Raw genomic sequence first — 57,445 nt, 5'->3', positions numbered from 1 at the left:
TGATGAACCGCTCCCCGTTGTCGACATAGCCACCCGGAAGCGCCCAGTGCCCCGCGAACGGCGTCCAACCCCTGCGGATGAGCAGCACGTGTCGCACTCCGCCGGACTCGGCGAACAGGACGATGTCGGTGGTCAGGCTGGCGTTGGTGATCTCAGACAAAGCAGTGCCCTTTCGGCCGTAGTTCGGGTTCAGTCGAAGGTGATGTCGCCGGTGATGACTCCGGCTTGGATGCCGACCACGCCACCGCGGTTGACGTTCACGACGGTGCCGCCGGGTTCGGTGATCGCCAGGTCGTCACGGTGCTCGCCCCGGGCGAGGTCATCGGCGGTGTAGGTCCGGCCTCCGATGTGGACGGTGAAGTTCTTAGGCATGGCTCCTCCTGGTGTTGCGGTGGTCAGAGAACGGCGGTGAGCAGGGCGGCCACAGCCAGCCACAGCCAGTGCCAGGACTGATCGAGCGCGTAAGCGCCGGTGCCCAAACTCGGGTTGTCGTCGCGACCGGTACGGGGTACGCCGAAGCGGTAGAACTCCCCGTTCCCGCACCACTCGGCGAGCGTCGCGAGCGTGAACCGGCGATCGGCCCAGTAGTGGGTGACCGCGCTGACCACCTGGCCGACGACGAACCCGGCCGGGCTGATCGGCAAGCCGAGCACCGCCCACAGCAGCGCGACCGTTCCGGCCGTGGCGGCGGTGTAGGACAGCACGTGCGCCGCACAGGAGAACCGCCCCAGCCAGTCCGGACGGCCCTTGTTCGCCGCCTGGTGCGAGGTCTGCAACCAGTGATCAGCGACGTGATGCGCCACCAGCAGCGCGGGCAGAACCGCAGCGAAGATCAGAGCGGGTTCGAGGTGCACGGCCATCACGCGGCCTCCCCGTCCAGCTCCCCCGCCGGAACCTCGGCAGCAGCGGAAACCAGGCGCAACACCGAGTTCCCGACGCGCCGTTGGTAGCGACGCAGCCGGACCCGCTCACCTGAACCCAACTCCGACCAGACGAACGGCGCCACCAGCGGCTCCGGCGAACCCAACTCCTCGGCGACGACCGCCTCCCAGTGGTCCCGCACGTGCAGGCGGTCCCACTCAGGCAAAGCGGCCTCGCAAAAGGCCAGGTCAATTCCGGAAAAGTCGTAGTCGTGAGGGGACATCCCTCAGCCTCCTTCCAAGCGATGTCGATAAAAGTAGCGCTACTAGTAGCGCTACACAAGATCGACGATGCCGCTGAACCGAAGGTTCGCGTGCACAGGTGGGCTCTTGATCGGTTGAAGCGCTATGATTTGCGCTGGTAGTAGCGGGTTCGGGGGAGGCTTACGTGGGCAAGCACTGGGACGCCGTAGCGACCGCCATCAACACCCGATTGGCCGAGTTGGACTTGACCCAGCGAGAGCTAGCGGAGCGGTCCGGTGTCAGCACGGCGACCCTGCGACAGCTCCAGAACAACTACGAGCCGCGCCGCCGGAGCCCGCGAACCTTGGCGGCGATCTCCGAAGGGCTCCGCTGGCCCGCTGATCACTTGGCCCAGGTGCTCGAAGGAGAAGTCTCGCGCGAAGACACCGGGACTCTCCGGTCCGACGTCGCTCGCCTCTCCCATGAGCTGACCGATGCCCGCACCGAGATCGACGATCTCCGGGCGGAAGTTCGGCAGCTCGGCACCAAGTTGAGCGACATCGAAGCGCGCGACGCTCGCTGAGCGCGCCCACAAGGAAAACGGAGTGCGCAACATTAGCTGACCTCACCGAAGAAGGTCATCAAGGACTTGCCTGCGCTCCCAATTCCCCCCGCCACTGACGTCACGAAGTGGGCCGCCGCCACCGGGCTCTGGATGACCGTCGCGAGCGCCGCGAACAGGAACAGGACGCCGATCAGCTTCGAGAGCGGGCCGCCGCCGGCCTTCGGTGCTCCGGGGATTGCGTTCTTCGCCATTGCTGCCTCCTAGGTCCGTCCGCACCGCGTATCGGTGCTGGTCTTTCCTTGCTGGCACCAATTTGACCGGGAACGCGCGGACGTTCCCACGGGTATTTGCTGGTCATTTGCAGACGTCCTGGGCGGGATATACCGTCCCAGCTGATCCCCCGAGGCGTCCCAAAACGCCCGGAGAACGTCCCGAAACGTCCCTTGGAGGTGTGGTGGCGAACGAGCGCCTGCGCGCAGCCACTCGCGCCGTCAACCTCACGATTGAGGAAGTCGCGAAGGCTGTCGACGTCGATCCGAAGACTGCCGAACGCTGGATCACGAAGGAACGGGTTCCACATCGGAAGACCCGTCGCGAGGTCGCGGAACTGCTCAACGTCGCCGAGGTCCAGCTCTGGCCCTCGCTAGCGGATGACCTGCACACATCGCCCAGCGACAACACCGAGTTGGTGCACCTCTACCCATCCCGCTCGGCGGTGCCGTTCGCGCTGTGGACAGAGCTGATCGCTGGCGTGCGGGAACGCATGGAGGTGCTGGTCTTCTCCGGTCAGTTCCTCGTCGAGCAGCACGACATCCTTCCGCTGGTGAAGCAGAAAGCGGAGTCGGGCGCACATGTCCGCTTCGCCGTGGGAGATGAAACGTCCCCAGCCGTCATTCAGCGGGCCGTCGAGGAAGGCACGACCGGCGGCCTGGAAGGTCGTATTCAGCTGATGCGGCGGTACCTGAGCAAGGTCTCCAGCTTGCCGAACGTTGAAGTCCGCACGCACGGAACGATCCTGTACAACTCGCTCTACCGCTTCGATGACCAGCTGCTCGTCAACGGGCACGCTTTCGGGGCGCTCGCCGGGGAGTGCCCCGTGATGCACCTGCGGAAGGTTCCCGACGGGCCGATGTGGGAGCACTACATGCAGTCCTTCGAGCGGGTCTGGAAAGAAGCCGAATCCGACACGCTGTGAGGAGAAGCCAGTGGCTCGCGTCGACTACTTCAACGACCCGGACGCGCCGAAGGCGAATTCGGTGGTCCCGTCCGTCACCGCGGTGATCCGCAACGCCGCTGGCGAGGTGCTGTTGATCCACAAGGTCGACAACGACCTGTGGGCGCTGCCCGGCGGCGGCCATGACGCGGGGGAGTCCATCACGGACACCGTGGTGCGGGAAGTTCAGGAAGAGACCGGCCTGGACGTCGAGGTCATGCGGCTGGTCGGCACCTACACCGATCCGCGCCACGTCATGGCCTACACCGATGGCGAAGTGCGGCAACAGTTCTCGCTGTGCTTCGAAGCTCGCTGGACCGGCGGTCGGCCGCGGGAAGACGGCAGCGAAACCAAGGCGGTCCGCTGGGTCGCCCCAGCGGACCTCGATCAGCTGACCATTCACGCGTCGATGCGCCTGCGGATCGATCATGCCCTGGACGAGACCCGAACGCAGCCCTACTTGGGCTGATCCTCGGCCAGCCGCCGTTCCGTGCGCGCCACGGCTTCAGCGAGCACCGGGCGTGCCTTGATCCAGGTGCGGTGCACGGGGTCATCTGGGGCGTACCGGCTCAGAATCTCGTCGATCCGCCCGGAGTAGGTCAGCCGTTGGCCGGCGGGGCCGGTCGTGAGATCAGCGGTTACCAGGGCGTCGAGCAAGGCGGAGTCCTCGAACGGGAACTCTGCGAGTTCGTGGTCAAGTCCGCGTTCGGCTGCTTCGAACCGGGCGCCGGAGTGGTGCGCCACGAGGTTCACGATGCGCTCCGGCCACTGCTGTTCCCGCAGGTATCGGGCACCGTCCAGCGGGTGGAAGCGGGTATGCCCGACCTCCTCGGCATATCCGATGTCGTGCAGCCAGGCCGCCGCGATCAGCGTGTCGCGGTCCTCGGGAGGCAGCGCTTCCTGTAACTCCGTCGCGCGGGAGGCGACGGCTTGAACGTGCAGCCAGCGCCGGCCGAGCGGCGCGACGAAACGTTCGGCCGTCTCGGCAGCTTGCGGTACCAACTCCATGCGTGCTCACGTTACCTTTCGATTCGTGCCCTGACGTGCACGTGACTGCGGTAGACCCCTGCCCAAGACGCGCTCGGCATAGGGCTTCTCATGGCGCCCTGAGATCACCGGAGAGCTAGTTTCCCGGTCGGCGGGGGATGACGGGAGGGGCACAAGCAGCCTCACGCTCGCGGCGCTCGGCCATGCACCACTCCTGAAAGTCCTCATAAGTCGGGAACCGCCCCACCTGAATCCGCCGCAACGGCTCAGCTTCCCGAAGCTCCCCGGTCAGTCGCCGGACGTACTCCGTCCCGCCGTAGACCTGAACCTCCCGGCCGTGCGGCCACACGTACATCCACCCGCCGACCCCAACCACCCACGTACTGCGATCCACCAGCCACCCCCAAAACGGACATTGAGGCCAAGTAGGCCAACTGTAAGGCCAATGAGGCCATGCAGGCCAGAGAGGCAGCAGAGGACACGCCGCAGCCATACGTTCAGCACGTGACCAAGCGGCTGCTGTCCTCCGGCGAGCTGGCGAAGGAGCTAGGAATCTCCCGCCGCTCCATCAGCCGCTACGCCGACGAAGGTTTGATCTCGGTCGCGCTCGTGACTCCTGGGGGTCGCTACAAGTTTGATCTCGACGTTGTCCGCGCAGAACTTCGCAAGGCTGCGCAAGGGCGAGGCCACGCTTAGGAAGTCGCGGCACGCTTAGTGGTGCCACCCTGTCGCTTTCGGTAGCGTTCGGAATACACTGCGTGCATGGATATCGGCGTGGTCGTTGATCTTGCGGCAGGCACTGTTGCCCCTTTGTCCAGCGTGGTCGCGCTGCTGGTTGCCGCAAGCGCGACATTCGCAGCGAGATGGACGCCGAAAAATCCCGCCGAATCACGAGACGACGTCGGTTTGGTCGAAATCGATGTTGATGATCCGCGCCAGGCTGAGGAGTTTGTAAAGGGCTACTTGCAGCGCCATCCTGTGAATCGGGGTTCGGCGAAATGACTCAAGGCGTAAGTGGTTCGCAAATCGAGCAGAATGCGACAACCGCCCCTAAAGGGAAATACAATTCTTTTCCTGCTGCGGGAGTCGGGGGGTTTGGTAGCGGATCGGCGGTAGTTTCGTTGGCCCATTATATTGGCCTGCAAACCATGCTTGGGCAGGTTCTTGTTCTCCTGACGCCAGTCGTTACTGTGCTCGGAAGCTCGGCATTTTTTCAGCTAAAGCTTCGGCTTGAGTGGTACAATGAACGATCTCAAGTAAAGCGGGCGCGAAAAACTTTGGAGGATCAGCTAAACTATCCGCACACTTCGGCATCCCACAAGCGCGAAATACAAAAGCTTCTCGAAAAGTTGGATCACTCTGAGGCTGAGAATGAATTTGCGCGAATCAAAGCGACAGGAAATGCTGGAGTTCGACGACTGTTGGATTGAGTCCGAGCGTTGGCCGGCGCTGATCGGCGTCGGAACAGTGATCAATTCTCGACCCCTCTTGGTATCATAGCCATGAGAACTCTTTCGTAGTTATCTTCTATTTCGTTATCCACTAGTTGTGCCTCCCAGTTGGGAATTGAGCTCCACACTTCCCCTGTTGTTCTTGCGAACGCATATGAATCATGGAAATGCGCAAGCGAATGAAAGCGACAGCTGCCAAACCATGCCTCCCTGGGGATCTCCGAAGGATGCGCCGCTTTCGCGTCTAGAAACTGAGCTTGATCAAACGATGCATCCTTGTAAAAATCAACATGGGCAAATTTTGCACCCTCGCCGAAGTAGGCATTTCGAAATGATGCGTCGCCATGAAATGATGCCGATCGAAATATAGCCATCTCATTGAAAGTGGCGTCCCCGAAGTTTGCTCCATCAAAGAATTCGACGCTGGAAAAGTTGACGCCGTCGAATACCGTGCCAGTGGACCAAAGTTCACCTTCAAAGCTGGCCCCCTTAAATGTTACCCCTCCGAAAAATCGTGACTCATCAAATGACGCCTCTCCTTTGAAGCGAGATCCAACAAAGTACGTGCCGCCGACGAAACGGGTTTCCCTGAACTGTGCAGATCGAACACAACATTGATCCATCGACCACTGAAACAATGTAGCCTCAGACAAGTCGAGGTCAATGTCTTCCCAGAATTGGTTTCCTGAGTCTTTATCTTGCCGACTTGGCCGGATGTGCGAGCCAATCAGGCGCTGCACTGTCTGCCGCACCTGGATTTCTTGAATAGCTTCCTCGTCCTGGATTGCCAGTTCCGGCTTCGGCTGACGGCTCACGAAAGCAGCTAACCCTGGACTTTCCGTTTCAAAATACTGACCATCGAGTTCGAATATGCTCACCCGGGGGCGGATTTCCCTCTTGCGTTTCTCTTCAAGGTTTTCTATCGGACTGGTATCTCTTTCGAAGTTACTTGGAGAGAATGGCATTCGTAAATATGAACACATTAAGTCAACGATTGTCTGTCGGTGAATTGGATTCGCTTGTCCCAGTCTCTCTAGTGCATATAGACCCGCCATCCGAACCGGGGCCTTGTCTGATCCAAGTTGTTCAGCGGCGGCAGCGTAGAGCTCGGTGACCCGGCGCTCTGTGGCGTCATGTTCGGTGGCGACTGCGGTCCGGGCTTTCTGGGCGAGGTCAAGCTCCGTCGTGCGTTGTCGACGTGCGGCTAAAAACAGGGCAACGGCTCCACCTGTGCCGACAACGATGCTTCCGGCTAGCTTGATGATCTCTAGCTGGATCTTGTCTTGCGCACTGCCGCCGCCGTAGAGGCTGAGAAGTAGCCAGACCGCGAGTGTCCCGACTACTAGCAAGACGGCAGCGCCAGCCCAGATCGACCAAGCAGGCATCACGGGCACGTGCTCGGGTTCGTCGTCCGTCACACGGCCGCGCTTCCGTAGGAAACTGAACATAAGTGGGAGCGTGCCAGACGATCACTAACCGCGGGCCATATTTTCACCGATCTAGTTCTGAGCTTTCGCTTGGCCTGCCGCTCAGCAGGGCTGCCCGGCATCGCGGGTTAGCCCGATGGTGCCGGTTGCGCTTACGGTTGCATTCGTTGGAGTTCGTCCGCGCTCGCGTCTGTGGGAGAAGTATCGCTCGTCAGTCACAACGACCACCGTGAACGTTATCGAACAGGACAGAGCTCGAAAGCGAGAGCCCGGAGGCTTGGCTGGGTAGTGTTAGTGCGGACGCATGATGGAGCGTCTGGTCAGTCGTTGGCCACATTGATCGATGCCACGAAGTTTTCGCACTTCAGAGCTCTGTGGGCGGTACTCTGTAAATAAGCCGCGGAAGCTTCGGAGATTCGAATCCTCGGCCCTGGTACACCCGGCGACGTGGGGAACGATTGTGCAGAGGCGGAGGACGACAGGCTAGGCCCACAGTCAGTCTCAGTTCTAGTCTCATCTGCTCGAATACGGGACCGTTCAGGCATGATCCCTGGCCAGCCTTTACGGACGTGCTGAACGGCCCCGCGCCAACCCGAGCCCGCGAAAGCGAGCGCCCTGAAAGGGGTGATGTCACATTATCTTCTTGCGAAAAAATGGATCCCGGCAGGTAGTCCCGCCGGGATCCATGGTGCTTAGTCGCCAGTTGGGATCGCGCACTGAATCGTGAGAGCTGCGCAGGTTTTTCTGCTGATCAAACTGGGCGACTGAAAATAAGCTTTCCTGTCCCGTACTGCACTGGCGCTACGAGATAGCAAGCCATGAACATTGCGGACGTTCCGCTCGTGAGGCCCACGACGAGAGCAACGATCGGACATATCACCGATACTACGGTGAGCCATGCCTTTTCGGGCCTGGTGGGAGTGCTCGTCCGTTCCAGTACAAGCATGTGCGTAACCAGGGCCAGGATCGAGCTCAAGGTGAATATGCCCAAGATTAGTGAATTCATGGGATTCTCAGTCGTGATCCGTCGGGCATTTCCAGTAATATCCCTGTGTGCTCGCGCTATCTGTGCCGGGGTCCTCGTTGTGTACCTTCACGCATCCCAAGGACTCCATTTTCTGGTCGCTGGTCATGTTGGCGAATCGGCGGATCTCACTTTGCAGGTATGCTCGATCCTCGGGGCTAAGATTCTTTTCTGCTTCTTTGGCCTCTTGGAGTGCACACCCGGCGGAAACGGCCACGCCGACCCAGCCCGCCGCGCGAGCTGCCACCGCTCGTGCCATAGAAGCGGCGCTCAGGCCGAAGCCCGTCAGGGAACTGCAAATCATAGGGTCGTAACTGGCTGGCTGCACGTCAGGAATGACGCTTTCTGGTGTTGCAGCTTTTTCCGTATCGCTCAACCTAGCCCCCTGGGCTGCAATGCTGTTTTGGTTCATTAATTCCAGTATCCGATTCAACGCGATACCGTGCCGTATCGTGCCAGTTGTCATCGTCCAGTTGGCAGCGATGGTTAAGTGTCACCCGAACGGAGTACGAGGGGCGCGTTCTGAGTGCTTAGCTGGGCGTTCACGTCCTCACGGATGTGGGCTGCGGGCCAAGCTCGTGTGGTAGTGGGCCGTTACAGCCTCGGCCTCGTGTACGTGCTGTTCAAGGACTTGCGCCCATGCCAGCCTACTGACACCGCCGTCGTCGATCTGCAAGACAGTAGGTCGGCGGCCCGCTGTATCGGGAACGCAGACCTCACCGTCCGGTTGCAGCGAGCCCCAAGAAGCAGGTTTAACGTGCGCTGTGCCAAATCTGTGCCCAGATTCGAGCTAGAGCCAGCATCTTTGCAGTTCAGCGCCCCGCGTCGCGTGGTCTGTAAATCAGCCGCGCAAGCTTCGGAGGTTCGAATCCTCCACCTGGCACACCAGCCACAACGGCCCGGTGACCTGCGAAGACAGGGTCACCGGGCCGTTTTGTGTTGTCCGGTCATGTCCGGCTGACTACGGCCGTTGACGGGTGTCTGTGCCATATACGTGCCACAGTTTGTGAGCGGGTCTTAGGTCGCGCTGCCGATCTCTGCCATCCGGCCATCGGCTTGAGCAGCCGCGTCTCGTCGAAGCCCTACCGGAGACCACGGTCGTCCAAGCGGTCAGCGGCACTGTGCAGTTGGAAACACCGCAGTGTGCGACGACGATGCCCTTGCCAAGTTCGTTCGACGAACATGACCGCCCGACATAAGTCGGGAGGCCAGGGCAGGCGGTACCGAAGGAGGCTCGGCGATTTCGGAGGTTGTCGTCTCCTGGCGTGGACTCGGCTGCCGTAGACCGCGGCGCGTATGTGGTGCGGCACAATTGGCGAGGTGGTGAGTCACAACGAGGTGTGGGCCAGCGTCGCCGGAAATGTTTTCCAGGCTGGTGCAGTGCATGGTGATGTCGTCATGCTCCCCCGCGAACATCGCCAGGGCGTCGATGCGTTGCAAGCAGAGCTCATTCGGCATCTCGCAGGCGAGGTGCGAACGCAGAGTGCCCAAGAGCTGCGCCAGTGGGGAATCCGTGACAGGGATGCGTTGTCCGTGCGCTGGCACACTGCTACGGAGGACTTGCTCGATCATTGGGAGAACATTCACGGTAGTTCCGAGGTGCTGTCGCTGGCGGGGCATTTCACCGCGATCCGAACTACGTACAAGGCTATTCAGTCGAAGCGGCTGGTGATCTTGGGTGGTGCAGGTACAGGCAAGACGGTTCTTGCGCACCGCCTTATTCTAGACCTGATCGGGGACGCCGATCCGGTGCCGGTGTTGTTCAGTCTCAGTGAATGGAATCCTGCCACCGGGTTGTCGCGTTGGATCGGGCAGCAGCTCGCACGTGATTTCTCGTTTTTGGGCGCCAGTGAAATCATTACCGGAAAGCGACAAGCGGATCTTCTCGTCGAGCGCGGTCTAATTCTGCCTGTTCTAGACGGGTTCGACGAGCTTCCCGAGCAGCACCGTCGTGCCGCGATTGGCGAGATCAGCAGGTTCGATGTGCCACTGATCCTCACGAGTCGGCCGGACGAGTACGCACGGGCTACCCGTGGAGTTAAGGCCATTGGCGGCGCTGCGGCCATCGAACTTGAGAACCTCTCCCTTGAAGATGCTCACCATTACTTGCGCCGCAGGGTCAGTAGAACCCGCAGCGTGGAATGGGACGCGGTGTTCGACCACCTGCGCACACAACCTGACGACACGGCGAGCCGGAACCTTGCCCGCGTGTTGACTACGCCTTTAATGGTCACTCTTGCTGAGACCGTCCACGGCAATTCACGAGATCATCGCCCTCCCGCTCTGTTAGATTCTCTGCAGTTTCCCAGCAGTGAATCTATCGAAGACCATCTTTTAGGCGCTTACCTCGACGCCGTTTACGAACGCCGTACGCGCGGGGGTGATGCAGAAGGCCTGAGTCCGGGGTCGTACCGAGCCCGTCGCTGGCTCGGATACCTTGCCAACCACCTCGAAGACCGCAACGCTCACGACCTCGACTGGTGGCGCCTACCTGTCACTCTCCGCCGGTCCACCCGAATCCTTGTCACCTCTGCCGGGTTGGCCCTCGTGCTCGGAATGATCGGGCACGGCGTGTACTGGAGTGGGTACGCAATGCTCGCGATGTTCGGAAGTGACGTGTTCAGCAAGGGCATGTTCGGAGAGGTGGCTGGTTTTGCGCTTAGTGCTTCCGGATATGCATTCGGGCTCACGTTCTGGATCACTGGTGGGCTCGCGACTGGAATGGCGGTCGGGCTTGTAAATGAGTCAAAATTTGTTCGTGGTCGTCTAGGTCGGGAGCCGGAAAGACTGCGCCTGTTTGCGCGTAGGCAAGGTCGTGCTCAACGTTCCTGGCTGACAAGGGTTAAGAATTTTTTCTCCGAATCCGCTGGCGGATTCGTGGTAGCCATTGCTATTGGAATTATGGTCGAGTCGGGGGGCGGGTTAGCGGCCACTCCTTTGCATAGGATTTCGGTTGGGGTGTTTGGTGGGATTGCGGATGGGATTGCAAGTAGTTCGATATACGCGTTTTTGGTCGGGCTCGGTTGCGGAGTCATCCTCGGTCTAGTGTATGGACTGGTGAATGTTGTCGTGACCGCTCTTGGAGACCCCTTCGGCCCTGATGCCACCACTCCTTGGGTTCTTTTGGCTCGTGACCGTGTGGTCACGCTCGTCCGAACAGTAACCGTTGTTCTTGTTGTAGGGCTTGTGGTTGGATTCATGTACGGATCAATCGTGGTCGATTTTGAGGAAGGCTTCGAAGTTGGCATCGGGATAGCCATCCTAAGTGGACTGGCCAGGATCGCCCTCTCGGCGTGGGGTATCTGGTTGCTGTTCGTGCGCTTGTGGTTGCCCTTGACAGGGCGATTGCCGTGGCGTCCGAAGCTTTTCCTCGAAGACGCATATCGGCGTGGGGTGCTGCGCAGAAATGGTGCGTCTTATCAATTCCGTCATGCGCGGATTCGGGACCATCTGCGGGGTGGTCGGGGTGTTGAGTAAATCTGTCAGTGGTTAAATTTATGCCGACCTGGCGCGTTGGGCTTGGCTCCACGAATTTAGCCCGCACTTGCAGCGCACAATGATCGTCCGATAGGAATTCTTCAGGACTTGTGGTGATACTGCCTTGTCAAGAATATGTTTGGTGGAGAAGCAAGTTTCCACGCCTTCTAGGTTGTCATCGTGAACGGTCCGTATTTCGAGGTGCTCGTGGAACACATATTGTCACGGTTGTTGGTAGCTGCGGCAGTCGTCATGGCACTGGCGCTGGTCGCCTTGCTGTCGGCGACCACTTCGTCGCCCTTGCTTCCGGAGCTTGTCTTGTGGGGGCTTGCAATCCTTGCCGTGCTCTTGTTGGGCGCAAGTCTGATCGAGCTAGGAAGGCGGAAGCGACGTGGACGGGCGTGATGTGCGCGGTCACGCCCGCTGCTGGAACTACCGCGGACGCCCCGATTGGCGCTCAGTTCGGTCTCGTTGAGAGAGGAGCGCGGCTGTTCGACGCGGTTCGCTGGGCGGCGCTGTGAATCAGCGGCGCACGTTTCGGAGGTTCGAATCCTACGTCAGCCACAAGGGGCCGGTGAACTGCAAGAACATGTTCATCGGGCGTTGTGCGTTGTGCTCAGGTCGGCTCGGGTTGACGGGGTTCCGTGCTGAAGCCGCAGACCAGTCCCCGAGCGGGTCTCGGCCCGGTGTCGGGCCGAGACCGGCGGGGCGCGCGGTTGCTCGCGCGTCGGTGCGGGATCAGAGGACGCCGGACTCGGCGATCTTGATGTCGGCCTGGGGGGTGCCGCTCTGCGAACCCAGCTTCTCGATCTTCGTCACGAGGTCCAGGCCGTCGACGACCTCGCCGAAGACGACGTGCTTGCCGTCCAGCCAGGTGGTGGCGATGGTGGTGATGAAGAACTGGGAGCCGTTGGTGTTCTTGCCCGCGTTGGCCATGGACAGCTGGCCGGGCTTGGTGTGCTTGATGCTGAAGTTCTCGTCGTCGAACTTGCCGCCCCAGATGCTCTTGCCGCCGGTGCCGTTGCCCGCCGTGAAGTCACCGCCCTGCAGCATGAACTGGGGGATGACGCGGTGGAAGCCGGAGCCCTGGTAGCCGAAGCCGTGCTGGCCGGTCGCCAGTTCGCGGAAGTTCTGCGCCGTCTTGGGGACGGTGTCGTCGAACAGCTGGAAGGTGATTCGGCCGGCCTGCTCGCCGTTGATCGTGATGTCGAAGTAGACGTTGTTTCCCATGCCGCCGATCTTTTCACACGGGCAATTCCGTCCGGCACCAAGTGCGGTTGCTTCGAGCTGCTCTCACTGGTAGGCGTCGCGAGGCGGCGCCGGTCGTGCAGCAGGTCGCGACCCGCTCGCGCGCCGCCGCGACCTCGGTCTCCGCGGACGGTCGACCCTCGAACACGGTGCCGTGCCGCGGTGGCAGGTGGCGGCGAGCTCCCTTGCTCGTGCCTTGGCTGGATCCGAGTGCCGAATGCGGAGGAAATGGTGTTCCGACTAGTGCGGTGGCCCTATTTCGCGGCGTTTTCGTGGCGCTCGAAAATGCGGGGTTTCCGTGAATCGCGGGGCCGGGCTCAGGGGAGGATGCCGAATGCGGCCCAGGTGTTGGCGACGGGTTCGGAGGCGTCGGGGTCGACGTCGGGGCGCCACGCGGTGACGCGGACCGGGCCGGGTTCGAGGACCTCGTAGCCCGTGAGCAGCGCGGGCGCCGCGGAAAGCGGCCGGGGGATCACCGGCGTGGAGGTGCGCTGGTAGATGGCCAGACCGCGGTCGACGGTGGCGGGGGCGAGGTTCTCGATCGTGGTGTGCGACAGCGCGAGCACGCTCCCGGAGACGCAGGCGTCGCGGTAGGTCGCGAGGATCGCCGCCGGGTCCTGCTCGTCGCGCACGAAGTGCAGCACGCTGATCGCGAGCACGGCGACGGGCCGGGTGAAGTCCAGCAGCTCGGTCACGCCCGGCGCGGTGAGCACCGTCCGAGGGGCGGTCAGATCGGCTTGGGTGACCGAGACCCGGGGCTCGTCGCGCAGCAGGCGGCGGGCGTGGGCGACGGCGATCGGTTCGCGGTCCACGTAGGCGATCCGCGCGGTCGGGTCGATCTGGTGCGCGATCTCGTGCACGTTGCCCACGGTGGGGACGCCGGAGCCGAGGTCGAGGAACTGGTTCACGCCGAGGTCCAGGCACAGCCGCACCGCGCGGCCGAGGAACGCCCGGTTCGCACGTGCCGTGGTGGCCACGCTGGGCAGCGTCGCGATCTGCTCCTCCGCGGCTGCGCGGTCCACCGCGAAGTTCGCCGAACCGCCCAGGTAGTAGTCGTACATCCGGGCCGCGTTGGGGCCGTTCGTGTCCGGGTCGCCGGTGAGGCCTGCCAGATCCATGTGCGACTGCCGTTCCGGGCTCACCGGAACCTCCTCTTCTCAGATGTCGAGCACTCGAAGTATGCGGGGTGCGGGGCTGCGAACGACAGTGCGAATTCCGCCCTGATCGGCCGCTGCCGCGGTCCGGGCGCTCTCGGTAGCGTCCGTGCCGGGAGGGACCATGTACCCCGAGATCGAACCCCACGCGAGCGGACGGCTCGACGTCGGTGACGGCCACTCCGTGCACTGGGAGTGCTGCGGGAATCCGGATGGGAAACCGGTCGTGGTGCTGCACGGCGGACCCGGGTCGGGGTGCACGCCGGGGTGGCGGCGCTACTTCGATCCGGACGCCTACCGGATCGTGCTGTTCGACCAGCGCGGCTGCGGGCGCAGCACGCCGCTCGCCGGCGAACCGGGCGCCGACCTGGCCACGAACACCACGCACCACCTGCTCGCGGACGTCGAACTGCTGCGGGACCACCTCGGTGTCGAGCGCTGGATGGTGTTCGGCGGCTCGTGGGGCTCGACGCTCGGCTTGGCGTACGCGCAGCGGAACCCGGAGCGCGTCACAGAACTGGTGCTGTTCAGCGTCTGCACGACGACCCACCGCGAGGTCGAATGGATCACGCAGGACATGGCGCGCGTGTTCCCCGAGCAGTGGGACCGGTTCCGCGCCGGAGTTCCCGAGGCGGAGCGGGACGGGCGGCTCGTCGACGCCTACGACCGGTTGCTGCACGCCCCGGACCCGGCGGTGCGGGCGCGGGCCGCGCGGGACTGGTGCCGGTGGGAGGAGGCGCACGTCGAGGTGGGGCACGCGCGTCCGGATTCCCGCTACGACGACCCGGACTTCCGGATGACGTTCGCGCGGCTGGTCACGCACTACTGGCGGCACGGCGCGTGGTTCGAGGACGGCGAACTGCTGCGGGGCGCGCAGCGGCTCGCCGGAATCCCGGGGGTGCTGGTGCACGGGAGGCGGGACGTCAGCAGTCCTCCGGACATCGCCTGGCGGCTGGCGCGGGCCTGGCCGGACGCGGATCTGCGGCTCATCGACGACGCCGGGCACGGCGGTGGCGCGGTGGCGGCGGAGCTGGTCGCGGTCACCGACCGCTTCGCCGCGGGGTGATCAACCCCGGTAGATCAGGACGTCCGCCTGGGCGAGTCCGTCCCGCACCGCGGTCCGCTCGGCTTCCGGGAGCCCGTCGACGAACTCGGGTCCGGCGGCTTTCACCAGCACCATCAGCTTCTTCGCGATCCCGCGGGCCTGGGTGAGCCGGACCTGCGAGCCCTCCAGCGCCGCCCGCGAGTCGGTGATCAGCCGCCGGTAGCGGTGGTTGAGCTCGGCCCGCGCGTCCACGACGTCCAACGCGACCGCCAAGCGGGACAGCTCGTTCGTGGGCACCTGCTCTTCCGACACGTGCGGCAGCTTACGAGGCCGTTCGGAACGGGTCGCGCCTCCGGTGCCCGCGTGACGTCACTCGAAGGGCGTCGGAGCAGCACCTTCCCGAACGACTATGAGGGCGTGAGGCGACCGCAGGCGCAACCGGATCCCGCGGCAGCGCTAGCTCGGTCGGTACGACGAGGAGACGTGCGGCTGTGGGCGCGAGAGGTGCTGGGCAGACTCGGCCCGCACCACCAGGCGGCACTGACCTTGCGCGAGCGCCGGAACCTCCACGGGAATCGCGGCACGGCGACATCGACTACCTCACCATCGCCACACCGGACTCGGCGCGCGCGAAGGCGTTCTACGGCGCCGTGCTCGGGTGGCGGTTCGCGGCGGGCGGCGTCGCGGACGGCTGGCAGATCGAGGGCGTGCGGCCCATGGCCGGATTGCACGGCGGGCAGCCCCACGACGTGCACTTGTGCTTCCGAGTCGACGATCTCGACGCGGCTCTCGACCGGGTGCGGGAACACGGTGGTGAGGCGGGTGAAGCGCAGGACATGCCGTACGGGCGCCTCGCCACGTGCGCGGACGACCAGGGCCACCGCTTCTACTTGCTGGGGTGAGGTGGATTCGATGGCGGTCGGACGCACCGGAGGTAGCGAACGGGTGGATTTCGTCGGCCGATCGCAGCGCTCGCTCCGGTTAACCGTGAGAGTGATCACCGCTGGCGCTCCAGCCGCTCCAGCGCCGGACCCGCACGACGATGAGCGTCAGGTGCGGTGGGCGCTGCCGGTACTGCTCGTACTTGGCGGCGAGCGCCTCGACCGACTCCGGGTGCGACGCGGCCGGGGCGAGCTCGGCGATGCCGTCCGCGCGCGCCCACCACAACTGCTCCCAATCCTCGGAGTACTCGTCGGCCAGCAACGTGACCTGCGGGTTCTGCTCGATGTTGCGGAGCCGGCGCAAGGACGTGGTCGATTTCGGCTTGTGGTCGACGGCGGTCACCACCACGTCCCCGTCGACCGCGAACGTCACCGGCACGAGGTGCGGCCGAGCACCCGGGTCGGCCGTCGCCAACCGGGCCACTCGCGCCGCGCTGAACCAGTAGCGTGCCTGCTCATGGCTGATGCGCATCGGGTCGGCCACTCCGTATTTTCGAGGTGTGCGAGCAGTTTCCGAACCAGGATCCGACATCGTCGTCGGTCCCACCTACGCGGAGCACCGGCATTGGCTCCGCTACCAGGAGTACTTCCCGAGCGGACTCAGCTTCGACGGCGACCCGGGTCGCGGTCCGGACGGGGAGCCCGCCGCGTTGACCGGCGACGGCCTCCCGGTGGAGAGCTGGTGGTCCTGGCGCGGCAGACGGGTGCACCTGGATCGGATCCCGCGCCCGCAAGCCCCGGCGAAGCTCATCGCGCTGCACGGCATCGGCGGCTACGGCCGGATGCTGATGCCGTACGGCAGGCTGCCCGCGCTCGCCGATCTGGAGTTCCTCGCGCCCGACCTGCCCGGTTTCGGGCTCACCGCCAGCGGTCTGCGGCAGGTGACCTACGACGGCTGGCTGCGTTGTGTGACCGACCTCGTCGCGGCGGAGCGGCGAACGGATCAGCGCCCCATCGTCCTGATGGGGGTGGGGTCCGCTGGGCGGCTGGCCTACGACGTCGCCGCACGCGCAGGCACCGACGGCTCGATCGCGGGAGTGGTCGCGACCGGGCTCGCGGATCCGCGCCGGGAAGACGTGCGCCGGATGCTGGCGACCACCCCGGAGCTGGGCCGGTGGGTCGGGCTGCTCGGGCTGCTGCCGGGCTCGTTGCCGATGCCGCTGCCACCGGCGTGGGCGCCGGTTCGGTGGTTGGTGAACATCGCCGCGATGTCGAACCACGCCCAGTTCGCGCACGCGATCTGGGCGGACCCGCTGGGCGGCGGGAATTGGATGTCTCTGGGATTCCTGCGCAGTTTCCTGCTCTCCGCCCCGGCGGCGGAACCGGAGGACTACGCGGGGCCACCGGTGCTGCTGGCCCACCCGGCGGAAGATCGCTGGACGCCGCCGCGGTTGTCCCGCGAGTTCTTCGACCGGCTCGGCGCGGCCGGTCGGTTCGCCTCGTTGCACGGGGCCGGACACCTGCCGACGGAGGAGTCGGGGCTGGCCGATCTGGATCGTGCCTTGCGTGATTACGTAGACGAACTAGGTTTGCTGTGAACCGTTGCTCCGATTGACGGAACTGTGATCACTGATCGTGTTCCATGGATACTCTCCGCATGGTCACTGATCGGTTGCTGCGGCCTTTTTCACATCGCGCGGCGCGAGTTCCCGGCGACAACTCGCCATTCGAACCGCCAGGATGGTCGGAGTCGAAGGCGCTGGTCAGTTCGATGTCCGTGCAGGTGGCCAGGTCGCCCATCGCACATCGCGCGCCAGGAAAAAAGATCTTGACGGCGTTCGGCGGGCAACTCGGCCCTGGCCAATCGTGCCCGTCGTGAGTCACGATCGGCTCGGCAATCCGGTGCGACATTCGTGTCGCCGGACAGGAGGAGGGTGGATGATCGAGAGTCACCACACCCTCGATCCGGAGGCGACGCTGGACACCCCGCGTCCGCCGGTGCGGGCCGAGGTGGATCCGGCGCGCAGGCGGGTGTTCACCGCTTTCTCCCTCGGCACCTTGCTGGTGGGGCTGCTGGTCTCCGGCCTGACCTCGTCCTGGCTGGACTTCCGCTACGACGCGAGCCTGCTCTACATCGGCCCGCTGCTGGCCATCGGTTTCCTCGTCGCCGAGCAGCTCACCATCGACGTCGACGTGAAGCGCGTCGGCTGGACCATCTCGTTCACCGAGATCCCGCTGATCCTGGGACTGCTCACCGCGCCGTTCGAAGTGGTGCTCGCGGCGAACCTGCTGGCCGGGCTCGGCGCCCAGGTCGGCCGCCGCGCCGCGACCCACGTCGTCTACAACGCGGGCGTGATGTGCCTGGAGATCGCGGTCCCGTTCGCGGTCGCCACCGCGGTGCAGCGGGCACTGCCGGAACTGGCCCCCGAGTGGTTCGGGCCGGTACTGGGCACCCTCACCTCCCCTCTGATCAGCTGCGCCTTCGCGCTGGCCGCGCTGCACGTGCTCGGCGGCGCGATGCGGGTCAGCGCCGCCGGACGCCTGTCGGTGCGCACACTGGCGGTGGGCCTGCTCAACACCTCCGTCGGGCTGATCGGCTACGAGGTCGCCAAGAGCACCCGCTGGGGCTGGCTGCTGGTGGCCCTGGTCGCCGTCGCCGTCGTCGGCCTCTACCGCGCCTATTCCGGCCTGCTGCGGGAACAGCGCGACCTGGAAGCGCTCAGCGACGTGAGCCTCAGCGTCGCCCGGTCCGGCCAGGCCGCCGTGCGCAACCCCTCCGAACCGGAGGAGAACACCACCTCCGTCAGCGAGTGGGAACCCGTCGCCGAACGCATCCGCGAACAGCTCAACGCCACCCGCGTCGTGCTGCGGCTGCGCCTCGACCCGCGCGGCGAGGTGAGCACGCTCGTCGCGGGCGAACCGCTCCCGGAGGCCGCCCGGATCGCCGGGCCGCACGCCCTGCGCGACGACCCGCTGCTGCAACTGCCCGGCAGCCACGTCCGCTCCTTCCGCACCCTCGAAGCGCCCGACGAGGTGCGCCGCGCGCTGCGGATGCGCGGCGCCTACGAGTCGCTGGTGGTGCCGCTGCGCGGAGCGAGCCAGCTGCTCGGCGCCGTCGAAGCGCACGACCGGGTCAGCCGCTGGCGCGGTTTCGGCCGCGCCGACGTGCGGTTGCTGCACACCCTCGCCAGCCACCTCGCGACCGCGATGGACAACCGGCGGCTGCTGGCGCGGTTGCGCCACGACGCCTACCACGACCTGCTCACCGGCCTGCTCAACCGCGCGGGCTTCCGCGAGATGGCCGCGGAGGAACTGCGCGCCGGGCGGACCGCCGTGGTGCTGCGGGTGGACCTGGACCTGCTCACCACGGTCAGCGAGGCGCTCGGTTACACCTGGGGCGACCGCATCGTGGTGGCCGCCGGGCAGCGCATGCTCGGCGAGCTCGGCCCCGAGGTGCCGCTGGCACGGCTGGAGGCCAACTCGTTCGCGGTGCTGCTCAGCGATCACACCGAGGAGCAGGCGCACGCGGTCGGCGAGCGGCTCTGCGAAGTGATCGGCGAGTCCTATCCGCTGGACCGGCTGGTCGTGGAGGCAGGCGGCGTCGCGGGCTACTCCTCGTCGGCGCCGAGCGACGCGGAGAACGAGAACGACATCGACACGCTGCTGCAGCACGCCGACGTGGCGGTGCGCGCCGCGCGCAACGCGAAGGACGTGGTGCGCGGCTACGCCCCGGCGATGGGCCAGGTGTTCCTGCGGCGCTTCCAGCTGGTCACCCAGTTCCGCCAGGCGCTGGACACCGGTCAGGTCGAGGTGCACTACCAGCCGAAGGTCGCGCTGCCGGGCAGGCAGGTCGTCGGCGCGGAGGCGCTGGTGCGCTGGTGGCACCCGGAGTACGGGCGCCTGGACCCGGACGAGTTCGTCCCGGTCGTGGAGGCCACCGGCCTGGTCGACGCGCTCACGTCCTTCGTGATGGAACGCGCGCTGATCAAGGTGCGGGAGTGGATGGACCGGGACCTGCGGATGTCGGTCGCGGTGAACCTCTCGGTGCGCAACCTCAACGACGAGTCCTTCCCGGACCGGGTGTCGGAGGCGCTGCTGCGCCACGACGTCCCGCCGGAGCTGCTGACCTTCGAACTCACCGAGTCCTCGGTGATGGAGGAGCCGGAGCGGTCCATGCCGGTGCTGCGGCGGCTGCACGCGCTGGGCGTGGTGCTGGCCGTGGACGACTTCGGCACCGGCTACTCCTCGCTGGCGTACCTGCGGACGCTGCCGGTGGACGAGGTGAAGATCGACAAGAGTTTCGTGCTCGGCATGGGCACCGACCTCAGCGACATGGCCGTGGTGCGCACCATCGTGGAGCTCGGGCATTCGCTGGACCTGGTCGTGGTCGCCGAGGGCGTCGAGGACGACGCGGCCCGGGACCAGCTCGTCGGAATGCGGTGCGACATCGCGCAGGGCTACCTGATCTCCCGGCCGCTGCCGGAGGACCGCTTCGAGGCGTGGCTGCAGGCCCGGACCGTGAAGGCCCGCGGCCCCAAGTCCGAGACGGTGCTCACACTCGTGCACTGATCGGCCGCGGCGGGCGGATCTCGGCGCCGGGAGCCTCCGGTTCGGCTCTGAACTGGAGTTTCCCCGAACGGGTACCCCCGCTGCGGAGCCGGTTCGGCGGGTGTGTAAAGTTCTAATCGCTCCGCAAGGACATGCCCCAATAGCTCAGTCGGCAGAGCGTCTCCATGGTAAGGAGAAGGTCTACGGTTCGATTCCGTATTGGGGCTCGGAAAGCAGCTGCGGTGCTCGGTTATCTGGGTGCTGCAGCTGTTTTGCATGAGGTAACCTCGGTGACTGACGCTGACAGGTTTCCCTCGGCGGTGTAGCTCAGTCGGTAGAGCAAGCGGCTCATAATCGCTGTGTCGTCGGTTCAAGTCCGGCCACCGCTACCACATCGGTTCGCCCACGTCCGTCGAGCGAGCCTCCTAGGACGCAGTACGAGAGAGGAAGGGCACCTCTGTGGCAGCCACCGACGTTCGCCCCAAGATCACCTTGGCCTGCGAAGAGTGCAAGAACCGCAACTACATCACCAACAAGAACCGGCGCAACGACCCGGACCGCTTGGCGATGAAGAAGTTCTGCCCCAACTGCGGTACGCACCGCACCCACAAGGAGACCCGCTGATCGCAGCGCTCCAGTTGGACTCGAGAAACCCGCCCGGCACCGCCGCGGCGGGTTTTTCATGCGCAGAGGGGTTTCGCGCGTCTGTCGACGGCTGGGATCGGCACGATCGGTAACCTGCGTCCGTGCCGCTAGACCAGTCATTCATCGGGCGTGAATACCCGCCCACGGAGCCCTACGAGGTCGGCCGCGAGAAGATCCGCGAATTCGCCGACGCGATCAAGGACGACTCCCCGGTGCACCGGGACGCCGGTGCCGCCGAGGCCGCCGGACATCCGGACGTGATCGCCCCGCCGACGTTCGCCGTGATCCTCTCGATGCGCGCGCACGACGCCGTGGTGTCCGACGCGGCGCTCGGCCTCGACTACAGCAAGGTCGTGCACGGCAACCAGCGCTTCACCCACCACCGCCCGATCCGGGCCGGGGACGTGCTGCGCACCGTGGTGGTCGTGGACGACATCAAGGCCCGCGCGGGCAACGACTTCCTCACGGTGCGGGCCGAGATCACCACCGTCGGCGGAGAGCCGGTGTGCACCGCGATCTCGACGCTGGTGGCGCGCGGCACGGCAGAGCAGGGGGAGCAGGTATGACGGTGCGGTTGTCCGACGTGGCGAAGGGCGACGAGCTCCCCGCGCTGAACGTCCCGGTGACCCGCGAGGACCTGGTGCGCTACGCGGGAGCATCCGGGGACTTCAACCGGATCCACTGGAACGAGCGGTTCGCCACCGAGGTGGGCTTGCCGGACGTGATCGCGCACGGGATGTTCACGATGGCGCTGGCCGGGCGGCTGGTGTCGGAGTGGACGGGAGATCCGGGGGCGATCGTGGACTACGGCGTGCGGTTCACCCGCCCTGTAGTCGTCCCGGACGACGGCGTCGGCGCGCTGCTCGAACTGACGGGGAAGGTCGCCGCGGTCAACGAGGACGGCACCGTCAAGGTCGCCATCACGGCCCGCAGCGCCGAACAGGGCGTCCTGGGCGGCGCCAGCGCCCTCGTGCGCCTCCCGGAGTGATCACCCCGCAGCGAGCCGGATCGGCGCGCACGGCCCCGCACAGCCCTCGTGCGGGGCCGTTCTTCGTGCGCGGGCGCCTGTCTTTGGTCTTGGTTTGAGCAGTGGGCCGGGTGGCGGAACCTCAGCGGCTTCGCCGCTGACAGGACAACGACCACGAACGCTGCTCACCTGGAAATTCAAGAACAAAGACAGGCCTCTGAACGCGCGACCGCCCCTCCGGTGGTTCGAACCGGAGGGGCGGGCGGGCTCAGGTCAGCGCGCTTCGCCGAGGAGGTCGGCGACGCGGCGGACGCCTTCGACGAGGTCGTCGTCGCCGAGCGCGTAGGAGAGCCGGAAGTACCCGGGGGTGCCGAACGCCTCACCCGGCACCACGGCGACCTCGGCCTGCTCCAGCACCAGCTCGGCGAGCTCCACGCTGGTGCTCGGCCGGACCCCGCGGATCTCCTTGCCGAGCAGGCCCTTGACCGAGGGGTACGCGTAGAACGCGCCCTGCGGCTCCGGGCAGGTCACGCCGGGGATCGCGGAGAGCAGCCCGACGATGGTGCGGCGGCGCCGGTCGAACGCGGTACGCATCTCGGCGACCGCGTCCAGCGACCCGCTCACGGCTTCCAGCGCGGCGCGCTGCGACACGTTCGCCACGTTCGACGACAGGTGCGACTGCAGGTTCGTGGCGGCCTTGATCACATCGCTGGGCGCGATCATCCAGCCGACGCGCCAGCCCGTCATCGCGTAGGTCTTGGCGACGCCGTTGAGCACCACGCACGTGTCGGCGAGCTCCGGCACCGCCGCGGTGATCGAGACGTGCTCGGCGGCGCCGTAGACGAGGTGCTCGTAGATCTCGTCGGTGATGACCCAGATGCCGTGGCGCAGCGCCCACTCGCCGATCGCCTTGACCTGGTCCGGCGGGTACACCGCGCCGGTCGGGTTGGACGGGGAGTTGAACAGCAGCACCTTCGTGCGCGGGGTGCGCGCGGCTTCGAGCTGGTCGACGGTCGCCAGGAACCCGGACTCGTCGTCGGTGGGGACGATCACCGGAACGCCCTCGGCGAGCGTGATCGCCTCCGGGTAGGTCGTCCAGTACGGCGCGGGCAGCAGGACCTCGTCGCCGGGGTCGAGCAGCGCGGCGAACGCCTGGTAGACGGCCTGCTTGCCGCCGTTGGTGACCAGCACCCGGCTCGGGTCGACCTGCACGCCGGAGTCGCGCAGGGTCTTCGCCGCGATCGCCTCCCGCAGTTCCGGCAGACCCGCGGCGGGGCTGTAGCGGTGGTTGCGGGGGTCGGAGCACGCGGCGATGGCGGCGTCGACGATCGGCTGCGGCGTGGGGAAGTCGGGTTCGCCGGCGCCGAAGCCGATGACCGGCCGCCCGGCGGCTTTGAGCGCCTTCGCCTTCGAGTCGACCGCGAGCGTCGCGGACTCGCTGATCCCTCCGACGCGGGCGGAGACCCGCGGCTTCGACGTGTGCTCGGACTGATCTTGTGGTGCGGCCATGGGAGCATCCTCGCAGAGGTCGGAAGGCCGCGGCACGCTCCCCGCCTCGGTGTTCTCCGATTAGAGGGGCGTGCGTGCGGGGGGTGCAGAGCGATCCCGTACACTTCCCGTCTTGGGATGCCGGTACACCCGCACCCGAGCTCGGTGCAGGCCGAATTCGGGGCTGGCGTATCGTGTGTTCAGTCGCGGCCGACGGCCGCGAAGGGGTGTAGCTCAATTGGCAGAGCAGCGGTCTCCAAAACCGCAGGTTGCAGGTTCGAGTCCTGTCACCCCTGCGTCGATGCACACGGTGAGCGGAGGATGCAGGCGTGAGCGACGACCGCGAGCAGGGGCCGGACGAGCAGCAGGACGATGCCGCTCAGCCCTCCAGCGCCGCCGCACGACGCGAGCGTCGCTCCTCCCGTGCTTCCGCCCGGCAGGGTGGTGAACGGGCGGGCGGGCCGGACTCCGGTGCCACCCGCACAACTGAGTCGAAAGGCCGGCCGACTCCCGCACGGGACGGCCGGAAGGGTCGGGTCTCGCCGTTCCGCAAGGTGTGGCGCTTCCTGCGCGAGGTCGTCGCCGAGCTGCGCAAGGTCATTTGGCCGACACGCCGGGCACTGATCACCTACACGCTTGTGGTGCTCGTGTTCGTCAGCATTCTGGTGGCGTTCGTCGCAGGCCTGGACGTGCTGTTCGCCAAGGGCGTGCTCTGGTTGTTCGGCTGAGCGCCACGGCCCGCGGCGAACAGCGGGCCGCTGTCGCGCCATCGACCCGGCGCATAACGCACGAGAGGAAGCGAGACCCACTGTGACCTCAGGAGACGGGACCTCCCACGAGGACCAGGAGTTGACCGCCCGGACCGGTACGCCGGCCGAGGCCGAGGTGTCGGCCGAGGCCGACGACGTCGACTCCGCTCGCGGCGCCGACTCCGGCGAGGACACCGGTTCGACCGAGGCGGCCACCGGCGCCGACGACGAGACGTCGGCTGCGGCCGAGTCCGCCGACGACGACCCGGAATCCGCCGGTACTCCGGACGACTCCGACGACGCTCCGGCGGGCGAGGAAGCCGAAGCCGAGGAAGCCGACGAGGTGGAGGCGGACCCGGTCGAGGAGCTGCGCGCCGCGCTGCGTCGCGCCCCCGGCGAGTGGTACGTCGTGCACTCGTACGCCGGCTACGAGAACAAGGTCAAGACGAACCTGGAGACCCGCGCCCAGACGCTGGACGTCGAGGACTTCATCTTCCAGGTCGAGGTGCCCACCGAAGAGGTCACCGAGATCAAGAACGGCCAGCGCAAGCTGGTGCAGCGCAAGGTGCTGCCCGGCTACATCCTGGTGCGCATGGAGCTCAACGACGCTTCGTGGAGCGCGGTCCGCAACACCCCGGGTGTCACCGGGTTCATCGGTGCGACCTCGCAGCCTTCGCCGCTGAGCATCAACGACGTGCTGAAGTTCCTCGCGCCGCAGGCCGAGAAGGAAGCGAAGCCGGAGCAGGGCAAGAAGGCCGCCCAGCCGACGGCCGCGGCGAAGTCCTCGGTCGAGGTGGACTTCGAGGTCGGCGAGTCGATCACCGTCATGGACGGTCCGTTCGCCACGCTGCCCGCGACGATCAGCGAGGTCAACGCCGACAACCAGAAGCTCAAGGTGCTGGTGTCGATCTTCGGCCGGGAGACGCCGGTCGAGCTGTCGTTCAACCAGGTTTCCAAGATCTGACCGGCTCCCCGCAGCCGTCCCGCGACGGGTCGACAGGGGGATTCCGGCGGCCACGGCAGGACCGGGCAGGACCTACCGTGGATACGGGCGAAGCCACCGTCGTGGTCCCCGCCCGTGCCCGGCCCGGTGATCGGGTCGGGCGAACGGACACCGAAGACACAGGAAGCTAGAGATGCCGCCCAAGAAGAAGAAGCTCGCAGCGATCATCAAGCTGCAGATCTCGGCAGGCCAGGCCAACCCGGCTCCGCCCGTCGGCCCGGCGCTGGGTCAGCACGGCGTGAACATCATGGAGTTCTGCAAGGCCTACAACGCCGCCACGGAGAGCCAGCGCGGCGACGTGGTCCCGGTCGAGATCTCCGTGTTCGAGGACCGCTCGTTCACCTTCGCCCTCAAGACCCCGCCGGCGGCGAAGCTGCTGCTCAAGGCCGCGGGTGTGCAGAAGGGCAGCGGTGAGCCGCACAAGTCCAAGGTCGGCAAGGTGACCGCGGACCAGGTTCGCGAGATCGCGCAGACCAAGATGGTCGACCTCAACGCCAAGGACCTGGACCAGGCTTCGAAGATCATCGCCGGCACCGCCCGGTCGATGGGCCTGACCGTCGAAGGCTGACGACCCGGCATGTGTGGGAGGGCTCGCGCAGCCCTACGCGACCACGACTGATCCACCTCTAAGGACAGAGAATGACTAAGCGCAGCAAGGCATACCAGCAGGCCGCCGAGCTGGTCGACCGCGCGCGGCTGTACGCGCCGCTGGAGGCCGTCGAGCTGGCCAAGAAGACCGCCAAGGTCAAGATGGACCCCACCGTCGAGGTGGCGTTGCGACTGGGCGTCGACCCGCGCAAGGCCGATCAGATGGTCCGCGGCACCGTGAACCTGCCGCACGGCACTGGCAAGACCGTCCGGGTCATCGTGTTCGCCACCGGGGACAAGGCCGCTGAGGCCGAAGCCGCCGGCGCGGACGCGGTCGGCTCCGAAGATCTGATCGAGCGCATCCAGGGCGGCTGGCTCGACTTCGACGCGGCGATCGCCACCCCGGACCAGATGGCGAAGGTCGGCAAGATCGCGCGCGTGCTCGGCCCGCGCGGGCTCATGCCGAACCCGAAGACCGGCACCGTCACCCCGAACGTCACGAAGGCCGTTGACGAGATCAAGGGCGGCAAGATCAGCTTCCGGGTGGACAAGCAGGCGAACCTGCACCTCATCATCGGCAAGGCCTCGTTCGACACCGAGAAGCTGGTGGAGAACTACGCGGCCGCGCTGGACGAGATCCTGCGTTCCAAGCCGTCCACCTCCAAGGGCCGCTACGTCAAGAAGATCACCTTCACGACGACCATGGGCCCCGGCATCCCGGTGGACCCGGCGCTGACCCGGAACCTCACCGAGGCTCCTGCTTGATCTGAGTTCCCACGAAGCGGGCCGTCCCTGTCGGGGCGGCCCGCTTTCGCGCGTCAGGAGCAGCTGGTCGGCTGGTACTGGTCGATCTGCCAGCCGCCGTCGCTCTGCCGGGTCATGCGGAACTCGCCCAGCGGCGGGCCGCCGGAGATCCGCAGCGAGCAGGAGTCGACGAGCGCCTGGTCGCCGGTCTGCTGCATGACGTCGTTGGTGAAGCCGGGGCTGCTGAACGAGTTGGGCTCGGTGACCTGCGAGCCGGCCTTGCGGGCCGCGGTGGCGCAGTCCCCGCTCTGGAAGTGGTAGGCGAAGGCGGCCTTGCCGGGTTCGGTGAACAGCGCGCAGGCCTGCTCGGGATCGTGGGCGACGTAGTTGTAGAGCGCGCGGATCACCTGCTGCGGGGATTCCGGGGTGATCGGCGCGGCGTTCGGCGGCGCCCCGCCGTTGCCGCCGCCGCCACCGCCGCTGCCGCCGAAGTAGTGGCTGATGGCCCAGTTGAGCAGCAGCAGGATCAGCACGATGTAGACGAGCCGCCGGATCAGCTTGAACCGCAGCAGGCCCAGCGCCTTCTTCCACCACGGCCTGCCCCGCGGCGGGCGCGGCGCGGTGAGCGGCTCCTCCTCGGTGCCGGGCGCGGCCGCCCCGGCGGGGCCGGGGGAGCCGCCCTGCTGGCGCTGCCACTCCTGGAACTTCTGGAATTCGAGGAACTGCTGGTACTGCCGGAGCTGCTCGTCGTCGGGCGTCGCGCTCACCGGCGGCGTGCGCTGGTCCGGTGGGTCCACGACCAGTTCGGCGTCCACCACCTCGGGGGCGTTCTCGGACGTCGGGCGGGGGGAGCGGTCGTCGCGGTGCGACTCGTTGGGGTCGGCCACGCCTGACATCTTGCCGTGCCGGGCAAGCGCGATGATCGGTGTCCGCGAGATCGACGCCGCGCGGTGCCGGTTCCGGAGCGTGCGCGCCCGCGCCGCGAGCGGCTCGCCGGAGATCGCCGCCGGTGAGCCGCGGGGGTGCTGTCCGGGACGGTGGAGGCCTGCCGTACTCTGGTCGCAGTTCCACCCAAGACCGCTGGTCTTTCCTCGCGCCGCACGTCGGCGGGAGGAACGAAGGTCCCGTTGCGATGCGGGCGGCCCGCGCAGGAGAACGTGGCGGCACCAGAGCGCTCTGCAGCGCCGGTGCTGAGTACGCCCCGTGCCCTGCTGCGCCGGGGCGTTTTTCGTCTCCTCGGGATCGGTTACCGGCTACGAATCCGCCATCCGCGGATTCCGAGTCGTTCGAAGAGAGGAGGCGACATGGCAAAGCAGGACAAGGTCGACGCGGTCGGCGAGATCGCTGAGCGGTTCACCAACGCGACCACCACCGTGGTGACCGAGTACCGCGGGTTGTCCATGGCGCAGCTGGGGCAGCTGCGCACCGCCCTCGGCGAGGGCGCGACCTACCGCGTCGCGAAGAACACGCTCGTCAAGCGGGCCGCTGAGCAGTCCGGGGTCGACGGCCTCGACGACCTGTTCGTCGGTCCCACGGCGATCGCCTTCATCGAGGGCGAGCCGGTGGACGCGGCGAAGGCGCTGCGCGACTTCGCCAAGGACCACCAGGCCCTGGTGATCAAGGGCGGCTACATGGACGGCCGCGCGATCTCGGTTTCCGAGGTCGAGCGCATCGCCGACCTGGACTCGCGCGAGGTCACCCTGAGCAAGCTGGCCGGCGCGATGAAGGGCAAGTTGACCGAGGCCGCCGGCCTGTTCGCAGCCCCGGCATCGCAGGTCGCACGGCTCGCCGCCGCGCTGCAGGAGAAGAAGGGCGCCGAGTCGGACTCCTGATCCGTCCCGGCCCGGAACGCCGCGCGCGCCGGGATCCCGCCCGCACATCGCACCGCTCGCCCCGGCGAGCGCAGATCTGAAAGGAACGCCGTCATGGCCAAGCTGAGCAACGACGAGCTGCTGGACGTCTTCAAGGAAATGACCCTGCTCGAGCTCTCCGAGTTCGTGAAGCAGTTCGAGGAGACCTTCGACGTCACCGCCGCCGCCCCGGTCGCGGCCGTGGCCGCCCCGGCCGCCGGTGGCGCTGCCGCCGAGGCCGAGGAGCAGGACGAGTTCGACGTCGTCCTGGAGGACGCCGGCGACAAGAAGATCCAGGTCATCAAGGTCGTCCGCGAGGTCGTCTCCGGTCTGGGCCTGAAGGAGGCCAAGGAGCTCGTCGAGGGCGCGCCGAAGGCCCTCCTGGAGAAGGTCGACAAGGACAAGGCCAACGAGGCCAAGGCCAAGCTGGAGGAGTCCGGCGCCAAGATCTCCCTGAAGTGATTTCGCGCCGTCCGGTTCCGAGTCCGCAGGGACGGGGCCGGACGGCTCGCACTTCACGAACGGCCCCGCTTCGGCGGGGCCGTTCTGCGTTCCGGGCCGGATCGATCGGATAACGATCCTCGCGGGTGATCCGAGAACTGGATCACTTTCGCCGCCACGCCGTTTCCGCGGTGATCACGCGGTGTGCGGAACGCGATGGCGGACATCCACTCTGGGTGTCCGCCATTTTTCCGTCCGTGCACATTTCATTGATTTTTTCGGTCTGCGGAACGATGAATTCGGACAGTTCGGAACGGTTTTCGTCCTGCTCTGGGAATCCAAGTGAACTCATGAGTAACCTGTGCGCGTCTCGCTCGTTGCATAGGTGTGACGCTCCTGACGTCGGTTAGTCGAGTCACATATGCGAGGCTCCCCATTCGGGTGCGCTACTGCACCTGGCGGAGTGCTGCCAGCGAGTAACGCGGCCAACGAAGGAACGCGGAGGTGCCGGATGGGTGTCGAGGTCAGGGTCGAGGGCTTGTCGAAGTCCTTCGGCGCGCAGACCATCTGGCGGGATGTGTCGCTGACCCTGCCAACCGGGGAGATCAGCGTGCTGCTGGGACCTTCGGGCACCGGTAAGTCGGTGTTCCTGAAGTCGCTCGTGGGACTCCTCAAGCCGGAGCAGGGCAAAGTCGTGATCGACGGCGTCGACGTCTGCGACTGCTCGGAGAGCAAGCTCTACGAGATCCGGAAGCTGTTCGGCGTCCTGTTCCAGGACGGCGCGCTGTTCGGATCGATGAACCTGTACGACAACATCGCCTTCCCGCTGCGCGAACACACTCGGAAGAACGAGTCCGAGGTTCGCCAGGTGGTCATGGAGAAGATGGAGATGGTCGGGCTCATCGGCGCCGAGTCGAAGCTGCCCGGTGAGATCTCCGGTGGTATGCGCAAGCGGGCCGGCCTGGCCAGGGCGCTGGTGCTGGACCCGGAGATCCTGCTGTTCGACGAGCCGGACTCGGGCTTGGACCCGGTGCGCACGGCCTACCTGAACCAGCTGATCGTGGACTTGAACGCGCAGATCGACGCGACCTGTCTGATCGTCACGCACGACATCAACACGGCCCGCACGGTGCCGGACAACATCGGGATGCTGTTCCGCCGCAACCTGGTGATGTACGGGCCCCGGGAGGTGCTGCTGACCTCGCGCGAGCCGGTCGTGGAGCAGTTCCTCAACGGCCGCAGGCAGGGCCCGATCGGCATGAGCGAGGAGAAGGACGCCGGGCAGATGGCCGCGGAGCTCGCCGAGCTCGAAGGCGACAAGGGCGTCCCCGACATCATCCCGCAGCTCGACGTCTCGCCCGGACTGCCGGAGCGCACCGCGGTGCGGCGCAGGCAGGACCGCGTGATGGCGAACCTGCACTCGCTGACTCCCGAGGCGCAGCAGCAGATCTTCAAGAGCATGAGCGACCAGGAGCGCGAGCACTACGGCATCCGCGCGGGCGTCGCTCCGGCCCAGGCCCCGTCGATGAGCGGCTCGCTGCCGCAGGGCGACGTCGCCCGGGTGCCGCAGCAGGCCGCCTCGCAGCAGGCCACCCGGCCCGCCGGTCCCGCCCCGCAGGCGGCACCGCAGCAGGCGCCGCAGAACCGGCCCCAGCAGAACCAGGCTCCGCAGGGTTCGGCGGCGCCGAACCCGGGTCCGCAAGGATCCGCCCCGGCGCACGGTCACGCCCGCCCCTCGCCGCGGCCCCGGCCGCGCAGCGGCGAGCCGCCGTTCCAGTCCGGTTTCCAACCCGATGATGAACCGGTGAGCGCCCGCCGCCGTTGGTTCGGACGCCGAAAAGGTGGTGAGCAGTGAGCGCACCGCCCACGCGATCGCGGGCGAGAAGCGCACGATCCTTCCCAGGTGCGGGAGGATTGCGTGAGACGGGCCGTTTGTTCGCACTGGGACTGGACGTGATCCGGTCCATTCCGCGCCGGCCGTTCCAGTTCCGCGAGTTCATCCAGCAGTGCTGGTTCATCGCCAGCGTGACGATCATGCCCACCGCTCTGGTGGCGATTCCGTTCGGCGCGGTCATCGCGCTGCAGCTCGGTTCGCTGACCCGGCAGATCGGCGCCCAGTCGTTCACCGGTGGCGCGAGCGTGCTCGCGATCATCCAGCAGGCCAGTCCGATCGTGACGGCCCTGCTGATCGCCGGTGCCGGTGGTTCGGCGATCTGCGCCGACCTCGGCTCCCGCAAGATCCGCGACGAGATCGACGCGATGGAGGTGCTCGGCGTTTCCGTCGTGCAGCGCCTCGTGGTGCCCAGGGTGCTGGCGGCGATCCTGGTCGCGGTGCTGCTCAACGGCATGGTCAGCGTCGTCGGCGTGCTCGGCGGCTACTTCTTCAACGTGATCATGCAGGGCGGTACGCCCGGTGCCTACATGGCGAGCTTCAACGCGCTGGCGCAGCTGCCGGACGTGTGGATCAGCGAGCTCAAGGCCTTGATCTTCGGTTTCCTGGCGGGCGTGGTCGCGGCCTACCGCGGCTTGAACCCGCCGCCCGGCCCGAAGGGCGTCGGGGACGCGGTGAACCAGGCCGTGGTGATCACCTTCCTGCTGCTGTTCGCGGTGAACTTCATTCTGACCACGATCTACCTCCAGGTCGTGCCGCCCAAGGGGATGTGAGCGGGCATGACGACGATGACGCAGCGCGTGAAGAGCGTGGCTCGCCGGCCACTGCAGATGCTCGACGATCTGGGCGACCAGATGTCGTTCTACCTGCGGACGCTGGGCTGGATCCCGAAGTCGGTCACCCGCTACGCCAAGGAGACCCTGCGGCTGCTGACCGAGGTCAGCTTCGGCAGCGGGGCGCTCGCGGTGATCGGCGGCACGGTCGGCGTGATGATCGGCATGACGCTGTTCACCGGCACCGTGGTGGGCCTGCAGGGCTACGCGGCGCTGAACCAGCTGGGCACCTCGGCGTTCGCCGGGTTCGTCTCGGCGTACTTCAACACCCGTGAGATCGCGCCCCTGGTGGCCGGTCTGGCGCTGTCGGCCACGGTCGGCTCCGGGTTCACCGCGCAGCTCGGCGCGATGCGGATCTCCGACGAGATCGACGCGCTGGAGGTCATGGGCGTGCCCAGCCTCCCGTACCTGGTGACGACGCGGGTGATGGCCGGGTTCGTCGCGGTGGTCCCGTTGTACGTGCTGGGGCTGCTGACCTCGTACCTGGCGGCGCGCACGGTGACGGTGCAGCTCTACGGGCAGTCGGCCGGTACCTACGACCACTACTTCAACCTGTTCCTCCCACCGGAGGACGTGCTGTGGTCGTTCTTGAAAGTGCTCATCTTCAGCGTCGTGGTGATCATGACGCACTGCTACTACGGCTACCGCGCCAGCGGCGGCCCGGCAGGGGTGGGCATCGCGGTGGGGCGCGCGGTGCGCACGGCGATCGTGACGACCGCTCTGCTCGACTTCTTCCTCAGCCTCGCGATCTGGGGCACCACGACGACGGTTCGGATCACGGGATGAGTACTCGCAGCGCATTGTTCACGGCGCGGCGCAGACTGCTGGGTCTGTCGCTGTTGATGTGCATCATGCTGTTCTTCGCCTTCACCATCGCCACCTACCAGCGCGCCTTCGAGTCCAGCGTGGACGTGGTGCTCAAGGCCGCGCGCAGCGGGAACCAGCTGCTGCCCGAGTCGGACGTCAAAGCGCACGGCATGATCATCGGCCGGGTCGACGAGGTGCGGCCCACCGACGAGGGCGCCGAGCTGCACTTGGCGCTGGAGCCGGACAAGGCGCGGCTGCTGCCCGCGAACGTGTCGGCGAGGCTGCTGCCGCGGACGTTGTTCGGCGAGCGCTACGTGTCGCTGGACGTGCCGGAGCAGGCGTCGTCGACGCGGCTGGCCGCGGGCGATGTGATCTCGCAGGACCGGACGCGCGCGTCGGTGGAACTGGAGACGGTGCTGGCGGACACGATGCCGGTGCTGCAGGCGGTGCACCCGGACGACCTGGCGGTGACGCTGAATTCGCTGGACCAGGCGCTCGACGGTCGCGGTGAAGAGGTCGGCGACACGATCACGCGGCTGAACCAGTACGTCGAGGGGCTCAACCCGTCCGTCCCGCAGCTGCAGGAGAACCTGCGCCAGCTGGTGGGCGTGGCCGAGACCTACGAACAGGCGGCCCCGGACGTGCTGCAGGCGCTGGGCGATCTGTCGGTGACCTCGCGGACCCTGGTGGACCAGCAGGAGAACCTGCGGTCGCTGACCTCGCAGCTGACCACGACGTCGAACGACGCGACCGGTTTCCTGGAAGCCAACGGCGACGACCTCATCAGGTTGGGCGAGTCGACGCGGCCCACCGCGGACGTGCTCGCGAAGTACTCCCCGTCGTTCCCGTGCTTCCTCAAGGGCATGGCCGACTACGTGCCGCTGATCAACGACGCCTTCGGCGTCGGCACCAAGGAGCCGGGTCTGCACATCACGCTCGAAATCGTGCCGAACCGCGGGAAGTACATCCCGAACCAGGACGAGCCGGTGTACGGCGACAAGCGCGGGCCGCGCTGCTACGACTTCGTCAACGGCCCCAAGCCGTTCCCGCAGTACCCGCCGGACGGTCCGCTCAACGACGGTTCGGTGCCGCCGCCCGCGGCCCGCACCGGCAACGAGGGCCTGCTGCCCAGCGGTGGGGCCCCGGCGAGCACCTCGCCGCAGTCGGCGAGCGCGCCGGCCCTCGATGACCTCGGACTGCAGAACTCGCCGGCCGAACGGGACATGGTCTCGACGGTGCTGGCGCCGACGATGGGCACCTCCGCCCAGGGCGTGCCCGGTTGGGGCTCGCTGCTGGTCGGACCGGTGCTTCGCGGAGCGGAGGTGAGCTACCGATGAACGCGCGCGGAATCCTCGGGCCACTGGTCAAGTTCGGCATCTTCGTGCTCGTCACGGTGCTGGCCAGCGGCGTCCTGGTGATCACCATCGCGAACAACGACCTGCGCTCCTCGGAGTCCTACAGCGCCCGGTTCACCGACGCCACGGCCCTCAACGAGGGCGACGAGGTGCGGATCTCGGGTGTGAAGGTCGGCCAGATCGAGCAGATCAGCGTCGTGGACCGGCGGGTCGCGGAGGTCGAGTTCAACGTCTCGCAGCGCAAGCTGCCCAAGTCGGTGCGGGCCACGATCAAGTACCGCAACCTGGTCGGCCAGCGCTACCTCGCGCTGGAGCAGGGCGCGGGCGCACCGAACGACTACCTGCCCACCGGCGGCACGATCCCGCTGGAGCAGACCAAACCCGCGCTGGACCTCACGGTGCTGCTCGGCGGTTTCAAGCCGCTGTTCCAGGCGCTGTCGCCGGACGACGTGAACAAGCTGTCCTACGAGATCATCCAGGTCCTGCAGGGCGAGGGCGGCACGGTGCAGAGCCTGCTGGCGCACACGGCGTCGCTGACCTCCACGCTGGCCGCGAAGGACCAGGTGATCGGGGAGGTCGTCAACAACCTCAACGGGGTGCTCGGCACCGTCAACGCCCGCGACGACCAGCTCTCCGGGCTGATCGTGCAGTTGCAGCAGGTCGTGTCCGGTCTCTCCGAGGACCGCGACTCCATCGGTGAAGCGGTGGGCGCGCTGGACGGCCTCACCAACACCACCGCCGGACTGCTCACCGAAGCGCGGCCGCCGTTGCAGCAGGACATCGCCGGGCTCGGCGAACTGTCCAAGAACCTCAACGACAACGAAGAGATCACCGAACGCACGTTGCAGAACATGCCGGACAAGCTGAACACCATCACGCGCACCGGCACGCACGGAGCGTGGTTCAACTTCTTCCTGTGCGGATTGTCCGGCCAGGTCGGCATCGGTGATCTGAACATCCCGCTGCCGCTGATGCCGGTGACCCAGCCGAGGTGCCAAGCATGACGTCTTTCCAGAAGCGCGATCCGCTGAAGATCGGCGTGGCCGGGATCCTGGTGCTGCTCATCGGGTTCGCCGTCGCGATGAACTTCGAGCGGCTGCCGCTGATCAGCGGCACCAGCTACCAGGCGAACTTCAGCGAGGCCGCCGGTCTGGTGCCGGACAACGAGGTCCGGGTCGCCGGGGTGAAGGTCGGCACCGTCAGCTCGGTCGAGCTCGAAGGCGATCACGTCGCGGTGTCGTTCCGGGTCAAGGACACCTGGATCGGGAACAACACCACGGCCGCGATCAAGATCAAGACGCTGCTCGGGCAGAAGTACCTGGCGCTGGACCCGCGCGGTGACGAGGAGCAGTCCTCCTCGGACCCGATCCCGCTGAACCGCACGATGGCGCCCTACGACGTGATCGAAGCGTTCAGCGGCCTGCAGCGGACCGTCGGCAGCATCGACACCCAGCAGCTCGCCGACAGCTTCCGCACGTTGTCCGACACGTTCTCCGACACCCCGGACGACGTGCGCGGGGCGCTCAACGGGCTCTCCGCGCTGTCGCAGACGATCTCCTCGCGCGACCAGCAGCTCAAGGAGCTGCTGGCGAACACCGCGAACGTGTCCCGCACCGTCGCCGACCGCAACGCGGAGTTCGAGAAGCTGCTCGCCGACGGGAACCTCCTGCTGGAGGAGATCCGCGACCGCCGCGACCAGATCAGCTCGCTGCTCGACGGCACCCGTGCGCTGTCCGCGCAGCTGAGCGGACTCGTCGACGACAACGCCGCGCAGCTCGGCCCGACCCTGGCCCAGCTGGACAAGGTCACCAAGATGCTGCAGCGCAACCAGGACAACCTCAGCCGCAGCATCGAGGCCTTCGGGCCGTTCACCAGGGTGTTCTCCAACGTGCTCGGCACCGGCCGCTGGTTCGACACCTACATCTGCGGCCTGCTTCCGCCCGCCGTCGGCCCGCTCAACCCGGAGGGCTGCAAGCCATGAGCACCCGGAAACCACCCCTCACCAGCCTGATCGCGATCGCCTGCGCGGTCGCGCTGCTGGCCACCGGCGCCGTGTGGTGGCTGTTCTACGGAGCCAACGAGAAGCGCGTCACCGCGTACTTCTCCGCGGCCGTCGGCGTCTACCCGGGCGGCGACGTGCGGATGCTGGGCGTGCCGATGGGCACCGTCGACGAGGTCACCCCGAACGGGCGGACGGTGCGCGTGACGATGTCGCTGGACCGCGACGTGGACGTGCCCGCCGACGTCAACGCGGTGCTCGTCTCGCCCAGCGTCGTCAGCGACCGGTACGTGCAGCTCGCTCCCGTCTACAAGGGAGGGCCGAAGCTCCCCGAGGGCGCGGTCATCCCGAAGGAGCGCACCGCGACGCCCGTCGAACTCGACGAGGTCTACCGCAGCCTCAACGACATCACCTCCGCGCTCGGCCCGGACGGGGCGAACAAGGACGGCGCGCTCAGCGACCTGCTCAACACCGGGGCCGCGAACCTCGACGGCAACGGCCAAGCGCTCGCCGACACGTTGCAGCACCTCGGCCAAGCGGGCAGCACGCTGTCCGGCAGCAGCAAGGACCTGTTCGCGACCGTCGACAACCTGCAGCGGTTCACCTCGATGCTCAACTCCAACGACGAGCAGGTGCGCCGGTTCAACACCCAGATGCAGGAGGTCAGCTCGCTGCTGGCCGGGGAGCGCGAAGACCTCGGCGCATCCATGGCGGAACTGGCCGTCGCGCTGGGCAAGGTCGAATCCTTCGTCCGGGACAACCGGGAAGGGCTCAAGTCCAATGTGGACCAGCTCAACGGCGTGGCGCAGGTGCTGGTGAACCAGAAGGCGGCGCTGTCGGAATCGCTGACGGACGCGCCGCTGGCCCTGGGCAACCTGCAGAACTCCTACAACGCGGCCTCCGGAACCCTGGACACCCGCGCGGTGATCAACGAGCTGAACGAGCCGCCGCTGGTCGGCGTGTGCAAGCTCGTCCGCCAACCGGCCGCGGGCACCCCGCTGCAGCTGCCGGACAACGTGCTCGACGCCTGCAACGCGATCCAGCCGGTGCTCGACGGGCTGCTACCCGTCTCCAGCATCGCGGACCTGCTCTCGCAGGTGCAGGGGAATCCGCCCGCGCAGCAGAACGGCGGCGCGGCCGGGGACCCCGTGCTCCCGCTCGGTGGCACCGGTGCCCCGCTCGTCACCGGAGGTGGCCAGTGATCAGCCGCGGAACCTTCGCGAACCGGCGGGCGGCTCGGCCCGCGGGATCGGCCCGGCTCGGCGCCGGGAAGATCGTCGCCCTCGCCACCACCGCGCTGGTGCTGGTGAGCGGCTGCGGATTCACCGGAGTCTCCGGCTTACCGCTGCCCGGCGGCGCCGACCTCGGCGACAAGCCCTACCAGGTGAAGGTGCGCTTCGCCGACGTCCTGGACCTGGTGCCCAACGCCGGAGTGCGCGTCAACGACGTGCCCGTCGGCCGGGTCAGCGAGATCGGACTCGCCCCCGGCTCCTGGGACGCCGAAGCGGTCCTGCAGGTCAACCGCGACGTCAAGCTGCCGGGCAACGCCATCGCCCGGCTGCGCCAATCCAGCCTGCTCGGTGAGAAGTACGTCGAACTCGCCGTGCCGCCCGAACCCGAGGCGCCGCAGGGCAAGCTCATCAACGGCGACGTCATCGGCATCGACCGCAGCGGTCGCAACCCCGAGGTCGAAGAAGTCCTCGGTGCGCTGTCGCTGCTGCTCAACGGCGGTGGCGTGTCCCAGCTGCAGAACATCACCCGCGAGCTCAACAACGCGCTCGAAGGACGCGAAGCCGACGCCCGCAACCTGCTCGGCAACCTCGACGAACTCGTCGCCGGCCTGGACGCGCAGCGCGACGACATCACCCGCGCCCTCGACAGCGTCAACCGGCTCTCCGCGAGCCTCAACGAGCAACGCGGCAACATCGACACCGCGCTGCGCGACCTCGAACCCGGGCTGCGCGTGCTCAACGACCAGCGCGGTCAGCTCGTGACGATGCTGCAGTCGCTGGACAAGCTCTCCGGGGTCGCCACCAACGTCGTCGACCAGAGCCAGGACGACCTGGTGCACAACCTGCAAGCCCTGCAACCGACGCTGGCGCAGCTGGAGGCGGCGGGCGACGACCTGCCGAAGTCCTTCGAGATCCTGCTGACCTACCCGTTCACCGACGGCGCGGCGCAAGGCATCAAGGGCGACTACACGAACCTCTACATCGACGCCGATCTCAACCTCACCAACATCATCGGCAACATCGGCCGCGCCCGGCAGCCGCTGATCGACCTGCCCGGAGCACCGCCGCTGCCGCTGCAACCGCAGGCGCCGCAGGCACCGGGAACGGGCGGCACCGATCCCACGGCACCCGAAACGTCTCCCGCCCCGAAGCCGGACGACGAAGACGGTGGGCTGCTCGACTTCCTGTTCGGAGGCGATGACTGATGCTCACGCGCAAAACCCGTCTGCAGATCGTCGCGTTCCTGGCGATCGCGCTCGTCGGCATCGGCTACGCGGGTGCCCGCTACGCCGGGCTGGACCGGTTGCTCGGTCCGCGCGGCTACGTCGTGACCATGAACCTGGCCGACTCCGGCGGCATCTTCGACAACGCCGAGGTCACCTACCGCGGCGTGCCCATCGGGCGGGTCGGGGAGATGAAGCTCACCAGCGGTGGGATCGAAGTGCCGCTGGACATCGAGGCCGGGCACAAGCGCATCCCCTCCGACGTCGACGCCGTGGTCACCAACCGCTCCGCCGTCGGTGAGCAGTACGTCGACCTGCGGCCCAGGAAGGACGGCGGGCCGTTCCTGAAGGACGGCTCCGTCATCAACCGCGCCGCCACCAGCACCCCGCTGCCGGTGGAAGATCTGATGACCAACCTGGACGACTTCGCGAAGTCCGTGCCCGAGGACTCGCTGCGCACCGTCGTCAACGAGCTCGGCACCGCGTTCCGGGACAACGGCGGCAACCTGCAGCGCGTGCTCGACACGACGCGGGAGTTCACCACCGAAGCCCAGCAGCACCTGCCGCAGACCCGGCAGCTGCTGGAGGACGGCACCACGGTGCTCGCCACGCAGAACGAGCAGGGCTCCGCGATCCGCTCCTACAGCTCCGACCTGAAGTTGCTGGCCGAGCAGCTTCGCACGTCCGACCCGGACCTGCGGAACCTGATCAAGAAGGCGCCGCCCGCCGCGCGCCAGGTCAGCGGGCTGCTCAACGAGACGGGGCCGCAGCTGGGCACCCTGATCACCAACCTGACCAGCACCACCGACCTGCTCGCCGCCAACAACGACGGCATCGAGCAGCTGATGGTGACCTACCCGATGGTCTCCGCGGGCGGATACAGCGTGGTTCCCGGCGACGGCACCGCCCACTTCGGGCTGGCCCTCAACATCTTCGACCCGCTTCCGTGCACGGCGGGTTACGAAGGAACCGACAAACGTGCGGGTAACGACCTCGCGCCGACACCGCTGAACACTGATGCACACTGTGCGGAGCCGCCGGGTAGCCCGATCAACGTACGCGGGGCGCAGAACGCTCCTGGACAGTGACCTCCGACGGCACCGTGAAACGAGGTGACCCGATGACCGAGAACGTGGCCGACGCCGGCCCCGAACCCGAGAACCGCACGTCCAGGACCACGCGGTCGCCACTGCTGATCCCGTCGATCGCGCTCGCCGTGGCCCTCGTGGCGGCGCTGTTCTTCGGCGTCAGCTGGGCCGTCGCGGCCAACGGCGGCAGCGCCGCCTACGGTGCCGAACGGGATGCCGCGCTGCAGGCGGGCACCCAGTCGATCATCAACTTCAACACGCTCGACCACCGCGACGTGCAGCACGGGCTCGACCTGTGGGAGCGCTCGTCCACCGGGCCGCTGCACGAGGACGTCGTGCGCGGTCGGCAGCAGTACGCCGACAGCATCACGCAGGCCAAGACGGTCACCCAGGCCGAGGTGCTCTCCGCCGGGCTCACCGAGCTCAACGAGCGCGCCGGCAAGGCCCGCATGATCGCGGTGGTGAAGGTGACCGTGACCCCGGAGGGCCAGCCGCCCACCGAGAAGCGCAGCCGGTACCAGGCCGAGCTCACCCGTGAGGGCGCGGACTGGAAGCTCAGCGTCCTCGGTCCCGTCGCGGTCGGCTGAGCCCGGCCCGCCCCGATCCAGCTGTGCCGACTCGTTCGTACTAGGAGTGGTTCCCGTGTCCAGTCCCCGCCGTCCCGGATCGACGTCGCGGCGGCGCGTCGCCGGTCAGCGCAGCCGTTCCGGCTCCACCGCGAACAGCACCCGGATCGGGCTCAACCGGCCGGAGGATTCGGCCGAGGCCGTCGACGAGGCGGCCACCGAGGAACAGACCGGTGCGACGCCGGACACCGAGACCGGCGCGACGTCGGCCGAGGAGACCGAGGACGCGCAGGAGCAGGCGGCTCAGGCGGACGACGCCGCCACGCCCGGCGAGTCCGACGGCTCCGAGGTGACCGCCGAGCCCGCCGATGAGCCGCAGGACGGCCCGGTCAGCACCGGCAAGGCCGGACGCGCGAAGCGCAACGGCACGACGCACCAGACCACGCCGGGCGCGGGTCAGGACGGCGCAGCCCAGCAACCGGCCCGCTCGAACCAGCCGGACGCCGAACGGCCCGGCGACGTCGACGAGGCGCAACGCGCGGAGGGCGACCCGGCCGAGCAGTCCGAGTCCGACGCGGAGCCCGCCACCGGTGGCCGCGGCGCAACCAAGAACCTGATCGCCGCGATGCTGGTGGCGACGGTGGTGCTCGCCGGCCTCGCCGCCTGGTTCGGCGTCGAGGCCTACGCCGTGCGCAACGGCAACCAGGCGCTCTCCGACCAGGCCACCACCAGCGAGGTCAACGGGCAGATCTCCGACGGCGTCGAGAAGATCTTCTCCTACGACTTCGCCGACACCGGCAAGACCGAGCAGGCCGCGAAGGACCTGCTCACCGGTGGTGCCGTCGGCGAGTACGACAAGCTGTTCGCCACCGTGAAGGAGCAGGCGCCGATCCAGAAGCTGGTCGTGACCACCACGGTCAAGGCCAGCAGCGTGACCCGCCTGGAAGGCGACCGCGCCGAGGTGCTGCTGTTCGTGGACCAGAACGCGACCCGCACCGACGTCGGCGGTCAGCCCTCGGTCGGCCCGGCGCAGGTGGTCATCAACGCGGAGAAGCACGGCGACGACTGGAAGATCGCCCAGATCACCCAGCGGTGATCCACTGCTTGTCCTTGGTCTTGGCTTGAGTAGTGGGTCGCTCAGCGGAACCTCAGCGGCCTTCTCGCTGCGGGATCGATTTCTGATGTATGTCCGATACACGGCGAAATCGCTGTCCTCGCGAGAAGGCCGCTGAGAACCCGCCGGTGGTCACCTTGCTCAAGCTGGTCGCTGCTCAGCGGCTCCGCCGCTGACAGGACAACGACCGACAACGCCGCTCAGGCAGCGGCCTTCCCTCCAGGTCGGTGGGAAGGCCGCTGAGCGAACGTGGTGCACGCTGAGTCGGTTCCCCTGGGAGCTCGGGTCGTCAGGGGCCTACGTGCAAGTGGGCTGACCAGCGGGACGGTGCCTCGGGGAAGTCCGCGCGCAAGCGGCGGGCGGCGTCGTGCAGGGCGTGCGCCGCTCGGCCGGTGTCGAACTCCTCGGAACCGAACACGGCTTCGTAGACCTCGGAGTGCACGTCCACGGCGCAGTCCTCGTCGACCTCCCACAGGGTGCCGATGACGTGCGCGAATCCCGCGAAACCCAACGCGGAGGCCAGCGGCACCGCCGCGGCCGACGGGGCGTCCACGAACGTCGAGCAGCGCCCCAGGTAGCCGAACTCGACCTGGTGCAGCCCCAACTGCCCCAGTTCCACCACGCCCAGCCCCCGCTGCGGTGGCTCCCGATCCAGCACGAGCCCCGCCGCGGGCTGGCCCGGGTACTGCGCGCTCGGTTCGCACACGTGCACCCACGCCGTGTCGGGCAGCAGCTGCTGGACCTCCACCGCCGACGTCGAACGCGGGGACAGCACCTCGGCGTCCGGCCAGTACCGGGCGAGGATCTGGTTCTCCCGCGGCAACTCCCGCGCCCCCGGCTCCAGCGAGTCGGCGGCCACCAGCGCCCGGCCGCCGTCCGGCACCGGGCGGCGCCTGGTGTCGTTCAAGGTGCTCAGCGACGGCGCGTACGAGGACACGACCCGGTCCAGGGCGCTCGCCCCGTCCTTCGAAGCCGCCGCGTGCAGCGGCAGGAAGCTCAACGCCCCCAGCACGTACCACCACATGCGCGGCCAGCGCTGCCCCTCCGCCGGTTGCTGCACGTAGCCCATCCGGTCCAGGACCGGGCGGGTGATGTTGTGCCACAACCAGTCGAGCGCCTCCAGCAGCGCGCGCTGATCGCGCTGGTCCGTCGCCGCCAGGGCCGCCCGCGCCTGCTCGGCCGCCGAATCCGGGCCCGCTCCCGGCAGCGGCACCGTCATCACCCGGCCGGCGAACAAGATCAACGCATCGGAGCGGTACCGGCTCAGGTTGACCAGCACCACGGAGCCTTCGGCACCGTTGCCCGCCAGCTCGGCGAACGGCTGTAATCGCAGGTGCCCGGCGTGCGCCGGATCGGAGCGCACCTCGCGGAGCAGGTCCTCCCACGCGTCGACCAGCCGTGCGCGCAGCGCGACGCCCTCGTCCGGATCGGTCAGCGCGGGCTCACCCGGCGGCCGATCGAGCAGCCGGCGCAACCGGACCGCTTCATCGGCCAGCTCCGGGTGATCGCGGTGCAGACCGCCCAGCTCACCGCCCGCGGGCAGGAAGTCCGACAGCAGCGCGACGCGGCCGTGCTCCAGCAGTTCCACGGCGCGTTCCGGCTCGCCGTTCTCCACCGCGCACGCGGCGGCGTCCGCGGCGATCAAGGCCCAGCGCTGCTGCATCGCGGGGGAGGCCACGGCTCGCTTCGCCCGGGTGACCAGCGGCAGCAGTTCGACGGCCGAGGTGAACGACTCCACCGCCTCCGACCACCGCTGCGCGCCCGCGGCGAGCCGACCGTTCAAGCTCGCCGCCCGCAGCCGGTGGTCGGCCGGAGCCGAAGTCTGCGCCGCGGCCTCTCCGAGCACCCGCCGCGCCCAGCGGTAGAACCGGCGACGTCCGGTGCGCTGGTGCAGGGACTGCAGCGCCCGGCCCAAGTGCGTGGCGACCGCGGCCCGCTCCGGGGCGTCCGCGGCCATCGCCTCCAGCGCCCGGTCGAACCATTCGACCGCGGTCTCCAGCTCGCCGGTGCGCGTGGTGCGGCGGAACCGGTGCGCCGAGATCACTCCCAGCTGTGCCCACGCCAGGTGCTGCGCCGTCTCGGCAGCCGCGGCCGCCTGCTGGCACACCTGCTCGGCGCGGTCCAGGTCGGCTTCGTCGGCGCTGCTCTCGTAGCGGGTGAGCAGGCTCAGCGCCAGCGAGTGCAGCACCTTGCCGTTCTGCGACGACTCCACCGACGCTTCGCCGGCGGCGACCGCGGTGTCCAGCGCGTCCGACTCTGCGCCGTGCAGGAAATGCCTGCGCAGCAAGGCTCCGTACCCGGCCAGCGCGAACGGCTGCTCCGGATCGTCGGGCGCCATCCCGCGCGCGCTCGCCGAATAGGCGCGCAGCGTGCGGCGCAACGGCCCCGGCTCACCGGTGCTGTCCACGTGCTCGGTGGTGGACTCGGCGAGCAGCACCAGGGCACGCCCGAGCAGCGGATGTCCGGCGGTCAGCACGCCCAGCACGCCGACCAGCTCGCTGATCCCCGCTTCCAGGTCGGCCAGGTCCCCGGCCTGCTCGAAGCGCAACCGCAACGCGCTCGCCAGGTGGCACAGCGCGTTGCGCCGCGGCTCGCCGTCGGCCAACCCGTCGGCGCCGCGACGGAGGTGCGTGATGCCTTCGTCCAGGTCCTGCGGGGACCCGGTGCGCTGGTAGCGGCGCAGCAGCGCCGCACCGAGGTTGATCCGCAGCTCCGCGGCTTCCGCCCCGCCCCCGCGGGACGCCGCGCGTGCCGCCTCCCGGAACGCGTCGATCGACTGGTCGTCCGATCGCGGGTCCTCGGCGAGCCGGGCGTGGGTCTTCAGCGCGTTCGCCAACCGGACCAAGGTCATGATCCGGCGCGGGTCCCGGCGCGGGGTCTGCTCGGTGGCGGTGCGGGCCGCCCGCACCGATTCCTCGGCGTGCCCGACGGAACCGCTCGACGTGGCCAGCTCGGTCAGCGCCAGCGCGAGGTTGCACCGGTAGAGCACCAGGTCCGGGTCGCCCTGGTCGGCCTGCGAGGACGCATCCCGGTAGTACGTGACCGCGTCTTCCAGGTCTCCCGGCTGCCTGCTGCTCAGGTACATCAGCTGGGACGCGCTGCCCAGGTTGTTCAGCACCCCGGCGCGCGCCGGATCGCGATCGTCGAGCACTCCCGCGGTGGCGCGGAACACCTCGGTGACCCAGGGCAGCCGCGCGAAGTCGAGCGTGGAGATGATCTCGTTCATCGCCTTGATGGCGTCGGCGTAGCGCTGCTCCGGACTTTGCCGGGCCTGGGGCGATGTCGGCCCCGGATCAGCGGCTGCCTGCGTCGGCACGGCCTGCCCGCCCGTCCCGGTGAACCACGACGCTCCAGCCTCGGCGCCCTGCTGCTCCCCGGTCGAACGCGCCCGACCGTCGGCGAGCTCGTCCGGCCGACCCGCATCGTCATTCATCCCGATTCTCCTGTGGCATGCTCACACGACTATCAACGTCGCGGCGTCGCGGGACGTTTCACCGTACCGATGTTCGCGGGTACCGAATAGCCCGTGCGCCAGCGGCGATGGGCCGGTTGCCGGAGCACGCGTTCCGTGCACGATCCGCGACTCCCTGCGAGGTCAGGTGGGCGATGTTCCACTCCCGCGCCCCGCCGGACGACTCGCCCGAAGCCCGGTGGCGTGAGATGGCCGACAACGCTGGCGGCCTTCTGGATCATAGGGGAACAGTGGTCATCTTCGGGGCCGAAACCGGACGAATCCGGGTGCGGTGAGCGACCGCCCGTGCTTGTCCAGGGCTGCGCGAACACTGGCGGAAATTCGCCGAAACCACCGGTCTGTGGAGTTGTGACCAGGTATAACGACCGCTTTGTCGATCACGTCGAGTGATCGTGTCTTGCGCCACGAGGGTGATCGGAGCGTGATCTCTTGACTGTCGGCTGCGGCGGGTTCACTCTGGTCACCAACACGGGCAGGGCCTCGCGAGGTGCGGCTCCGCAGACGACTTCCGGGACGGTTCGTCGGCGGGCCCCTCGACAGGTGGCGTCGTAGCGTCTAGACTGCTACTTTGCGCTGCCCTCTTTCCGCCCTCCCCATGACGGGACGTAGGATCGTGGGCGCCATTGCACCCTTGACAGTCGTGTTAGCTGGTTGCCAACGCCTCCTGACGCGGCTGTAGCCAGTTCAGAGTCCCGGAAGGACGCATCTTGGCAGTCTCCCGCGCGACCAAGGTCTCTGCAGCTTCCAACTACACGTCGGGGATCGCTGGGGCACCCAGGCGGGTCTCGTTCGCGAACATCCGCGAACCGTTGGAAGTACCTGATCTGCTCGATCTGCAGGTCCAGTCCTTCGAATGGCTTGTCGGCAATGAGGCCTGGTTCCAGCGCCGGGTCGACGCCGGCGAAGATAGCCCAGTCGGTGGCCTGGAAGAAGTCCTCAGCGAGATCTCCCCGATCGAGGACTTCTCCGGATCGATGTCCCTGTCCTTCACTGATCCGCGCTTCGACGAGGTCAAGGCCTCGGTTGACGAGTGCAAGGACAAGGACATGACCTACGCGGCCCCGCTGTTCGTCACGGCGGAGTTCACCAACCACACCACTGGCGAGATCAAGAGCCAGACGGTGTTCATGGGTGACTTCCCGGTCATGACCAACAAGGGCACCTTCATCATCAACGGCACCGAGCGCGTCGTGGTGTCCCAGCTCGTGCGCTCGCCCGGCGTCTACTTCGACAGCTCGGTCGACAAGACGACCGACAAGGACGTCTACAGCGTCAAGATCATCCCCAGCCGCGGTGCGTGGCTGGAGTTCGACGTCGACAAGCGCGACACCGTGGGTGTCCGCATCGACCGCAAGCGCCGCCAGCCGGTCACCGTGCTGCTCAAGGCGCTGGGCTGGAGCGCCGAGGCGATCCGCGAGCGGTTCGGCTTCTCCGAGACGCTGATGGCGACCCTGGAGAAGGACCACACCGCCGGTCAGGACGAGGCGCTGCTGGACATCTACCGCAAGCTGCGTCCGGGTGAGCCCCCGACCAAGGAGAGCGCGCAGACCCTCCTGGAGAACCTGTTCTTCAAGGAGAAGCGCTACGACCTGGCCCGCGTCGGCCGCTACAAGGTCAACAAGAAACTGGGCCTGGAGCTGCCGTTCGACTCCGGCGTCCTCACCGAGGACGACATCGTCACGACGATCGAGTACCTCGTCCGGCTGCACGCCGGCGAGACCTCGATGGGCGAGGGCGACCTGGAGGTCCCGGTCGAGGTCGACGACATCGACCACTTCGGCAACCGTCGCCTGCGCACCGTCGGCGAGCTGATCCAGAACCAGGTTCGGGTCGGCCTGTCCCGCATGGAGCGCGTCGTCCGCGAGCGGATGACCACGCAGGACGTCGAAGCGATCACGCCGCAGACGCTGATCAACATCCGCCCGGTGGTGGCGGCGATCCGCGAGTTCTTCGGTACCTCGCAGCTCTCCCAGTTCATGGACCAGACCAACCCGATCGCGGGCCTGACGCACAAGCGTCGTCTCTCCGCGCTCGGACCGGGCGGTCTCTCCCGGGAGCGCGCCGGCATGGAGGTCCGCGACGTCCACCCGTCGCACTACGGCCGGATGTGTCCGATCGAGACGCCGGAAGGCCCGAACATCGGTCTGATCGGCTCGCTGGCCACCTTCGCCAGGGTCAACCCGTTCGGCTTCATCGAGACGCCGTACCGCAAGGTCGTCGACGGCCGGGTCACCGACCAGATCGACTACCTGACCGCGGACGAGGAAGACCGCTACGTCAAGGCGCAGGCGAACGCGCCGATCGACGAGGACGGCACCTTCCTCGACGAGCGCGTCCTGGGTCGCCGTAAGGGCGGCGAGGTCGAGCTGCTGGCTCCGACCGAGATCGACTACATGGACGTCTCGCCGCGGCAGATGGTCTCCGCCGCGACCGCGATGATCCCGTTCCTCGAGCACGACGACGCGAACCGCGCCCTGATGGGTGCGAACATGCAGCGTCAGGCGGTGCCGCTGCTGCGCAGCGAGTCGCCGCTGGTCGGCACCGGCATGGAGCTCCGCGCCGCCGTCGACGCCGGGGACGTGGTGACCGCCGACAAGGCGGGCGTCATCGAAGAGCTCTGCGCCGACTACGTGACGGTGATGGCCGACGACGGCACCCGGCACACCTACCGGCTGCAGAAGTTCAACCGCTCGAACCACGGCACCTGCACCAACCAGAAGCCGATCGTGAACGAAGGCGATCGCGTCGAGGTCGGTCAGGTCATCGCGGACGGGCCGTGCACCCAGAACGGCGAGATGGCGCTGGGCAAGAACCTGCGCGTGGCCATCATGCCGTGGGAGGGGCACAACTACGAAGACGCGATCATCCTGTCCCAGCGTCTGGTGCAGGACGACGTGCTCACCTCGATCCACATCGAGGAGCACGAGGTCGACGCTCGCGACACCAAGCTGGGCGCCGAGGAGATCACCCGGGACATCCCGAACGTCTCCGAGGACGTGCTGGCCGACCTCGACGAGCGCGGCATCATCCGGATCGGCGCCGAGGTGCAGGGCGGCGACATCCTCGTCGGCAAGGTCACGCCCAAGGGCGAGACCGAGCTGACCCCGGAGGAGCGGCTGCTGCGCGCGATCTTCGGCGAGAAGGCGCGCGAAGTGCGCGACACCTCGCTGAAGGTGCCGCACGGCGAGACCGGCAAGGTCATCGGCGTGCGCGTGTTCAACCGCGACGAGGACGACGAGCTGCCCCCGGGCGTCAACGAGCTCGTGCGGGTCTACGTGGCGCAGAAGCGCAAGATCCAGGACGGCGACAAGCTCGCCGGCCGGCACGGCAACAAGGGCGTCATCGGCAAGATCCTGCCGATCGAGGACATGCCGTTCACCGAGGACGGCGCCCCGGTCGACATCATCCTGAACACCCACGGTGTTCCGCGACGGATGAACATCGGCCAGGTGCTGGAGACCCACCTCGGGTGGATCGCCTCGCAGGGCTGGTCCATCGACGGGGACCCGGACTGGGCGAAGCGGCTGCCGTCGGACCTCTACGAGGTCGAGGCCGGCACCAACACCGCCAGCCCCGTCTTCGACGGTGCCCGTGAGGAAGAGATCACCGGCCTGCTCGGCTCGACCCTGCCGAACCGCGATGGTGAGCGCATGGTCAAGGCGAACGGCAAGGCGCAGCTGTTCGACGGGCGCAGCGGTGAGCCGTACCCGTACCCGGTGGCCCTCGGCTACATGTACATCCTGAAGCTGTCGCACCTGGTGGACGACAAGATCCACGCCCGGTCGACCGGCCCGTACTCGATGATCACCCAGCAGCCGCTGGGCGGTAAGGCGCAGTTCGGTGGCCAGCGCTTCGGTGAGATGGAGTGCTGGGCCATGCAGGCCTACGGCGCCGCGTACACCTTGCAGGAACTGCTGACGATCAAGTCCGACGACGTCATCGGTCGCGTGAAGGTCTACGAGGCGATCGTCAAGGGCGAGAACATCCCCGACCCTGGTATTCCGGAGTCGTTCAAGGTGCTCCTCAAGGAGCTGCAGTCGCTGTGCCTGAACGTCGAGGTCCTCTCGACCGACGGTGCCGCCATCGAGATGCGCGACGGGGACGACGAGGACTTGGAGCGTGCCGCGGCGAACCTCGGCATCAACCTGTCCCGCAACGAGTCGCCTTCGGTGGACGACGTCGTTCAGTGACTTCGCCGCCGGTCCGCGGGCATGTGCCTGCCCGCGGACCGGCCATCGACCCAACCTGGCATTCCCGGCCGGTAGCCGGCCGGACCTTTCGACTAAGGGAGAAGACCCGACGTGCTGGACGTCAACTTCTTCGATGAACTCCGCATCGGCCTCGCCACGGCCGACGACATCCGCCAGTGGTCGTTCGGCGAGGTCAAGAAGCCCGAGACGATCAACTACCGAACCCTGAAGCCGGAGAAGGACGGGCTCTTCTGCGAGAAGATCTTCGGTCCGACCCGCGACTGGGAATGCTACTGCGGCAAGTACAAGCGGGTCCGCTTCAAGGGCATCATCTGTGAGCGCTGCGGCGTCGAGGTGACCCGGGCCAAGGTGCGCCGTGAGCGGATGGGGCACATCGAGCTCGCCGCTTCGGTGACCCACATCTGGTACTTCAAGGGCGTTCCGAGCCGGCTCGGCTACTTGCTGGACCTTGCTCCCAAGGACCTCGAGAAGATCATTTACTTCGCCGCGTACGTGATCACTTCGGTGAACACCGAGATGCGGCACAACGACCTGTCGACCCTCGAGAACGAGATGACGGTCGAGCGCAAGCGGGTCTCCGACCAGCGGGACGCGGACCTCGAGGCCCGTGCCCAGAAGCTGGAAGCCGACCTGGCCGAGCTCGAGGCCGAGGGCGCGAAGAGCGATGTGCGGCGGAAGGTCAAGGAGGGCGGCGAGCGCGAGATGCGCCAGCTGCGCGACCGTTCGCAGCGCGACATCGACAAGCTCGACGAGATCTGGGAGACCTTCACCAAGCTGGAGCCCCGTCAGCTGATCTCGGACGAGATGCTCTACCGCGAGCTCTACGACCGCTACGGCGAGTACTTCACCGGCGGCATGGGTGCCGAGTCCATCCAGGCGCTGCTGCAGGACTTCGACATCGGCGCCGAGGCCGAGCTGCTGCGCGAGACGATCCGCTCCGGCAAGGGGCAGAAGAAGCTCCGCGCCCTCAAGCGGCTCAAGGTCGTCGCGGCGTTCCAGGCCACCGGGAACAACCCCGGCGGCATGGTGCTCAACTGCGTGCCGGTGATCCCGCCGGACCTGCGTCCGATGGTCCAGCTCGACGGTGGCCGGTTCGCCACCTCGGACCTCAACGACCTGTACCGCCGGGTCATCAACCGCAACAACCGCCTCAAGCGACTGATCGACCTCGGTGCGCCCGAGATCATCGTCAACAACGAGAAGCGGATGCTGCAGGAGTCCGTGGACGCGCTGTTCGACAACGGCCGTCGCGGACGTCCGGTGACCGGCCCGGGCAACCGGCCGCTGAAGTCGCTGTCCGACCTGCTCAAGGGCAAGCAGGGCCGGTTCCGCCAGAACCTGCTCGGCAAGCGCGTCGACTACTCCGGCCGTTCGGTCATCGTCGTCGGCCCGCAGCTGAAGCTGCACCAGTGCGGTCTGCCGAAGGAGATGGCGGTCGAGCTGTTCAAGCCGTTCGTGATGAAGCGGCTGGTCGACCTCAACCACGCGCAGAACATCAAGTCCGCGAAGCGGATGGTCGAGCGCCAGCGCCCGCAGGTGTGGGACGTGCTGGAAGAGGTCATCGCCGAGCACCCGGTGCTGCTCAACCGTGCTCCCACGCTGCACCGGCTGGGCATCCAGGCCTTCGAGCCGCAGCTGGTCGAGGGCAAGGCCATCCAGCTGCACCCGCTGGTGTGCGAGGCGTTCAACGCCGACTTCGACGGTGACCAGATGGCGGTGCACCTGCCGCTGTCGGCGGAGGCGCAGTCCGAGGCCCGGATCTTGATGCTCTCGAGCAACAACATCCTCTCGCCCGCCTCGGGTCGTCCGCTGGCGATGCCGCGACTGGACATGGTCACCGGCCTGTACCACCTGACCAGGCTGGTCGACGGTGCCACCGGTGAGGGCCAGGCGTACTCCTCGGTCGGCGAGGCCATCATGGCCTTCGACCGCGGCAGCCTGTCGCTGCAGGCGAAGATCCGGATCCGGTTGCGCGACGTGGTGCCCGCCAAGGAGGCCACGCCGGAGGACTGGGAGCCGGGCAAGCCGTGGCTGGCCGACACCACGCTGGGCCGGGTGTTCTTCAACGAGCTGCTGCCCGAGGACTACCCGTTCGTCAACGACCTGCTGCCGAAGAAGCGGCAGGCGGCGATCGTGAACGACCTCGCCGAGCGGTACCCGATGGTCGCGGTCGCCCAGACCCTGGACCGGCTCAAGGACGCCGGCTTCCACTGGGCCACCCGTTCCGGTGTGACCGTGTCGATCTCCGACGTCGTCGTGCCGCCGCAGAAGAGCGAGATCCTCGACTCCTACGAGCAGCGCGCCGAGCAGGTGGAGAAGCGCTACCGCCGTGGTGCGCTGTCCTACCAGGAGCGCAACGCGGAGCTGGTCAAGGTCTGGACGGCGGCCAAGGACGAGGTCGCCGAGGCCATGGAGAAGAACTTCCCCGAGGACAACTCGATCAGCATGATCGTGAAGTCCGGGGCGGCGGGCAACATGACCCAGGTCGTGCAGCTCGCCGGCATGCGCGGCCTGGTGTCGAACCCGAAGGGCGAGTACATCCCGCGCCCGATCAAGGCGAACTACCGCGAAGGCCTGTCCGTGCTGGAGTACTTCATCTCCAACCACGGTGCCCGCAAGGGTCTGGCCGACACGGCGCTGCGCACCGCCGACTCGGGTTACCTGACCCGTCGTCTGGTGGACGTCTCGCAGGACGTCATCGTCCGCGAGACCGACTGCGGCACCGAGCGCGGCATCAAGATGCCGATCGCCGAGGTGCTGCCGGACGGCACGGTGCTGCGCGACGCGCACGTCGAGACCAGCATCTACGCCCGCACCACGGCCGAGGACGTCACGGACTCGGACGGCAACATCGTGCTGGCCCGCGGTTCCGACCTCGGTGACCCGGCGATCGAGAAGCTGCTCGGCGCCAAGGTTTCCAAGGTCAAGGTCCGCAGCGTCCTGACCTGCGAGTCCGGCGTCGGCGTGTGCGCGGTCTGCTACGGCCGCTCGATGGCCACCGGCAAACTGGTGGACGTCGGCGAGGCCGTCGGCATCGTCGCCGCCCAGTCCATCGGTGAGCCCGGTACGCAGCTGACGATGCGTACGTTCCACCAGGGCGGTGTCGCCGGTGACGACATCACCACCGGTCTTCCGCGTGTCACGGAGCTGTTCGAAGCTCGGGTCCCGAAGGGCAAGGCGCCCATCGCCGACGCCCCCGGACGGATCCGGATGGAGGACAACGACCGGTACTGGAAGATCACGGTCATCCCGGACGACGGCAGCGAAGAGATCGTCTACGACAAGCTGTCCAAGCGGCAGCGGCTCGCGGTCATCTCGGTGGACGGCACCGAACGGCAGATCGCGGACGGCGACCACGTGGACGTCGGCCAGCAGCTGCTGGAAGGTGCGGTCGACCCGCACGAGGTGCTGCGCGTGATGGGCCCGCGCGAGGCCCAGCTCCACCTGGTCCGCGAGGTCCAGGAGGTGTATCGCTCGCAGGGCGTGGGCATCCACGACAAGCACGTCGAGGTCATCGTCCGCCAGATGCTGCGCCGGGTCATCATCATCGACTCGGGCGCGACCGAGTTCCTGCCCGGTTCCCCGGTGGAGCGCTCGCAGTTCGAGGGCGAGAACCGCCGCGTGGTGGCCGAGGGCGGCGACCCGGCTTCGGGCCGTCCGGTGCTGATGGGCATCACGAAGGCGTCGCTGGCCACGGAGTCCTGGCTGTCGGCGGCCTCCTTCCAGGAGACGACCCGCATCCTCACGAACGCCGCGATCGAAGGCGCGAGTGACAAGCTGGTCGGCCTGAAGGAGAACGTGATCATCGGTAAGTTGATCCCGGCCGGTACCGGTATCAACCGCTACCGCAACATCCAGGTGCAGCCGACCGAAGAGGCGCGGGCCGCGGCGTACGCGATCCCGTCCTACGACGACGGCTACTACACGCCGGACGTGTTCGGCGCGGGCACCGGTGCCGCGGTGCCGCTGGACGACTACGACTTCGGTCGCGACTACCGGTAAGGTTCGCGGTCCGCGGTCGCGGAACAGTGCACGGAAGGTCCCCGCTCGGGTTCGAGCGGGGACCTTCCGCTGTCCGGGGAGGTCCGCCGCGCTGCGGCCGACGAGCGTGCGAGCGGCCACGCGCAGGGCGTGCCGCAACTGGGTGGCGATCATGTCGGTGCTCCTTCCGCGTCGGCGGGGTCGTGGGACGCTCGCCGGGGACCGCCGCAGGTCGGCAGGCCGCGGCGGCGCGCTTCGGTGAGCAGGGCGAGCTGGTCGTGCAGCAGGCGGTGGCGCATCGCCTCGCACTCGCGGATCGCGGCGATCAGACCGGGATCCGAGTACGCGGCGGCGTGCTCGTCGGTGACCACGGGTGGTTCCGGCGGGCCGGCCTGAGCCGTCGGGTCGGCTGGATCGGCCTCGGGAGACCGGACCGCTCCGCTGGGAGTCCGGGGACGAACCGGGGCGAGGCGGAGCGGGCGGTGGTGGCGCGTTCTGGGGTCCATGACTCCGATCATCCAGAGTCGAACACCCGTTCGCCATTACACGAGCGGGTGGTCCGCGGCGGGAATACCGGCGCCCGCCCGCCGAGTTGCACGCGGCATGCGATCAGTCGGAGTTTCCGAGTTCGGCGGGCCTGACGTGCTGCGCGAGTTCCAGGTCCCGCAACGGCACGCCGGCCCCGGTGAGGTCCGGATCAGGGTGCGCGCGGCGGCGGTCAACCCGACCGACACCGTGCTGCGCAGCGGGGCCTACGCCGAGCGGTTGCGGGAGAACCCGCCGCCGTACGTCCCCGGCATGGACGTCGCGGGCGAGCTCGACGAGGTGGGCGAGGACGTCGACACCGGGCTCGCGGTCGGGGACCGGGTGATGGCGGTCGTCGTGCCGCACGCCGCCCACGGCGGCTACTCGGAGAGCCTGGTGCTCCCGGCGAGGTCGGTGGTGCGGGTTCCGGCCGGGGTCGACCACGTGGCCGCTTCGACCCTGCCGATGAACGGGCTGACAGCCCGGCAAGCGCTGGACCTGTTGGAGCTGTCGCCGGGGGACTCGCTGGCGGTCACCGGTGCGGCCGGAGCGTTCGGCGGATACGTCGTCCAGCTGGCCAAGGCCGACGGCCTGCGGGTGATCGCCGACGCGGCCGATGCCGACCGGGAGCTCGTCCGGTCGCTCGGCGCCGACGTCGTCGTGGAACGCGGCGACGACGTGGCGGCGCGCATCCGGGAGGTGGAACCGGACGGGGTGCCGGCGGTCGCGGACGGCGCGGTGCACAACGACCTGGTCGTGCCCGCGGTGCGCGACGGCGGCCGGATCGCGACGGTCCGGTTCTTCACCGCCGAAGCGGAGCGCGGCATCACCTACCGGCCGGTCTCGGTCCGGGATTACGCGCAGGAATGGGAGAAGCTCGACCGGTTGCGGGCCCAGGTGGAGCAGGGCGCGCTCAGCCTGCGGGTCGCGCGGACGTTCCCCGCGAGCGAGGCCGCCGAGGCGCATCGCGCACTCGAGGCGGGCGGCGTGCGGGGGAGGTTGGTGCTGGAGTTCTGAGCCGCTGGCGGTAGTGGGCTCGGCGGAGTGTGACCGGGACGGTGGCGTTGCGCGCCGCCACCGTCCCGGATCCCCGGATGACCGGCGCCCCGCGCCCGTGGACGCATCGGAGCGCCGGTGTTCCGGGGACGTGTCAGCCGACCGGGAAGGTCGTCAGCTCTCCAGCTCGGACAGAGCCTTGCGCACCCGCTCGACCTCGGCCTCGAGTTCGGCGAGCTTCGCCTCGTGCTGCTCCCGAGCGGCGGACAGGACTTCTTCGATGGCTTCGGAGATGTCCTGGTGCAGTTCCGCGGCGGCCTTCGACACCGCTGCCGCCGGGACCGGCAGTCCCTGGACGACCCGCTTGCCGGCGTGCAGGAGCTCGGCCTGCCACTCGCCTTCCGCGGTGCCCGTCACGGTCAGGGTGAGCTCGACCGTGCGGGTCTTCTTGGCGGTGCTCTGCTTGCGGGCGCGGGTCTTCTTGGGCGCGGGCTCCGGTGCCGCGTCGGCGTCCGCCGGGGCGGCATCGGTGGGTGCCGTCGCCTGCGCGGTGTCCACCTCGGCCTGGGCGGTGCCGTTCTCCGGCTGCGTCGGGGCCTGCTCGGCTTGGGTCTCTTCGCTGGTCACCTGGTCTGCTTCCTGCTCGCCCACGGTTTCTCCTTGATGTGCGCCGGTCGGTGACCCAGGATAGAACACCAGTTCCCCTCGGCCGTGGCGGCGGGAGGGCCCGGCGCGCGAGGGCACTGTAGCGGGGCGTGCCGGGCCACCGACGGTCATGGGTCGAGCGTGTCGAGCAATGCTTCCAGCGCGGGGCGGAAGGCGTGCTCGGCCGGAGCTGCGTAGCCGATCACCACGCCGGGCGGGTGCTCGCCGCGGCGCACCCACCACGGCCCGAGCGCTTCGAGCTCGACGCCGCGGCTGCGCGCCCGAGCCATGATCTCCTGCTCGCTCGGCCCGTCCGGGGCGAGGCGCAAAGTGAGGTGCAGGCCAGCGGAGATCCCCGCCGGATAGCGCCGATGGCGGGTCCGGAGGCCGTCCAAGCCCTCCAGCAGCTGCTCGCGCCGCGCCCGGTACGCCGCCCGAGATCGGCGGACGTGCTGGTCGTAGGCGCCGGAGCGGAGCAGCTCGCCGAGCGCGAGCTGGTCGAACAGCGGCCCGTACCTGCCGTGCGTCTTCATCTCCCGCACCGGTTCGACGAGCCGCGCGGGCAGCGCCAGCCACGCGATGCGCAGCGCCGGGGCGAGGGTCTTGCTCGCCGTTCCGGCGTAGATCACCGTGTCGGGCGCCATGCCCTGCAGCGAGCCGACGGGCTGCCGGTCGAAGCGGAACTCGCCGTCGTAGTCGTCCTCCACGATGATCCTGCCGTCGGCCTTGGCCGCGCGGATCAGCGCTGTCCGCCGCTGCGCCCGCATCGTGACGCCGAGCGGGAACTGGTGCGCGGGGGTGACGACGGCGGCGGGGCTGCGCAGCGCGGACACGTCGATGCCGCCGTCGTCGACGGGGACGCCGTGCACCGACATCCCGTTGTCCTCGGCGATGGTCCGGAAGTGCGGCAGCGACGGGTCCTCGAAGTCCACCGACGACACGCCTCGCGCGTGCAGGGCCCTGCTGATCAGCGACAACGCTTCGCTGTAGCCGTTGCAGACGATCAGTCGATCCGGTGAGGTGTGCACGGCCCGCGCCCGCCGGAGGTACTCGGTGAGCGCTTCCCGCAGCGCGAGCGGACCTTGCGGATCGCCGTAGTCGAGGTCGTCGGCGGGCATGGTGCGCAGGATGCGACGGCTCGCCGCGAGCCAGTCCTTGCGCGGGAAGGCGCTCAGGTTCGGCCTGCCCGGCCGGAAGTCCCAGCGCGGCGTGCTGGGAGCCGGGCGCGGAGCCGCGGGTTCCGGGCGTTCGCCGCTGCGGAGCCGGTCGGCGACGGTGGTCGGCGCGCCCTGCCGGGACAGCAGGAACCCCTCGGTACCGAGCTGGACGTACGCGCGGGTCACGGTGCCGCGAGCGATGCCGAGGTCGTGGGCGAGGGCCCTGGTGGAGGGCACGCGACTGCCCGCGGCGAGCCGTCCGTCGCGGATCGCGGCGCGCAACGCCTCGGCGAGCGCGCCGCTGTCCGGCCGACCGGACCAGTCCAAGTGCAGGTCCAGTCCCGATTCGGGCGAACTGGACCGATCGCGGGTCACGGCACCGGACCCTATCGAACGCGGGCCGGGCGCGGGTCGCTGAACCCGCCTGCCCAAGGGCTCCCGGTTGCTAATCTCCGGTAGGTCGAGAGCCTGGCACGTCGGAGAACGAGGACAGCGAAGATGCAGCAAGCACCACCCGACGCGCACGAACGCTTCCTCGGCAGCATGCTCGGCGGCGCGTTGGGGGACGCGTTGGGCTTCGCCGTCGAGTTCCACTCGATGGACAAGATCCGCGAACGCCACGGGGCCGCCGGGCTGACCGAGCCGGCGCCCGCGCAGGAGAAGGCGGAGATCTCCGACGACACCCAGATGATGCTGTTCACGCTGGAAGGCCTGATCCGGGCGCACGTGGCGCGGCGGATGAAGCCCGTGGACAACGACCCGGTGCCGGAAGTGCAGCACGCGTACCAGCGGTGGTTGCACACGCAGGGCCGGAGCTGGGCGGAATCGGCGGGGCCGTACGCCGTGCACTTGGCCGAGCCGGACGGCTGGTTGATCACCGAGCGCGGCCTGTTCGCGACGCGCGCCCCCGGCAACACGTGCATGGCGGCCCTGATCGGGTTCGCCCGCACGCACCGGCAGGCGTCCCAGGACAACGCGATCAACGACTCCAAGGGCTGCGGCGGGGTGATGCGCGCGGCCCCGGTCGCGGTGTGGTCGCACGACCCGGCGGAGGTCTTCCACGCGGCCGTCGGCGTCGCGGCGCTCACCCACGGGCACCCGTCCGGCTACCTGTCGGCGGGCGTGCTGGCGGTCATCGTGCACCAGCTGATCCGCGCCGTGCCGCTACCGGACGCCGTGCGGCTCGCGCGGGACCTGCTGCTGCGGTGGCGCGGCCACGAGGAGCAGCTGCGGTCGCTGGACGCCGCGGTGGAACTGGCGGCGGAGGGGATCGTCGCGCCGGAGCGGCTGGAGGAGCGGCTCGGCGGCGGCTGGGTCGGTGAGGAAGCACTGGCCATCGGCCTGTACGCGGCGCTCGCCGCGCCCGACGTGCGGGACGCGTTGCGGCTGTCGGTGAACCACTCCGGCGACTCGGACTCGACCGGGATGGTCTGCGGCAACATCGTGGGGGCGCTGCACGGGGACCGGGCGCTGCCGCCGGAATGGCTGGATGTGCTGGAACTGCGCGAGGTCGTGACGGCGTTGTCGCAGGACGCGCTCGTCGAGTTCAGCCCGGCTCCACCGACGAACGCCACCTGGAGCACCAGGTACCCAGCTTGGTGAGGTCTTGGGGGGGCGGGGTCTTTTTGCTCGGGTGGTCCTGTGGCGGAACCTCAGCTGTCTTCTCGCTGCGGGATCTTTTTCCCGAGTGGCTCCGCCACGAGGGAAAAAGCTGTCCTCGCGAGAAGACAGCTGAGAACCCGCGGGTGGTCG

Annotated in this window: 52 protein-coding genes, 3 tRNA genes and 1 pseudogene (1 of these 56 cut by a window edge); 38 read left to right on the top strand and 18 right to left on the bottom strand. The window is 67.8% G+C overall.

Annotation, left to right across the window (positions count from 1 at the left end):
- The 4 genes in view from ACWD38_RS16305 to ACWD38_RS16290 are tightly spaced (at most 29 nt apart) and all read right to left on the bottom strand, a layout consistent with a single transcriptional unit that may run on beyond the window.
- Positions 1-160, bottom strand: partial view of an NUDIX domain-containing protein gene (locus ACWD38_RS16305; protein WP_184476173.1) — the 5' end (the start) only. 269 nt of this gene lie to the left of the window's left edge; 160 of the gene's 429 nt are visible here — the first part of the coding sequence; its start codon is at positions 158-160; the stop codon falls past the left edge of the window.
- 29 nt (positions 161-189) lie between these two features.
- Entirely contained in the window at positions 190-372 is a 183-nt protein-coding gene (locus ACWD38_RS16300) for a hypothetical protein (RefSeq protein WP_184476176.1), read from the bottom strand.
- A 23-nt stretch (positions 373-395) separates the two neighbouring features.
- Positions 396-860, bottom strand: coding sequence for a DUF3307 domain-containing protein (locus tag ACWD38_RS16295; RefSeq protein WP_184476179.1), 465 nt, complete (start codon positions 858-860; stop codon positions 396-398).
- Positions 860-1,144 (bottom strand): hypothetical protein, encoded by a 285-nt coding sequence (locus ACWD38_RS16290; protein ID WP_450124361.1) that lies wholly within the window; start codon positions 1,142-1,144, stop codon positions 860-862. Before ACWD38_RS16290 ends, ACWD38_RS16295 begins: the two co-directional genes overlap by 1 nt.
- Before the next feature lie 164 nt (positions 1,145-1,308).
- Here ACWD38_RS16290 and ACWD38_RS16285 point away from each other — a divergent pair, with 164 nt between their 5' ends.
- Positions 1,309-1,686, top strand: a complete 378-nt coding sequence (locus ACWD38_RS16285) for a helix-turn-helix domain-containing protein (protein WP_184476185.1) — start codon at positions 1,309-1,311, stop codon at positions 1,684-1,686.
- 32 nt (positions 1,687-1,718) lie between these two features.
- On the opposite strand, the gene ACWD38_RS16280 is transcribed toward ACWD38_RS16285, so the two are convergent.
- Complete coding sequence (locus ACWD38_RS16280) at positions 1,719-1,919, bottom strand: hypothetical protein (protein WP_184476188.1); 201 nt, start codon at positions 1,917-1,919, stop codon at positions 1,719-1,721.
- Positions 1,920-2,122: 203 nt separating this feature from the next.
- On the opposite strand from ACWD38_RS16280, the gene ACWD38_RS16275 reads away from it, so the two are divergent.
- Positions 2,123-2,863, top strand: a complete 741-nt coding sequence (locus ACWD38_RS16275; protein WP_184476191.1) for a helix-turn-helix domain-containing protein — start codon at positions 2,123-2,125, stop codon at positions 2,861-2,863.
- 10 nt (positions 2,864-2,873) lie between these two features.
- Positions 2,874-3,350: an NUDIX domain-containing protein gene (locus ACWD38_RS16270; RefSeq protein WP_184476194.1), complete on the top strand. Its 477-nt coding sequence runs from the start codon at positions 2,874-2,876 to the stop codon at positions 3,348-3,350.
- Here ACWD38_RS16270 and ACWD38_RS16265 read toward each other — a convergent pair.
- A complete protein-coding gene (locus tag ACWD38_RS16265; RefSeq protein ID WP_184476197.1) occupies positions 3,338-3,889 on the bottom strand; it encodes an HD domain-containing protein in 552 nt (183 codons plus the stop codon). The two genes, ACWD38_RS16270 and ACWD38_RS16265, sit on opposite strands and share 13 nt — an antisense overlap.
- A 483-nt stretch (positions 3,890-4,372) precedes the next feature.
- Here ACWD38_RS16265 and ACWD38_RS16260 point away from each other — a divergent pair, with 483 nt between their 5' ends.
- From ACWD38_RS16260 to ACWD38_RS16250, 3 genes are all read left to right on the top strand, one after another.
- A complete protein-coding gene (locus ACWD38_RS16260) occupies positions 4,373-4,564 on the top strand; it encodes a MerR family DNA-binding transcriptional regulator (protein WP_343071156.1) in 192 nt (63 codons plus the stop codon).
- Positions 4,565-4,630: 66 nt separating this feature from the next.
- Positions 4,631-4,870, top strand: coding sequence for a hypothetical protein (locus ACWD38_RS16255; protein ID WP_184476200.1), 240 nt, complete (start codon positions 4,631-4,633; stop codon positions 4,868-4,870).
- Complete coding sequence (locus ACWD38_RS16250; protein WP_221315666.1) at positions 4,867-5,298, top strand: hypothetical protein; 432 nt, start codon at positions 4,867-4,869, stop codon at positions 5,296-5,298. Before ACWD38_RS16255 ends, ACWD38_RS16250 begins: the two co-directional genes overlap by 4 nt.
- Before the next feature lie 41 nt (positions 5,299-5,339).
- Here ACWD38_RS16250 and ACWD38_RS16245 read toward each other — a convergent pair whose 3' ends face one another.
- Together ACWD38_RS16245 and ACWD38_RS16240 are read right to left on the bottom strand one after the other, a co-directional pair.
- Positions 5,340-6,737 carry a pentapeptide repeat-containing protein gene (locus ACWD38_RS16245; protein WP_184476203.1) on the bottom strand — a complete coding sequence of 466 codons (1,398 nt, stop codon included), beginning with the start codon at positions 6,735-6,737 and terminating at the stop codon, positions 5,340-5,342.
- Between the two features lie 1,022 nt (positions 6,738-7,759).
- Positions 7,760-8,182: a hypothetical protein gene (locus ACWD38_RS16240; RefSeq protein WP_184476206.1), complete on the bottom strand. Its 423-nt coding sequence runs from the start codon at positions 8,180-8,182 to the stop codon at positions 7,760-7,762.
- A 908-nt stretch (positions 8,183-9,090) separates the two neighbouring features.
- On the opposite strand from ACWD38_RS16240, the gene ACWD38_RS16235 reads away from it, so the two are divergent.
- The gene (locus ACWD38_RS16235) at positions 9,091-11,247 is read left to right on the top strand and encodes an NACHT domain-containing protein (protein WP_450124360.1); all 2,157 of its coding nucleotides are present in this window, start codon (positions 9,091-9,093) and stop codon (positions 11,245-11,247) included.
- A 738-nt stretch (positions 11,248-11,985) separates the two neighbouring features.
- Here ACWD38_RS16235 and ACWD38_RS16230 read toward each other — a convergent pair.
- Positions 11,986-12,477 carry a peptidylprolyl isomerase gene (locus tag ACWD38_RS16230; RefSeq protein ID WP_184476214.1) on the bottom strand — a complete coding sequence of 164 codons (492 nt, stop codon included), beginning with the start codon at positions 12,475-12,477 and terminating at the stop codon, positions 11,986-11,988.
- Between the two features lie 335 nt (positions 12,478-12,812).
- Positions 12,813-13,637, bottom strand: a complete 825-nt coding sequence (locus ACWD38_RS16225) for an SAM-dependent methyltransferase (RefSeq protein ID WP_450124359.1) — start codon at positions 13,635-13,637, stop codon at positions 12,813-12,815.
- 136 nt (positions 13,638-13,773) lie between these two features.
- Between ACWD38_RS16225 and pip the strand changes: the two genes are divergently transcribed.
- Positions 13,774-14,715, top strand: a complete 942-nt coding sequence (gene pip, locus ACWD38_RS16220; RefSeq protein WP_450124358.1) for a prolyl aminopeptidase — start codon at positions 13,774-13,776, stop codon at positions 14,713-14,715.
- Here the strand turns inward: pip and ACWD38_RS16215 are convergent, their stop codons facing one another.
- Positions 14,716-15,006 (bottom strand): hypothetical protein, encoded by a 291-nt coding sequence (locus tag ACWD38_RS16215; RefSeq protein WP_343071158.1) that lies wholly within the window; start codon positions 15,004-15,006, stop codon positions 14,716-14,718. It abuts the gene before it with no gap.
- 179 nt (positions 15,007-15,185) lie between these two features.
- Between ACWD38_RS16215 and ACWD38_RS16210 the strand changes: the two genes are divergently transcribed.
- A complete protein-coding gene (locus tag ACWD38_RS16210; RefSeq protein WP_450124357.1) occupies positions 15,186-15,596 on the top strand; it encodes a VOC family protein in 411 nt (136 codons plus the stop codon).
- A gap of 79 nt (positions 15,597-15,675) precedes the next feature.
- On the opposite strand, the gene ACWD38_RS16205 is transcribed toward ACWD38_RS16210, so the two are convergent.
- Positions 15,676-16,107 carry a TIGR03668 family PPOX class F420-dependent oxidoreductase gene (locus tag ACWD38_RS16205; protein ID WP_450124356.1) on the bottom strand — a complete coding sequence of 144 codons (432 nt, stop codon included), beginning with the start codon at positions 16,105-16,107 and terminating at the stop codon, positions 15,676-15,678.
- Between the two features lie 28 nt (positions 16,108-16,135).
- Here ACWD38_RS16205 and ACWD38_RS16200 point away from each other — a divergent pair, with 28 nt between their 5' ends.
- The 7 genes from ACWD38_RS16200 to ACWD38_RS16170 all read left to right on the top strand — a co-directional run bounded on the left by ACWD38_RS16200 (position 16,136) and on the right by ACWD38_RS16170 (position 21,756).
- Entirely contained in the window at positions 16,136-17,173 is a 1,038-nt protein-coding gene (locus ACWD38_RS16200; protein ID WP_343071159.1) for an alpha/beta hydrolase, read from the top strand.
- Between the two features lie 340 nt (positions 17,174-17,513).
- Positions 17,514-20,144, top strand: coding sequence for a putative bifunctional diguanylate cyclase/phosphodiesterase (locus tag ACWD38_RS16195; RefSeq protein ID WP_184476228.1), 2,631 nt, complete (start codon positions 17,514-17,516; stop codon positions 20,142-20,144).
- Positions 20,145-20,277: 133 nt separating this feature from the next.
- Positions 20,278-20,350, top strand: a tRNA-Thr gene (locus ACWD38_RS16190).
- An 89-nt stretch (positions 20,351-20,439) separates the two neighbouring features.
- Positions 20,440-20,515: transfer RNA gene (locus tag ACWD38_RS16185), tRNA-Met, on the top strand.
- 67 nt (positions 20,516-20,582) lie between these two features.
- Complete coding sequence (rpmG, locus tag ACWD38_RS16180; protein ID WP_184476231.1) at positions 20,583-20,747, top strand: 50S ribosomal protein L33; 165 nt, start codon at positions 20,583-20,585, stop codon at positions 20,745-20,747.
- 122 nt (positions 20,748-20,869) lie between these two features.
- Positions 20,870-21,334, top strand: a complete 465-nt coding sequence (locus ACWD38_RS16175; protein ID WP_184476235.1) for an FAS1-like dehydratase domain-containing protein — start codon at positions 20,870-20,872, stop codon at positions 21,332-21,334.
- Positions 21,331-21,756 (top strand): MaoC family dehydratase, encoded by a 426-nt coding sequence (locus ACWD38_RS16170; protein ID WP_184476238.1) that lies wholly within the window; start codon positions 21,331-21,333, stop codon positions 21,754-21,756. Before ACWD38_RS16175 ends, ACWD38_RS16170 begins: the two co-directional genes overlap by 4 nt.
- Positions 21,757-22,008: 252 nt before the next feature.
- Here ACWD38_RS16170 and ACWD38_RS16165 read toward each other — a convergent pair whose 3' ends face one another.
- Positions 22,009-23,244, bottom strand: coding sequence for a pyridoxal phosphate-dependent aminotransferase (locus ACWD38_RS16165; protein ID WP_450124355.1), 1,236 nt, complete (start codon positions 23,242-23,244; stop codon positions 22,009-22,011).
- Between the two features lie 202 nt (positions 23,245-23,446).
- On the opposite strand from ACWD38_RS16165, the gene ACWD38_RS16160 reads away from it, so the two are divergent.
- The 5 genes from ACWD38_RS16160 (at position 23,447) to rplA (ending at position 26,328) form a co-directional block, all read left to right on the top strand.
- Positions 23,447-23,519: transfer RNA gene (locus tag ACWD38_RS16160), tRNA-Trp, on the top strand.
- A 33-nt stretch (positions 23,520-23,552) separates the two neighbouring features.
- Positions 23,553-23,951: a preprotein translocase subunit SecE gene (secE, locus tag ACWD38_RS16155; RefSeq protein ID WP_184476244.1), complete on the top strand. Its 399-nt coding sequence runs from the start codon at positions 23,553-23,555 to the stop codon at positions 23,949-23,951.
- A gap of 121 nt (positions 23,952-24,072) precedes the next feature.
- On the top strand, positions 24,073-24,936 hold the full coding sequence (gene nusG, locus ACWD38_RS16150; protein ID WP_450124362.1) for a transcription termination/antitermination protein NusG: 864 nt from the start codon (positions 24,073-24,075) through the stop codon (positions 24,934-24,936).
- A 172-nt stretch (positions 24,937-25,108) separates the two neighbouring features.
- Entirely contained in the window at positions 25,109-25,543 is a 435-nt protein-coding gene (gene rplK, locus ACWD38_RS16145) for a 50S ribosomal protein L11 (RefSeq protein WP_184476247.1), read from the top strand.
- Between the two features lie 71 nt (positions 25,544-25,614).
- The gene (gene rplA, locus ACWD38_RS16140) at positions 25,615-26,328 is read left to right on the top strand and encodes a 50S ribosomal protein L1 (protein ID WP_184476250.1); all 714 of its coding nucleotides are present in this window, start codon (positions 25,615-25,617) and stop codon (positions 26,326-26,328) included.
- 53 nt (positions 26,329-26,381) lie between these two features.
- On the opposite strand, the gene ACWD38_RS16135 is transcribed toward rplA, so the two are convergent.
- Positions 26,382-27,194 (bottom strand): hypothetical protein, encoded by an 813-nt coding sequence (locus ACWD38_RS16135; protein WP_184476253.1) that lies wholly within the window; start codon positions 27,192-27,194, stop codon positions 26,382-26,384.
- Between the two features lie 417 nt (positions 27,195-27,611).
- Between ACWD38_RS16135 and rplJ the strand changes: the two genes are divergently transcribed.
- The 13 genes and pseudogenes from rplJ to ACWD38_RS16070 all read left to right on the top strand — a co-directional run bounded on the left by rplJ (position 27,612) and on the right by ACWD38_RS16070 (position 40,688).
- Entirely contained in the window at positions 27,612-28,139 is a 528-nt protein-coding gene (rplJ, locus tag ACWD38_RS16130; RefSeq protein ID WP_184476256.1) for a 50S ribosomal protein L10, read from the top strand.
- Between the two features lie 93 nt (positions 28,140-28,232).
- On the top strand, positions 28,233-28,619 hold the full coding sequence (gene rplL, locus ACWD38_RS16125; RefSeq protein WP_184476260.1) for a 50S ribosomal protein L7/L12: 387 nt from the start codon (positions 28,233-28,235) through the stop codon (positions 28,617-28,619).
- Between the two features lie 490 nt (positions 28,620-29,109).
- Positions 29,110-30,255 (top strand): annotated as a pseudogene (locus ACWD38_RS16120) (ABC transporter ATP-binding protein); the annotation flags it as partial.
- Positions 30,256-30,449: 194 nt separating this feature from the next.
- On the top strand, positions 30,450-31,262 hold the full coding sequence (locus tag ACWD38_RS16115; protein ID WP_184476267.1) for an MlaE family ABC transporter permease: 813 nt from the start codon (positions 30,450-30,452) through the stop codon (positions 31,260-31,262).
- Positions 31,263-31,277: 15 nt separating this feature from the next.
- Entirely contained in the window at positions 31,278-32,108 is an 831-nt protein-coding gene (locus ACWD38_RS16110; RefSeq protein ID WP_425503597.1) for an MlaE family ABC transporter permease, read from the top strand.
- Positions 32,105-33,466, top strand: coding sequence for an MCE family protein (locus ACWD38_RS16105; protein ID WP_184476272.1), 1,362 nt, complete (start codon positions 32,105-32,107; stop codon positions 33,464-33,466). The genes ACWD38_RS16110 and ACWD38_RS16105 overlap by 4 nt, the downstream gene beginning before the upstream one ends.
- Complete coding sequence (locus ACWD38_RS16100) at positions 33,463-34,488, top strand: MCE family protein (RefSeq protein ID WP_184476276.1); 1,026 nt, start codon at positions 33,463-33,465, stop codon at positions 34,486-34,488. The genes ACWD38_RS16105 and ACWD38_RS16100 overlap by 4 nt, the downstream gene beginning before the upstream one ends.
- Positions 34,485-35,465, top strand: coding sequence for an MCE family protein (locus tag ACWD38_RS16095; RefSeq protein ID WP_184476279.1), 981 nt, complete (start codon positions 34,485-34,487; stop codon positions 35,463-35,465). The genes ACWD38_RS16100 and ACWD38_RS16095 overlap by 4 nt, the downstream gene beginning before the upstream one ends.
- A complete protein-coding gene (locus tag ACWD38_RS16090) occupies positions 35,462-36,685 on the top strand; it encodes an MCE family protein (RefSeq protein WP_450124354.1) in 1,224 nt (407 codons plus the stop codon). Before ACWD38_RS16095 ends, ACWD38_RS16090 begins: the two co-directional genes overlap by 4 nt.
- A 71-nt stretch (positions 36,686-36,756) precedes the next feature.
- A complete protein-coding gene (locus ACWD38_RS16085; RefSeq protein ID WP_343071679.1) occupies positions 36,757-37,920 on the top strand; it encodes an MCE family protein in 1,164 nt (387 codons plus the stop codon).
- Positions 37,920-39,026, top strand: coding sequence for an MCE family protein (locus ACWD38_RS16080; protein WP_184476285.1), 1,107 nt, complete (start codon positions 37,920-37,922; stop codon positions 39,024-39,026). The genes ACWD38_RS16085 and ACWD38_RS16080 overlap by 1 nt, the downstream gene beginning before the upstream one ends.
- Before the next feature lie 32 nt (positions 39,027-39,058).
- Entirely contained in the window at positions 39,059-39,613 is a 555-nt protein-coding gene (locus ACWD38_RS16075) for a hypothetical protein (RefSeq protein WP_450124353.1), read from the top strand.
- Between the two features lie 55 nt (positions 39,614-39,668).
- Positions 39,669-40,688: a hypothetical protein gene (locus tag ACWD38_RS16070; protein WP_450124352.1), complete on the top strand. Its 1,020-nt coding sequence runs from the start codon at positions 39,669-39,671 to the stop codon at positions 40,686-40,688.
- Positions 40,689-40,995: 307 nt separating this feature from the next.
- Here the strand turns inward: ACWD38_RS16070 and ACWD38_RS16065 are convergent, their stop codons facing one another.
- Positions 40,996-44,139 carry a CHAT domain-containing protein gene (locus ACWD38_RS16065; protein WP_184476289.1) on the bottom strand — a complete coding sequence of 1,048 codons (3,144 nt, stop codon included), beginning with the start codon at positions 44,137-44,139 and terminating at the stop codon, positions 40,996-40,998.
- Between the two features lie 746 nt (positions 44,140-44,885).
- Here ACWD38_RS16065 and rpoB point away from each other — a divergent pair.
- Both rpoB and ACWD38_RS16055 read left to right on the top strand, forming a co-directional pair.
- Positions 44,886-48,368, top strand: a complete 3,483-nt coding sequence (rpoB, locus tag ACWD38_RS16060; protein ID WP_184476291.1) for a DNA-directed RNA polymerase subunit beta — start codon at positions 44,886-44,888, stop codon at positions 48,366-48,368.
- Between the two features lie 111 nt (positions 48,369-48,479).
- Entirely contained in the window at positions 48,480-52,391 is a 3,912-nt protein-coding gene (locus tag ACWD38_RS16055; protein ID WP_184476294.1) for a DNA-directed RNA polymerase subunit beta', read from the top strand.
- A gap of 149 nt (positions 52,392-52,540) precedes the next feature.
- Here the strand turns inward: ACWD38_RS16055 and ACWD38_RS16050 are convergent, their stop codons facing one another.
- Positions 52,541-52,741 carry a hypothetical protein gene (locus tag ACWD38_RS16050; protein ID WP_184476297.1) on the bottom strand — a complete coding sequence of 67 codons (201 nt, stop codon included), beginning with the start codon at positions 52,739-52,741 and terminating at the stop codon, positions 52,541-52,543.
- A 232-nt stretch (positions 52,742-52,973) separates the two neighbouring features.
- Here ACWD38_RS16050 and ACWD38_RS16045 point away from each other — a divergent pair, with 232 nt between their 5' ends.
- On the top strand, positions 52,974-53,912 hold the full coding sequence (locus ACWD38_RS16045; protein WP_184476300.1) for an NADP-dependent oxidoreductase: 939 nt from the start codon (positions 52,974-52,976) through the stop codon (positions 53,910-53,912).
- Between the two features lie 153 nt (positions 53,913-54,065).
- On the opposite strand, the gene ACWD38_RS16040 is transcribed toward ACWD38_RS16045, so the two are convergent.
- Positions 54,066-54,542 carry a DUF6319 family protein gene (locus tag ACWD38_RS16040; protein ID WP_425503509.1) on the bottom strand — a complete coding sequence of 159 codons (477 nt, stop codon included), beginning with the start codon at positions 54,540-54,542 and terminating at the stop codon, positions 54,066-54,068.
- A 122-nt stretch (positions 54,543-54,664) separates the two neighbouring features.
- Positions 54,665-56,068 carry a MocR-like pyridoxine biosynthesis transcription factor PdxR gene (gene pdxR / locus ACWD38_RS16035; RefSeq protein WP_450124351.1) on the bottom strand — a complete coding sequence of 468 codons (1,404 nt, stop codon included), beginning with the start codon at positions 56,066-56,068 and terminating at the stop codon, positions 54,665-54,667.
- 123 nt (positions 56,069-56,191) lie between these two features.
- On the opposite strand from pdxR, the gene ACWD38_RS16030 reads away from it, so the two are divergent.
- On the top strand, positions 56,192-57,295 hold the full coding sequence (locus tag ACWD38_RS16030) for an ADP-ribosylglycohydrolase family protein (RefSeq protein ID WP_450124350.1): 1,104 nt from the start codon (positions 56,192-56,194) through the stop codon (positions 57,293-57,295).
- The last annotated feature ends 150 nt before the right edge of the window (positions 57,296-57,445 follow it).

The sequence above is a fragment of the Saccharopolyspora sp. NPDC002578 genome (assembly GCF_053592695.1).
This window is presented reverse-complemented; position numbering and strand designations above follow the sequence as displayed.

What these genes read in the sequence shown, in the direction of transcription:
- ACWD38_RS16300 (WP_184476176.1), bottom strand. Translation starts at nt 372, where the DNA reads ATGCCTAAGAACTTCACCGTCCACATCGGAGGCCGGACCTACACCGCC.
- ACWD38_RS16295 (WP_184476179.1), bottom strand. Translation starts at nt 860, where the DNA reads ATGGCCGTGCACCTCGAACCCGCTCTGATCTTCGCTGCGGTTCTGCCC.
- ACWD38_RS16290 (WP_450124361.1), bottom strand. Translation starts at nt 1,144, where the DNA reads ATGTCCCCTCACGACTACGACTTTTCCGGAATTGACCTGGCCTTTTGC.
- ACWD38_RS16280 (WP_184476188.1), bottom strand. Translation starts at nt 1,919, where the DNA reads ATGGCGAAGAACGCAATCCCCGGAGCACCGAAGGCCGGCGGCGGCCCG.
- ACWD38_RS16265 (WP_184476197.1), bottom strand. Translation starts at nt 3,889, where the DNA reads ATGGAGTTGGTACCGCAAGCTGCCGAGACGGCCGAACGTTTCGTCGCG.
- ACWD38_RS16255 (WP_184476200.1), top strand. Translation starts at nt 4,631, where the DNA reads ATGGATATCGGCGTGGTCGTTGATCTTGCGGCAGGCACTGTTGCCCCT.
- ACWD38_RS16250 (WP_221315666.1), top strand. Translation starts at nt 4,867, where the DNA reads ATGACTCAAGGCGTAAGTGGTTCGCAAATCGAGCAGAATGCGACAACC.
- ACWD38_RS16240 (WP_184476206.1), bottom strand. Translation starts at nt 8,182, where the DNA reads ATGAACCAAAACAGCATTGCAGCCCAGGGGGCTAGGTTGAGCGATACG.
- ACWD38_RS16230 (WP_184476214.1), bottom strand. Translation starts at nt 12,477, where the DNA reads ATGGGAAACAACGTCTACTTCGACATCACGATCAACGGCGAGCAGGCC.
- pip (WP_450124358.1), top strand. Translation starts at nt 13,774, where the DNA reads ATGTACCCCGAGATCGAACCCCACGCGAGCGGACGGCTCGACGTCGGT.
- ACWD38_RS16205 (WP_450124356.1), bottom strand. Translation starts at nt 16,107, where the DNA reads ATGCGCATCAGCCATGAGCAGGCACGCTACTGGTTCAGCGCGGCGCGA.
- ACWD38_RS16195 (WP_184476228.1), top strand. Translation starts at nt 17,514, where the DNA reads ATGATCGAGAGTCACCACACCCTCGATCCGGAGGCGACGCTGGACACC.
- ACWD38_RS16170 (WP_184476238.1), top strand. Translation starts at nt 21,331, where the DNA reads ATGACGGTGCGGTTGTCCGACGTGGCGAAGGGCGACGAGCTCCCCGCG.
- ACWD38_RS16165 (WP_450124355.1), bottom strand. Translation starts at nt 23,244, where the DNA reads ATGGCCGCACCACAAGATCAGTCCGAGCACACGTCGAAGCCGCGGGTC.
- rplK (WP_184476247.1), top strand. Translation starts at nt 25,109, where the DNA reads ATGCCGCCCAAGAAGAAGAAGCTCGCAGCGATCATCAAGCTGCAGATC.
- rplA (WP_184476250.1), top strand. Translation starts at nt 25,615, where the DNA reads ATGACTAAGCGCAGCAAGGCATACCAGCAGGCCGCCGAGCTGGTCGAC.
- rplJ (WP_184476256.1), top strand. Translation starts at nt 27,612, where the DNA reads ATGGCAAAGCAGGACAAGGTCGACGCGGTCGGCGAGATCGCTGAGCGG.
- rplL (WP_184476260.1), top strand. Translation starts at nt 28,233, where the DNA reads ATGGCCAAGCTGAGCAACGACGAGCTGCTGGACGTCTTCAAGGAAATG.
- ACWD38_RS16110 (WP_425503597.1), top strand. Translation starts at nt 31,278, where the DNA reads ATGACGCAGCGCGTGAAGAGCGTGGCTCGCCGGCCACTGCAGATGCTC.
- ACWD38_RS16105 (WP_184476272.1), top strand. Translation starts at nt 32,105, where the DNA reads ATGAGTACTCGCAGCGCATTGTTCACGGCGCGGCGCAGACTGCTGGGT.
- ACWD38_RS16100 (WP_184476276.1), top strand. Translation starts at nt 33,463, where the DNA reads ATGAACGCGCGCGGAATCCTCGGGCCACTGGTCAAGTTCGGCATCTTC.
- ACWD38_RS16095 (WP_184476279.1), top strand. Translation starts at nt 34,485, where the DNA reads ATGACGTCTTTCCAGAAGCGCGATCCGCTGAAGATCGGCGTGGCCGGG.
- ACWD38_RS16090 (WP_450124354.1), top strand. Translation starts at nt 35,462, where the DNA reads ATGAGCACCCGGAAACCACCCCTCACCAGCCTGATCGCGATCGCCTGC.
- ACWD38_RS16080 (WP_184476285.1), top strand. Translation starts at nt 37,920, where the DNA reads ATGCTCACGCGCAAAACCCGTCTGCAGATCGTCGCGTTCCTGGCGATC.
- ACWD38_RS16075 (WP_450124353.1), top strand. Translation starts at nt 39,059, where the DNA reads ATGACCGAGAACGTGGCCGACGCCGGCCCCGAACCCGAGAACCGCACG.
- ACWD38_RS16065 (WP_184476289.1), bottom strand. Translation starts at nt 44,139, where the DNA reads ATGAATGACGATGCGGGTCGGCCGGACGAGCTCGCCGACGGTCGGGCG.
- ACWD38_RS16045 (WP_184476300.1), top strand. Translation starts at nt 52,974, where the DNA reads ATGCGATCAGTCGGAGTTTCCGAGTTCGGCGGGCCTGACGTGCTGCGC.
- ACWD38_RS16030 (WP_450124350.1), top strand. Translation starts at nt 56,192, where the DNA reads ATGCAGCAAGCACCACCCGACGCGCACGAACGCTTCCTCGGCAGCATG.